Origin of the sequence: Gordonia malaquae NBRC 108250 (assembly GCF_000344135.1) — a bacterium.
GTDB classification, from domain to species: domain Bacteria; phylum Actinomycetota; class Actinomycetes; order Mycobacteriales; family Mycobacteriaceae; genus Gordonia; species Gordonia malaquae.
This window is the reverse complement of the sequence record NZ_BAOP01000019.1, coordinates 1-55,881: the sequence shown is the minus strand read 5'-3', so window position 1 is coordinate 55,881 and position 55,881 is coordinate 1. Positions and strand designations below refer to the sequence as shown.

60 protein-coding genes and 1 tRNA gene (1 of these 61 only partly in view) are annotated in these 55,881 nt (G+C 66.3%); 28 read left to right on the top strand and 33 right to left on the bottom strand.

The window, feature by feature from the left end:
* A protein-coding gene (locus GM1_RS13715; RefSeq protein ID WP_040520172.1) for a DUF559 domain-containing protein crosses the window boundary here: on the top strand, window positions 1-40 show its end. It extends 788 nt beyond the left edge of the window; 40 of the gene's 828 nt are visible here — the last part of the coding sequence; its start codon lies beyond the left edge, outside the window; its stop codon occupies window positions 38-40.
* 71 nt (window positions 41-111) lie between these two features.
* On the opposite strand, the gene phoH2 is transcribed toward GM1_RS13715, so the two are convergent.
* Window positions 112-1,416 (bottom strand): RNA 5'-3' helicase PhoH2, encoded by a 1,305-nt coding sequence (gene phoH2, locus GM1_RS13710; RefSeq protein ID WP_008379722.1) that lies wholly within the window; start codon window positions 1,414-1,416, stop codon window positions 112-114.
* 298 nt (window positions 1,417-1,714) lie between these two features.
* On the opposite strand from phoH2, the gene GM1_RS13705 reads away from it, so the two are divergent.
* Together GM1_RS13705 and GM1_RS13700 are read left to right on the top strand one after the other, a co-directional pair.
* Window positions 1,715-2,179, top strand: coding sequence for a hypothetical protein (locus tag GM1_RS13705; RefSeq protein ID WP_040520147.1), 465 nt, complete (start codon window positions 1,715-1,717; stop codon window positions 2,177-2,179).
* Window positions 2,176-2,466 (top strand): transcriptional regulator, encoded by a 291-nt coding sequence (locus GM1_RS13700; protein WP_008379717.1) that lies wholly within the window; start codon window positions 2,176-2,178, stop codon window positions 2,464-2,466. The genes GM1_RS13705 and GM1_RS13700 overlap by 4 nt, the downstream gene beginning before the upstream one ends.
* 1 nt (window position 2,467) lies before the next feature.
* On the opposite strand, the gene GM1_RS21615 is transcribed toward GM1_RS13700, so the two are convergent.
* From GM1_RS21615 to GM1_RS13680, 4 genes are all read right to left on the bottom strand, one after another.
* Window positions 2,468-3,211, bottom strand: a complete 744-nt coding sequence (locus GM1_RS21615) for a DUF6199 family natural product biosynthesis protein (RefSeq protein WP_008379715.1) — start codon at window positions 3,209-3,211, stop codon at window positions 2,468-2,470.
* A gap of 68 nt (window positions 3,212-3,279) precedes the next feature.
* Window positions 3,280-4,149: an acyl-ACP desaturase gene (locus GM1_RS13690; protein ID WP_008379714.1), complete on the bottom strand. Its 870-nt coding sequence runs from the start codon at window positions 4,147-4,149 to the stop codon at window positions 3,280-3,282.
* Between the two features lie 10 nt (window positions 4,150-4,159).
* Window positions 4,160-5,455 carry a serine hydroxymethyltransferase gene (gene glyA / locus GM1_RS13685; RefSeq protein ID WP_008379713.1) on the bottom strand — a complete coding sequence of 432 codons (1,296 nt, stop codon included), beginning with the start codon at window positions 5,453-5,455 and terminating at the stop codon, window positions 4,160-4,162.
* A gap of 10 nt (window positions 5,456-5,465) precedes the next feature.
* On the bottom strand, window positions 5,466-6,692 hold the full coding sequence (locus GM1_RS13680) for a hypothetical protein (RefSeq protein WP_008379711.1): 1,227 nt from the start codon (window positions 6,690-6,692) through the stop codon (window positions 5,466-5,468).
* 33 nt (window positions 6,693-6,725) lie between these two features.
* Between GM1_RS13680 and coaA the strand changes: the two genes are divergently transcribed.
* On the top strand, window positions 6,726-7,667 hold the full coding sequence (coaA, locus tag GM1_RS13675; RefSeq protein WP_008379709.1) for a type I pantothenate kinase: 942 nt from the start codon (window positions 6,726-6,728) through the stop codon (window positions 7,665-7,667).
* 73 nt (window positions 7,668-7,740) lie between these two features.
* Here the strand turns inward: coaA and ybaK are convergent, their stop codons facing one another.
* From ybaK to GM1_RS13660, 3 genes are read right to left on the bottom strand one after another with little or no spacing between them, the layout of a single operon-like run.
* Window positions 7,741-8,223: a Cys-tRNA(Pro) deacylase gene (ybaK, locus tag GM1_RS13670; RefSeq protein WP_008379708.1), complete on the bottom strand. Its 483-nt coding sequence runs from the start codon at window positions 8,221-8,223 to the stop codon at window positions 7,741-7,743.
* Window positions 8,223-8,957, bottom strand: a complete 735-nt coding sequence (locus GM1_RS13665; RefSeq protein ID WP_008379707.1) for an SDR family oxidoreductase — start codon at window positions 8,955-8,957, stop codon at window positions 8,223-8,225. The genes ybaK and GM1_RS13665 overlap by 1 nt, the downstream gene beginning before the upstream one ends.
* A gap of 2 nt (window positions 8,958-8,959) precedes the next feature.
* A complete protein-coding gene (locus tag GM1_RS13660) occupies window positions 8,960-9,736 on the bottom strand; it encodes an isoprenyl transferase (RefSeq protein ID WP_008379706.1) in 777 nt (258 codons plus the stop codon).
* Window positions 9,737-9,796: 60 nt separating this feature from the next.
* On the opposite strand from GM1_RS13660, the gene trhA reads away from it, so the two are divergent.
* From trhA to GM1_RS13645, 3 genes are all read left to right on the top strand, one after another.
* On the top strand, window positions 9,797-10,465 hold the full coding sequence (gene trhA / locus GM1_RS13655) for a PAQR family membrane homeostasis protein TrhA (protein ID WP_008379705.1): 669 nt from the start codon (window positions 9,797-9,799) through the stop codon (window positions 10,463-10,465).
* Between the two features lie 32 nt (window positions 10,466-10,497).
* The gene (locus tag GM1_RS13650) at window positions 10,498-10,995 is read left to right on the top strand and encodes a hypothetical protein (protein ID WP_008379704.1); all 498 of its coding nucleotides are present in this window, start codon (window positions 10,498-10,500) and stop codon (window positions 10,993-10,995) included.
* 84 nt (window positions 10,996-11,079) lie between these two features.
* Window positions 11,080-12,477, top strand: a complete 1,398-nt coding sequence (locus tag GM1_RS13645) for a PepSY-associated TM helix domain-containing protein (RefSeq protein ID WP_008379702.1) — start codon at window positions 11,080-11,082, stop codon at window positions 12,475-12,477.
* Here the strand turns inward: GM1_RS13645 and GM1_RS13640 are convergent.
* The 6 genes from GM1_RS13640 to GM1_RS13615 form a co-directional block, all read right to left on the bottom strand.
* Window positions 12,394-13,473, bottom strand: a complete 1,080-nt coding sequence (locus GM1_RS13640; RefSeq protein ID WP_008379700.1) for a 3-deoxy-7-phosphoheptulonate synthase — start codon at window positions 13,471-13,473, stop codon at window positions 12,394-12,396. The genes GM1_RS13645 and GM1_RS13640 overlap by 84 nt on opposite strands.
* 250 nt (window positions 13,474-13,723) lie before the next feature.
* On the bottom strand, window positions 13,724-14,488 hold the full coding sequence (locus GM1_RS13635) for an AIM24 family protein (protein WP_008379699.1): 765 nt from the start codon (window positions 14,486-14,488) through the stop codon (window positions 13,724-13,726).
* Window positions 14,485-15,174, bottom strand: a complete 690-nt coding sequence (locus GM1_RS13630; protein WP_008379698.1) for an AIM24 family protein — start codon at window positions 15,172-15,174, stop codon at window positions 14,485-14,487. Before GM1_RS13630 ends, GM1_RS13635 begins: the two co-directional genes overlap by 4 nt.
* A gap of 9 nt (window positions 15,175-15,183) precedes the next feature.
* Entirely contained in the window at window positions 15,184-15,804 is a 621-nt protein-coding gene (locus GM1_RS13625) for an AIM24 family protein (RefSeq protein ID WP_008379696.1), read from the bottom strand.
* Between the two features lie 89 nt (window positions 15,805-15,893).
* Window positions 15,894-17,678: an FAD-binding dehydrogenase gene (locus GM1_RS13620; protein WP_008379694.1), complete on the bottom strand. Its 1,785-nt coding sequence runs from the start codon at window positions 17,676-17,678 to the stop codon at window positions 15,894-15,896.
* Between the two features lie 298 nt (window positions 17,679-17,976).
* Window positions 17,977-19,971: a thioredoxin domain-containing protein gene (locus GM1_RS13615; RefSeq protein ID WP_008379693.1), complete on the bottom strand. Its 1,995-nt coding sequence runs from the start codon at window positions 19,969-19,971 to the stop codon at window positions 17,977-17,979.
* 74 nt (window positions 19,972-20,045) lie between these two features.
* Between GM1_RS13615 and GM1_RS13610 the strand changes: the two genes are divergently transcribed.
* Genes GM1_RS13610 through GM1_RS13600 form a run of 3 tightly spaced genes read left to right on the top strand, consistent with a single transcriptional unit; the run spans window position 20,046 to window position 21,171 of the window.
* On the top strand, window positions 20,046-20,372 hold the full coding sequence (locus tag GM1_RS13610; protein WP_008379691.1) for a nucleotidyltransferase family protein: 327 nt from the start codon (window positions 20,046-20,048) through the stop codon (window positions 20,370-20,372).
* A 41-nt stretch (window positions 20,373-20,413) separates the two neighbouring features.
* Window positions 20,414-20,704 carry a HepT-like ribonuclease domain-containing protein gene (locus tag GM1_RS13605; protein WP_244874774.1) on the top strand — a complete coding sequence of 97 codons (291 nt, stop codon included), beginning with the start codon at window positions 20,414-20,416 and terminating at the stop codon, window positions 20,702-20,704.
* 53 nt (window positions 20,705-20,757) lie between these two features.
* The gene (locus tag GM1_RS13600) at window positions 20,758-21,171 is read left to right on the top strand and encodes a hypothetical protein (protein WP_008379688.1); all 414 of its coding nucleotides are present in this window, start codon (window positions 20,758-20,760) and stop codon (window positions 21,169-21,171) included.
* A gap of 1 nt (window position 21,172) precedes the next feature.
* Here the strand turns inward: GM1_RS13600 and GM1_RS13595 are convergent, their stop codons facing one another.
* The 5 genes from GM1_RS13595 to mca form a co-directional block, all read right to left on the bottom strand.
* On the bottom strand, window positions 21,173-22,132 hold the full coding sequence (locus tag GM1_RS13595) for a phosphotriesterase family protein (protein ID WP_008379686.1): 960 nt from the start codon (window positions 22,130-22,132) through the stop codon (window positions 21,173-21,175).
* Between the two features lie 14 nt (window positions 22,133-22,146).
* Window positions 22,147-22,785 (bottom strand): TetR/AcrR family transcriptional regulator, encoded by a 639-nt coding sequence (locus GM1_RS13590; protein WP_008379684.1) that lies wholly within the window; start codon window positions 22,783-22,785, stop codon window positions 22,147-22,149.
* Window positions 22,778-24,292 carry an AMP-binding protein gene (locus GM1_RS13585; protein WP_008379683.1) on the bottom strand — a complete coding sequence of 505 codons (1,515 nt, stop codon included), beginning with the start codon at window positions 24,290-24,292 and terminating at the stop codon, window positions 22,778-22,780. Before GM1_RS13585 ends, GM1_RS13590 begins: the two co-directional genes overlap by 8 nt.
* A gap of 164 nt (window positions 24,293-24,456) precedes the next feature.
* Window positions 24,457-24,765, bottom strand: a complete 309-nt coding sequence (locus GM1_RS13580; RefSeq protein WP_008379681.1) for a hypothetical protein — start codon at window positions 24,763-24,765, stop codon at window positions 24,457-24,459.
* Window positions 24,762-25,613, bottom strand: coding sequence for a mycothiol conjugate amidase Mca (gene mca, locus GM1_RS13575; protein WP_052005415.1), 852 nt, complete (start codon window positions 25,611-25,613; stop codon window positions 24,762-24,764). Before mca ends, GM1_RS13580 begins: the two co-directional genes overlap by 4 nt.
* Window positions 25,614-25,691: 78 nt before the next feature.
* On the opposite strand from mca, the gene GM1_RS13570 reads away from it, so the two are divergent.
* The 3 genes from GM1_RS13570 to greA all read left to right on the top strand — a co-directional run bounded on the left by GM1_RS13570 (window position 25,692) and on the right by greA (window position 27,510).
* Complete coding sequence (locus GM1_RS13570; RefSeq protein ID WP_008379677.1) at window positions 25,692-26,174, top strand: DUF4307 domain-containing protein; 483 nt, start codon at window positions 25,692-25,694, stop codon at window positions 26,172-26,174.
* Window positions 26,171-26,920, top strand: a complete 750-nt coding sequence (locus tag GM1_RS13565; RefSeq protein WP_008379675.1) for a queuosine precursor transporter — start codon at window positions 26,171-26,173, stop codon at window positions 26,918-26,920. The genes GM1_RS13570 and GM1_RS13565 overlap by 4 nt, the downstream gene beginning before the upstream one ends.
* 98 nt (window positions 26,921-27,018) lie before the next feature.
* Window positions 27,019-27,510, top strand: coding sequence for a transcription elongation factor GreA (gene greA, locus GM1_RS13560; RefSeq protein WP_008379673.1), 492 nt, complete (start codon window positions 27,019-27,021; stop codon window positions 27,508-27,510).
* A gap of 114 nt (window positions 27,511-27,624) precedes the next feature.
* Here greA and GM1_RS13555 read toward each other — a convergent pair whose 3' ends face one another.
* The gene (locus tag GM1_RS13555) at window positions 27,625-27,990 is read right to left on the bottom strand and encodes a helix-turn-helix domain-containing protein (protein WP_008379672.1); all 366 of its coding nucleotides are present in this window, start codon (window positions 27,988-27,990) and stop codon (window positions 27,625-27,627) included.
* 75 nt (window positions 27,991-28,065) lie between these two features.
* On the opposite strand from GM1_RS13555, the gene GM1_RS13550 reads away from it, so the two are divergent.
* The gene (locus tag GM1_RS13550) at window positions 28,066-28,563 is read left to right on the top strand and encodes an SRPBCC family protein (RefSeq protein WP_008379671.1); all 498 of its coding nucleotides are present in this window, start codon (window positions 28,066-28,068) and stop codon (window positions 28,561-28,563) included.
* 107 nt (window positions 28,564-28,670) lie between these two features.
* On the top strand, window positions 28,671-29,576 hold the full coding sequence (locus GM1_RS13545) for a type IV toxin-antitoxin system AbiEi family antitoxin (RefSeq protein WP_244874773.1): 906 nt from the start codon (window positions 28,671-28,673) through the stop codon (window positions 29,574-29,576).
* A 227-nt stretch (window positions 29,577-29,803) separates the two neighbouring features.
* Here GM1_RS13545 and GM1_RS13540 read toward each other — a convergent pair whose 3' ends face one another.
* Together GM1_RS13540 and GM1_RS13535 are read right to left on the bottom strand one after the other, a co-directional pair.
* A complete protein-coding gene (locus GM1_RS13540; RefSeq protein WP_008379667.1) occupies window positions 29,804-30,946 on the bottom strand; it encodes a cystathionine gamma-synthase in 1,143 nt (380 codons plus the stop codon).
* Between the two features lie 5 nt (window positions 30,947-30,951).
* Window positions 30,952-32,376, bottom strand: coding sequence for a cystathionine beta-synthase (locus GM1_RS13535; protein WP_008379666.1), 1,425 nt, complete (start codon window positions 32,374-32,376; stop codon window positions 30,952-30,954).
* Window positions 32,377-32,475: 99 nt separating this feature from the next.
* Here GM1_RS13535 and GM1_RS13530 point away from each other — a divergent pair, with 99 nt between their 5' ends.
* The 6 genes from GM1_RS13530 (at window position 32,476) to GM1_RS22950 (ending at window position 38,632) form a co-directional block, all read left to right on the top strand.
* Complete coding sequence (locus GM1_RS13530) at window positions 32,476-33,699, top strand: acetyl-CoA C-acetyltransferase (RefSeq protein WP_008379663.1); 1,224 nt, start codon at window positions 32,476-32,478, stop codon at window positions 33,697-33,699.
* Window positions 33,700-34,078: 379 nt separating this feature from the next.
* Entirely contained in the window at window positions 34,079-34,708 is a 630-nt protein-coding gene (locus GM1_RS13525) for an MspA family porin (RefSeq protein ID WP_008379661.1), read from the top strand.
* A 31-nt stretch (window positions 34,709-34,739) separates the two neighbouring features.
* Complete coding sequence (locus tag GM1_RS13520; protein WP_008379659.1) at window positions 34,740-35,369, top strand: MspA family porin; 630 nt, start codon at window positions 34,740-34,742, stop codon at window positions 35,367-35,369.
* A 73-nt stretch (window positions 35,370-35,442) separates the two neighbouring features.
* Window positions 35,443-36,720, top strand: a complete 1,278-nt coding sequence (locus GM1_RS13515) for a competence/damage-inducible protein A (RefSeq protein WP_008379658.1) — start codon at window positions 35,443-35,445, stop codon at window positions 36,718-36,720.
* A complete protein-coding gene (nhaA, locus tag GM1_RS13510) occupies window positions 36,720-38,054 on the top strand; it encodes a Na+/H+ antiporter NhaA (RefSeq protein ID WP_008379657.1) in 1,335 nt (444 codons plus the stop codon). The genes GM1_RS13515 and nhaA overlap by 1 nt, the downstream gene beginning before the upstream one ends.
* Window positions 38,051-38,632, top strand: coding sequence for a DsbA family protein (locus tag GM1_RS22950; protein WP_008379654.1), 582 nt, complete (start codon window positions 38,051-38,053; stop codon window positions 38,630-38,632). The genes nhaA and GM1_RS22950 overlap by 4 nt, the downstream gene beginning before the upstream one ends.
* A gap of 5 nt (window positions 38,633-38,637) precedes the next feature.
* Here GM1_RS22950 and GM1_RS13505 read toward each other — a convergent pair whose 3' ends face one another.
* Window positions 38,638-40,065 carry an MDR family MFS transporter gene (locus tag GM1_RS13505; RefSeq protein ID WP_008379652.1) on the bottom strand — a complete coding sequence of 476 codons (1,428 nt, stop codon included), beginning with the start codon at window positions 40,063-40,065 and terminating at the stop codon, window positions 38,638-38,640.
* Window positions 40,066-40,156: 91 nt separating this feature from the next.
* On the opposite strand from GM1_RS13505, the gene GM1_RS13500 reads away from it, so the two are divergent.
* Together GM1_RS13500 and GM1_RS13495 are read left to right on the top strand one after the other, a co-directional pair.
* Entirely contained in the window at window positions 40,157-40,579 is a 423-nt protein-coding gene (locus tag GM1_RS13500) for a MarR family winged helix-turn-helix transcriptional regulator (RefSeq protein ID WP_008379650.1), read from the top strand.
* The gene (locus GM1_RS13495) at window positions 40,576-41,172 is read left to right on the top strand and encodes a DUF998 domain-containing protein (protein WP_008379648.1); all 597 of its coding nucleotides are present in this window, start codon (window positions 40,576-40,578) and stop codon (window positions 41,170-41,172) included. Before GM1_RS13500 ends, GM1_RS13495 begins: the two co-directional genes overlap by 4 nt.
* Before the next feature lie 74 nt (window positions 41,173-41,246).
* Here the strand turns inward: GM1_RS13495 and GM1_RS13490 are convergent, their stop codons facing one another.
* The 3 genes from GM1_RS13490 to GM1_RS13480 are packed head-to-tail and all read right to left on the bottom strand — an operon-like array spanning window position 41,247 to window position 45,095.
* The gene (locus GM1_RS13490; RefSeq protein WP_008379647.1) at window positions 41,247-42,140 is read right to left on the bottom strand and encodes a Bax inhibitor-1/YccA family protein; all 894 of its coding nucleotides are present in this window, start codon (window positions 42,138-42,140) and stop codon (window positions 41,247-41,249) included.
* A gap of 49 nt (window positions 42,141-42,189) precedes the next feature.
* A complete protein-coding gene (locus GM1_RS13485; protein ID WP_008379645.1) occupies window positions 42,190-42,846 on the bottom strand; it encodes a TetR/AcrR family transcriptional regulator in 657 nt (218 codons plus the stop codon).
* Window positions 42,846-45,095: an MMPL family transporter gene (locus tag GM1_RS13480; protein WP_008379643.1), complete on the bottom strand. Its 2,250-nt coding sequence runs from the start codon at window positions 45,093-45,095 to the stop codon at window positions 42,846-42,848. The genes GM1_RS13485 and GM1_RS13480 overlap by 1 nt, the downstream gene beginning before the upstream one ends.
* A 130-nt stretch (window positions 45,096-45,225) precedes the next feature.
* Between GM1_RS13480 and GM1_RS13475 the strand changes: the two genes are divergently transcribed.
* A complete protein-coding gene (locus GM1_RS13475; RefSeq protein WP_008379642.1) occupies window positions 45,226-46,392 on the top strand; it encodes a phosphotransferase family protein in 1,167 nt (388 codons plus the stop codon).
* A complete protein-coding gene (locus GM1_RS13470; protein ID WP_008379641.1) occupies window positions 46,389-47,534 on the top strand; it encodes an Rv3169 family protein in 1,146 nt (381 codons plus the stop codon). The genes GM1_RS13475 and GM1_RS13470 overlap by 4 nt, the downstream gene beginning before the upstream one ends.
* Before the next feature lie 88 nt (window positions 47,535-47,622).
* Here the strand turns inward: GM1_RS13470 and GM1_RS13465 are convergent, their stop codons facing one another.
* The 3 genes from GM1_RS13465 to GM1_RS13455 are packed head-to-tail and all read right to left on the bottom strand — an operon-like array spanning window position 47,623 to window position 50,436.
* Window positions 47,623-48,264 (bottom strand): TetR/AcrR family transcriptional regulator, encoded by a 642-nt coding sequence (locus tag GM1_RS13465; protein ID WP_040520143.1) that lies wholly within the window; start codon window positions 48,262-48,264, stop codon window positions 47,623-47,625.
* Between the two features lie 45 nt (window positions 48,265-48,309).
* The gene (locus GM1_RS13460) at window positions 48,310-49,017 is read right to left on the bottom strand and encodes a DsbA family oxidoreductase (protein WP_008379638.1); all 708 of its coding nucleotides are present in this window, start codon (window positions 49,015-49,017) and stop codon (window positions 48,310-48,312) included.
* A 27-nt stretch (window positions 49,018-49,044) separates the two neighbouring features.
* Window positions 49,045-50,436 (bottom strand): DHA2 family efflux MFS transporter permease subunit, encoded by a 1,392-nt coding sequence (locus tag GM1_RS13455; protein ID WP_008379637.1) that lies wholly within the window; start codon window positions 50,434-50,436, stop codon window positions 49,045-49,047.
* 70 nt (window positions 50,437-50,506) lie between these two features.
* Here GM1_RS13455 and GM1_RS13450 point away from each other — a divergent pair, with 70 nt between their 5' ends.
* A complete protein-coding gene (locus GM1_RS13450; RefSeq protein ID WP_008379635.1) occupies window positions 50,507-51,094 on the top strand; it encodes a TetR/AcrR family transcriptional regulator in 588 nt (195 codons plus the stop codon).
* Here GM1_RS13450 and GM1_RS13445 read toward each other — a convergent pair.
* Both GM1_RS13445 and GM1_RS13440 read right to left on the bottom strand, forming a co-directional pair.
* Window positions 51,091-51,945 (bottom strand): 3-hydroxyacyl-CoA dehydrogenase, encoded by an 855-nt coding sequence (locus GM1_RS13445; protein WP_008379633.1) that lies wholly within the window; start codon window positions 51,943-51,945, stop codon window positions 51,091-51,093. The two genes, GM1_RS13450 and GM1_RS13445, sit on opposite strands and share 4 nt — an antisense overlap.
* Complete coding sequence (locus tag GM1_RS13440; RefSeq protein WP_008379631.1) at window positions 51,942-52,574, bottom strand: TetR/AcrR family transcriptional regulator; 633 nt, start codon at window positions 52,572-52,574, stop codon at window positions 51,942-51,944. The genes GM1_RS13445 and GM1_RS13440 overlap by 4 nt, the downstream gene beginning before the upstream one ends.
* Before the next feature lie 108 nt (window positions 52,575-52,682).
* Between GM1_RS13440 and GM1_RS13435 the strand changes: the two genes are divergently transcribed.
* Window positions 52,683-52,756, top strand: a tRNA-Leu gene (locus GM1_RS13435).
* Between the two features lie 9 nt (window positions 52,757-52,765).
* Here GM1_RS13435 and GM1_RS13430 read toward each other — a convergent pair.
* Window positions 52,766-53,275: a methylated-DNA--[protein]-cysteine S-methyltransferase gene (locus tag GM1_RS13430; protein ID WP_040520165.1), complete on the bottom strand. Its 510-nt coding sequence runs from the start codon at window positions 53,273-53,275 to the stop codon at window positions 52,766-52,768.
* 129 nt (window positions 53,276-53,404) lie between these two features.
* Here GM1_RS13430 and GM1_RS13425 point away from each other — a divergent pair, with 129 nt between their 5' ends.
* The gene (locus tag GM1_RS13425) at window positions 53,405-54,214 is read left to right on the top strand and encodes a tyrosine-protein phosphatase (protein WP_008379628.1); all 810 of its coding nucleotides are present in this window, start codon (window positions 53,405-53,407) and stop codon (window positions 54,212-54,214) included.
* 33 nt (window positions 54,215-54,247) lie between these two features.
* Here the strand turns inward: GM1_RS13425 and GM1_RS13420 are convergent, their stop codons facing one another.
* Window positions 54,248-55,759 carry an HNH endonuclease signature motif containing protein gene (locus tag GM1_RS13420; RefSeq protein WP_008379626.1) on the bottom strand — a complete coding sequence of 504 codons (1,512 nt, stop codon included), beginning with the start codon at window positions 55,757-55,759 and terminating at the stop codon, window positions 54,248-54,250.
* Window positions 55,760-55,881: the final 122 nt, after the last annotated feature.

Sequence of the window (55,881 nt, the reverse complement as noted above, 5' to 3'; positions counted from 1 at the left end):
CGCGGGCCTACATCCGAGGCCCAATCGCCGCCGTGTTTAAGGTTCCCCGGAAATCGTGAGATCAGAGCCGAAGCCCCGCGATTGACCCAATCCGGGGAACCTTAAACATGATCAGGGCGCGCCGGGAGCGAACTCCTCGAGCATGTCCGTGACTAGAGCGGCGATCGGCGAGCGTTCGCTGCGAGTCAGGGTGATGTGGGCGAAGAGCGGGTGCCCCTTGAGCTTCTCGATGACGGCGGCGACGCCGTCGTGGCGCCCGACCCGAAGGTTGTCACGCTGGGCCACATCGTGCGTCAGGACGACACGAGAACCAGAACCGAGCCGCGACAGCACGGTGAGCAGCACGTTCCGCTCCAACGACTGCGCTTCGTCGACGATGACGAACGAGTCGTGCAGGGAGCGACCTCGGATGTGCGTCAGCGGCAATACCTCGAGCATCCCGCGGGAGAGGACCTCGTCGATCACCTCAGTGGAGACCAGTCCTTCAAGCGTGTCGAAGACGGCTTGCGCCCAGGGCCCCATCTTGTCCGACTCGCTGCCGGGCAGGTAGCCGAGGTTCTGTCCACCGACGGCGTACAGCGGACGGAACACGACGACCTTGCGCTGAGTCCGGCGCTCGAGGACCGCCTCCAGACCCGCACACAACGCGAGCGCCGACTTGCCGGTGCCCGCCTTGCCGCCGAGCGAGACGATGCCGACAGACTCGTCGAGAAGCAGGTCGAGCGCGACTCGCTGCTCGGCCGATCGCCCACGGAGGCCGAACACCTCACGATCGCCGCGGACCAATTGGACCTGTTTGGTGTCGGTGACGCGGCCGAGCGCACTGCCCGACGATGTGCCGACCATTCGGACACCGGTGTGGCACGGCAGGTCGCGTGCCTCGTCGACGTCCACGACTCCGTCGGCGAAGAGAGTGTCGATGTCGGAGTCGAGAACGTCGAGCTCATCCATTCCCGTCCAACCCGACACGACCACGTCTTGCGCGTGGTACTCGTCGGCGGCGAGCCCGACTGCGCCGGCCTTGACTCGCAGCGGCGTGTCCTTGGACACGAGGGTCACGTCGCGTCCCTCCGCCCGCAGATTGAGTGCGCACGCAAGGATGCGGGAGTCGTTGGTGTCGTTGCGGAATCCGGCCGGCAGCACGGCCGGATCCGTGTGATTGAGCTCCACCTGGACTGTTCCGCCGAGGTCACCCACAGGCAGCGGCTCGTCGAGTCGACCGTGTTCAACGCGCATGTCGTCGAGTAGACGGAGGGCTTGGCGGGCGAACCAGCCGAGTTCACTGTGATGCCGTTTGCCCTCGAGTTCGCTGATCACAACGAGTGGGAGGACTACGTGATGCTCGGCGAACCGAGTCACCGCCCACGGGTCGGAGAGCAGTACGGAGGTGTCGAGGACGTAGGTGCGTGCGGTCACGTCAAGGCTCCTTGGCGCCGCGCGGCTCCCGCGCGGTCCGAGTTTCTCCGGCCGGTCGGTCCTTGCCTGGTGTCGGTGTCAGCCGACGTCGGCGAGGACCGGGGCCGGTCCTCTCGTGACGTGATCGTCCACGAATCGAACCTCCCGAACGAACCGCTTCCCCACGGCCCGTCAAGGCCAAACGTACGCCGGGTCACACCGACCATCGGCGAATGCCGGTCAGCGTGTCGGTGAACAGCGTGTAACCAGAAGAAATCAGTACTTGCCAAATCGGAAAGCACTCTCTATGTTTTCCAATATGGAAACTACACCGGATCCACAGGCGGCGCGAGACGCTCTCCGCGAAGCCGAGCGCGCGGCCGCCGCTCCGTTCGTCGACTACCCGGCGACTCCCCTCTGGTACTCGCCTGCGGTCGGCGCCTGGTTCACCGCGCTAGCGGCGATCGTCTGGTACCGACCAGACACGAAGTACGCGATCCCAGCGATGGTCGTTCTGATCGCACTGGTAGGCGTATTCGTCTCGTGGCACACACGAGTCCGCGGGACGATGCCGACGCTGACCGGCGCGCCGCGCGAACTGCGCGGCCCGATGCTCTCGTACGGTGTTGGCGTCGTGGTGATCGCAGCGATCGTGATCCCCATGGGAATGTGGGAGCCGACGGCCGGGGTCATCGCGACGTTCGCCCTGGTCACTGTCGGTATCGCCGCCTACGAAGCAGCGTATGCGCGTGCCGCCCGCGCTGTCCGGAAGCGCCTCGGATGAGCGGCCCGCTCGGCGATCTCGACCCCGTTCTCACTCCCCCGAAACGACTCGCGGCGCTCGCCGTGTTGAGCAACGCGACGACCACCGACTTCGCATTCCTGCGTGATCACCTCGCTGTCAGCGACTCCGACCTGTCCAAGCAGATGGCCGCACTCATCGAGGCCGGATACGTCAGCGCCACCAAGTCCCGGGGTCGCGGCGGTTCGACCACGTACAAGATCACCCGCGACGGCAAGAAGGCGTTCGAGGCGCACAAGAGCGCGCTCGAACGACTCATCGCGGGCTGACTCACTCCGCGGCGAGCAGCGGAACGGATTTCCATGACGGGTCGATCCGGACGGGGTGTTGAGTCTGGACCACACCCGGCGTCGGCACCTCCACCAATGGGGTCGGACGGATCCGCGGGCCGAACCGCAGACCCACCGACACCGGATCGACGAGCGGTGCGGCGGTGAGGATCGGGCGGTTCCCGACAGGGCGGTCGAGCTTGCGGGTGAGCGCACGGGGAGCCTCGTCCGAACACTGCTCGGCTTCGTCGACGCTCGATCCGGACTCTCCGCGGAAGTCGGTGAATGACCGACTCACCGAGACGACGACGGCGTTGGTGTGCTCGTACACCCCGACCCCGGTGGCGCAGCTGGTCTGCCACGGCGAATCCGCTTCGAGCACAACGAACTCCAGAGTCAGTTCACTCGGGTATCGGTAGCCGACCATCGTGCCCGCACCGAGGTCGACCCTGTTCGACGTCGGGTACGTGAACGGGGGCGACGAGTACGTCGGCCGAGGCGAGCGGTCCGCGTTCCGGTCGTCCGACCGGCTCGTGTCATAGATCAACCACCCGCAGACGACCACCGCGATGATTCCGACAACCCCGCCGATGCGAGCCATCCCGTACGCGACGTCGCTCGGCTCGTTGGCATCCGGATCGCGGAACTTCCACGATTCCGTCGCCCGCCAGAGACCACGCGGATCGACGATCTGCCACACGGCGAAGCCGACCACCACAATACCTAGGAGAATGAAGAAACCCACAGCTAGAACCCCCTTATTCCGAGGACTCTAGCCTGTGGGCTTCGTCGGGTATGTCGGGTGATCGACAGTCAGTTGCTGCCGGCGCGATCCAGGATGCGAGCGCGGGCTGCTTCGGCCTCGTCGGAGAGGCTCTGCAGGCTGTCGATCTTGAGTGCGTCGGCGAGACGACGGGCGATCGCGGCGTCGGATGCGGCGTCCTCGAAGTCGCTGATGAGTGCGCGCTGGGCGTCGAAGTCGGCGACGTCGTCACCGATGTGCTCGATGCCTGCCAGCGCACGGTCGACGGCGAGCACTGTCGCCTCCTGGTCGGCAACGGCTCCGGCGATCAGGAACGCCTGGAAGAACGAGGCCTGTGCGGCGTCGTCGTGACGGATCTTCTCCAGGATGTTCCTCAGGTCGGGATCGTCGGCGTGCTCAAGGAGCTTGCCGATGAAGTGATCACACTGGTTCTCGTGCACTGCGAGCAGCGCGAGGACGTCGAGCGGACCGAGCGAGTCGACCTCTTCGGGTGTCTGACGCCAGCCTGCGACGACGTGGATTCGACGACGGTTCTCGGCGTCGACCGGGTCGGTCGCCCGGGTCACGACCAGGTAGTCGCGCAGCACGATCGCGTGACGGTTGTCCTCCGCGGTCCACGTTCCGACGAGCTGCCGCCAGTCGGAGAACGGCGGGAAGAACATCGAGATCACGCGATGGAAGGACGGCAGGTTGTCCTTCATCAGCAGCAGCGCGAGCAGACCTGCGGCAGCCGTCTCGTTCAGCGTCTCGTCGCCGGGCTGGAAGTCTTCGCCGCCGAGGAACGCGAAGTTGCGTCCCTTGTCCCACGGCACCCAGTCGCCCGGGTTCCACGCGAGCGCAGCGGCCGCGTGTTCTTCGGCGATCTCGGGGAGAGCCTTCTCCAGCGCGGTGATCAACTCGTCTTCGCTCAGTACTGACACGGGCGCCACCTTACTTCACACCGCTCATCAAGCCCCAGTCCTCGAGACCTTCGTACAGCGGGAAGTCGAGCGCGAGAGCACTGACACGAGCGCGCAGCGATGCGACGTCGGCGTCCTTGCCTGCTGCGAGCGCAGTGCCGATGATGTCGGCTACCTGGGTGAACTCGGTGTCGCCGAAACCGCGTGTCGCGAGCGCAGAAGTGCCGATGCGCAGGCCGGAAGTGACCATCGGCGGACGCGGATCGAACGGCACGGCGTTGCGGTTGACGGTGATGCCGATCTCATGGAGGAGGTCTTCAGCCTGCTGACCGTCGAGATCGGAGTCGCGCAGGTCGACCAGCACAAGATGGACGTCGGTGCCTCCGGTCAGCACTGTGATGCCGGCCTTGGCGACGTCGTCTCCGAGGAGGCGGTCGGCGAGGATCTTCGCACCGGAAAGCGTGCGACGCTGGCGCTCGGCGAACTCGTCGCTCGCGGCGACCTTGAGCGCGACGGCCTTGGCAGCGACGGCATGCATGAGCGGACCACCCTGCTGACCGGGGAAGACTGCGGAGTTGAGCTTCTTGGCCCACTCCTTCTTCGCCAGGATCATGCCCGAGCGGGGACCACCGAGGGTCTTGTGGACGGTGGTCGAGACGACATCGGCGTACTCGACCGGGTTCGGGTGCAGACCGGCGGCGACGAGACCCGCGAAGTGCGCCATGTCGACCCACAGGTGTGCGCCGACCTCGTCGGCGATCGACCGGAACGCCGCGAAGTCGAGTGTGCGCGGGTAGGCGGACCAGCCTGCGACGATCACCTTCGGCTTGGTGTCGAGGGCGATCTTGCGCACCTCGTCCATGTCGATGCGGAAGTCTTCCTTGCTGACGCCGTAGAAGGCGTTCTCGTACAGCTTGCCCGAGAAGTTCAGTCGCATGCCGTGCGTCAGGTGACCGCCGTGCGCCAGGTCGAGACCGAGCAGCGTCTCGCCCGGCTCCATCAGTGCCTGCAGGACGGCAGCGTTGGCCTGGGCTCCTGCGTGCGGCTGAACGTTGGCGAACTCGGCGCCGAACAGTTCCTTGGCCCGGTTGCGTGCGATGTCCTCGACGACGTCGACGTACTCGCAGCCGCCGTAGTAGCGGCGACCCGGGTAGCCCTCGGCGTACTTGTTGGTCAGGACGCTGCCCTGCGCCTGAAGCACCGCGCGCGGGACGAAGTTCTCCGACGCGATCATCTCGAGGGTGTCGCGCTGACGGGACAGCTCACCGTTCATGGCGGCAGCCACATCGGGATCGAGTTCGGCCAAGGACTGCGTGAACTGACTCATGCCGTGCATTCTAGTGTGCAAGTTCGGTGCGGAGAACTTGTGGGGTGAGGGGTTCGTCGAGCAGCCTTCCGAATCGGGCGAGCCGCTGGTCCGACGGTGCGTCGTCGAGCCAATCCCCCAGCAGTCGGTAGCCCTCGACGTAGGTGGAGATGTACGCCCGCCACAGCGGCGAGGTGAAGAACCTCAGCATCTGCCGCGAGCGGTCCGGATCGACGAGCAGCCATTGTTGGAGGAACGCTGCGACGGTGTCGGCGTCGTCGTGCCGGTCGTGGAGCATCAGCGCAGCGTCCTGCCGGACGGTGAGCAGGCCGGCGGTGGCCGTCGACACGGCGCGGGCCTTCTCTGCGTCGAATCGAAGGCCGAAGTCGGCGTAGATCTCGGCCGCCCACTCGTGCCAGTCAGGCCCCATCGCGGCGGCGAGCGCGTGGTCGGCCAGGCCCTCTGCCATCAGGCATTGTGGCGTGTTGACGAGGAAGATCGTGTGCTCGAGCTGCCCGGTTCCGACGAGCCCCTGTTCTTTCCGGCAGTGCTCGGTGTGATGACCCGGGTACGCCTCGTGGGCGATCAGCCCGGGCAGCCCCGACAGGTGCTGCGGGAGGTCGGTGTTCACTGCGACGTTCGATCGGTAGTCGCCCAGGTAGTAGTTGAAGCCCGACCACGGCTTGTCGGAGACGACGTCGAACTCCACCACCTCGCTGGGAGGCAGCGGGAACTCTGCACGCACCCGATCCCGCAGACTGCTTGCGAAGGCCGCGATCAGCGGTTCGGTGAGGTCGGTGGGGATCTCGCCGGCCCGGCGGTACCGTTGGTACTCGTCTCGGAGCCGCTCGCCCATCGCACCGGGCACTCCGAGCGCCTCCGCCAGCGCGCCGTGCGCCTCCCGGTATCGGGCCGGATCTGCGGGCGCGATGTCGACGTCGAAGTAGGCGCGCACCTCGTCGACGAACCCGACGTCCTCCCCTGCGAACTTTCGCGCCGAACACTCCAGTGCACGCAGATGCGCGGCGACGAACTCGGCACGGTCGGCAGGCAGCCCGTCCGGAAGACGTTCGAGGAGCGCGCGAGCACGTGCGCCGAGCTGCGCCGGATCGGGCCGCGGCGCGTTCTGAGCCTCGGCCCGGAGCGCCGGGTCGCCGGTGAAGGCGTCGACAAAACCCTCCTCCAAACGGTCGAACAGCAGCCCGATGCGGAGGTACTCGATCACCGGATCATCGGACGGGCGCTGCGCTGCGGTCATGCCTGCCAGCCTATGCCTGTACCGTTACCGGTCATGGCGCGCCATTCCAGCGACCGCGACCCCGGCCTCTACCTCGAACTCGACCGCAAGCAGTGGCGTGAGCTGCGGCAGTCGATGCCGATGGTGCTGACCGAGTCCGAGCTCGAAGACCTCGTCGGTCTGGGTGAGCAGATCGACCTCACCGAGGTCGCCGAGGTCTACCTGCCGATCTCTCGCCTGATTCACATGCAGGTCGAGGCACGACGCCGGTTGTTCGCCGCGACGTCGACGTTCCTCGGCGAGCACCAACGCAACCGGCAGGTGCCGTTTGTCATCGGCATCGCAGGCAGCGTGGCCGTCGGCAAGTCGACCACTGCGCGTGTCCTCGCGAAGCTCCTGTCGCGGTGGGAGACCCACCCGAAGGTCGACCTGATCACCACGGACGGGTTCCTCTACCCGACGGCCGAACTCGAACGACGCGGCATCATGCACCGCAAGGGCTTCCCGGAGTCGTACGACCGGCGCGGACTGCTGCGGTTCGTGACGGAGGTGAAGTCGGGGGCGTCGTTCGTCACAGCGCCCGTGTACTCGCACGTCAGTTACGACATCGTGCCCGACGCATTCATCGAGGTGGAACAGCCCGACATCCTCATCGTCGAAGGCTTGAACGTCCTGCAGACCGGCCCCACCCTGACCGTGTCGGACCTGTTCGACTTCTCAATCTACGTCGACGCGAAGACGTCCGACATCGAACGCTGGTACATTTCGCGATTCCTCCAGATGCGGACGACCGCGTTCCAGAATCCGAACTCACATTTCCACCATTACGCATCGTTGACCGATCAGCAGGCGAAGATCGCCGCCCGCGACATCTGGACGTCGATCAACCGCCCCAACCTCATCGAGAACGTGCTTCCGACACGGCCCCGCGCGACGCTCGTCCTCCGCAAGGACCGAGACCATTCGATCAACAAGGTCCGCCTGCGGAAGCTCTGAGCCCCTGACGCTTCGACTCGCTTCGCGGGTCTTGAGCGACATCGTCGTTCACGGAACGGTGGGACATCGTCGCTCAAGGAGCGAGGATGTCGGCGACGACGGCGCCTGTCGCCGCGACGAGGTCGTCGGGCGACAGTTCAATCTCCAGTCCGCGCTTGCCTGCACTGCAGAGCACGGTGTCCCACATGAAGGCCGATTCGTCGACGACGGTCGGCAGCGTCGTCTTCTGCCCGACCGGCGACACTCCACCGAGCACGTAGCCGGTCGCGCGCGTGACCTTCGCCGCGTCAGCCATCGCCGCCTTCGACGCACCGAGCGCCTTCGCCGCGGCCTTCAAGGACAGTTTCTCCGGCACAGGCACGACGGCGACCGCGAGCGTGCCGCCCAGATCGACCACGAGGGTCTTGAAGATCTGTTCGGCGCTGATGCCGAGGGCCGCCATCTTCTCGACCGCTTCGGCGCCGTAATCAGTGCTGCGTCGATCGTGGTGATAGCTGCGGACAGTGTGTACGACGCCGGCCTTCTCCAGGGCCGCGATCGCCGGGGTGGCCGCCATCAGCGGCCGTCCAGCCACATGTCGAGGGTCGTCGTCGTGACGACGTCCGGGCTGTCCGGGATGAGAACGCCCGATCGCAGCACCGCATCGGAGTCGGCGGGCACCACGCGCACCGCCGATCCGTCGCGGGCCACGATTCGACGGGCGATGTCGACGAGGTCGAGCTCCGCGGGCCCCGCGACGCTGACATACGCGGGCCGGTCCTGGTCGACGACCACGTCGGCGAAGGCGCGCACCACGTCTTCGACGGTCGCGGGCCGGCACCGCAGGTCGGGGAGCTCGACGACGTCGCCGCCCGCAGCGAGAAAGCGTTCGGCGAGCGAGAACCATTGAACGGACGCGACAGCGCAGGCGCGGTCGCCGAGTTCAGCGGCGTAGACGCGTTCCTGTTCGGCTTTGCCGCGGTAGTGACCGAGCGCGGCGGCGACCGCGGGGACGCCCGCTCCCACGATGGTGAGGTAGACGACCGGGACGCCTGCCGCCGTCGCGGCTCGGGACACGTTGCGCGCGACCGCGCCGAAGAACTCGGCCGTGTCGTCACCGTCTCGGGACGCCGTACTGGTCACGTCCACGATCAGGTCGGCGCCCGTGCACGCATCGTCGAGCCCGACCCCGGTCACCGCGTCGACTCCGGTCGACCGGCCCGCGCGGGTCACGTCGACGCCGAGGTCGGCCAATCGATCACACAGCGCCGCGCCGAACTGACCGGTGCCGCCGACGACGGTCACCCGCATGGTCACTTGCCGAAGCGTCGACTGCGGGCCGCGTAGTCGCGGAGCGCCCGAAGGAAGTCGACGCGGCGGAACTCGGGCCAGTAGGCGTCGGTGAACCAGATCTCCGAGTACGCGCTCTGCCACAGCAGGAAGCCACTGAGTCGCTGCTCGCCGGACGTTCGAATCACCAGATCCGGGTCTGGTTGACCCGAGGTGTACAGGTTGGCGTCGATCCCGGCCACCGTGACGGCCTCGATCATCTCGGCAGGCGTCGCACCGGCGTCGGCGGCGTCAGACAGCAACGCCTGCACCGCGTCGACGATCTCTTGGCGGCCGCCGTAGCCCACGGCGACGTTGACGTTCATGCCGGAAAGACCGGCTGTTCGCTCGGACGCTTCGCGAAGACGGTTCGCGACAGGTCCGGGGAGGTTGTCGAGATTTCCGACGATCCGCACCCGCCAGTCGCCGTGCGAGATCTCGTCGACGATGTCCGGCACGATCTCCATGAGCGCATTGAGCTCGTCCGATGCGCGGGACAGGTTCTCGGTCGACAGGAGGTAGATCGTGACCGCCTCGATGCCCAACTCGTGGCACCACCCGAGCATGTCGGCGATCCGCTTGGCGCCGACCCGATGCCCGTGCGCGACGTCGTCGAATCCCGCTTCCCGCGCCCACCGGCGATTGCCGTCGCAGATGATCGCGACATGCCGAGGCACCCGGTCTGGGTCCATGAGTTGCACGAGACGGCGTTCGTAGACGCGGTACATGCCTCCGCGGAGGGCGTCGGGGAGGAGTTTCACAGCCGCGATGTTACTCGGCGAACAAGTTACCAGTGCGAAACTTACGGTAGCGTAGGTTCCATGATCGATACTCCCGCCGAGGTGCAGGCCGTGAAACCGACCCTGCGCGGCGTGATCCACACGTACTCCGCCGTCGTCGCCGCGGCGATCGGAGCGATTCTCATCGTCGGGACAGCCATCCATCGCGGCGCCGCCGACGTCCTGTCGGTGGTCGTGTACGTCGTCACGATCTGCGGACTGTTCACCGTCAGCACCGTCTACCACCGCGTCCACTGGACGACACCGCAGGCCCGGATCGCCATGAAACGTGCCGATCACTCGATGATCTTCGTGTTCATCGCGGGCACCTACACGCCGTTCTGCATGATGGCCCTCGACTCACCGACCCGGTGGTGGATACTCGGCGGCGTCTGGATCGGCGCCATCGCCGGGGTGACCCTGAAGATGCTCTGGCCTGCGTCACCGCGCTGGCTGGGAGTGATCCTGTACATCGCGCTCGGCTGGGTGATCGTCTTCGTCGCACCCGCTCTCGTCAGTACGGTCGGCGTCGCGGTCCTGGTACTGCTCGCGGTCGGCGGCGTCCTGTACAGCCTCGGCGGCGTGCTCTTCGCTCTCCGCTGGCCCGACCCGTGGCCAGGCGTGTTCGGACACCACGAGGTGTTCCACGCCTGCACCGCCGTCGCGGCACTTCTGCACTACATCGCAGTCTGGCTGGTGGTCCTGAACTGACTCACGGCGCTTCTGCCGTAAAGTCACCGCCTGTGTCCACCCGAAACGCCGCCCCCTCGCGCATGCGCGGCGGCGTCGTCGGGGGCACGTCGGCGCTGACAGCGATCGCCGCACACGGCCTCGCGCAGGGAATGCTCCCGTCGACGGACACCCTGATGATCGTCGCGGCCGCCGCCGTGGCCATCGGCGGCGTCGTCGGCGCCACCCCACGGCTACCGACACTTCCCGCGCTTCTGGCAGGCCAGGGCGTCGTCCACGTCCTCTTGGTCGTCCTCACCGGGCACCACCACGATCTGTGGAGCCCGTCGATGGCCGTGGCCCACAGCGTCGGGACACTTGTCGCGCTCGCACTGATCACGACGTACGACGCCGTCGCGCGTGCAGTCCGGCGGCTGTCCATGCCAGTCCGGTTCGTTGTGGGCCCACCACGTCGCGTGGTGCATGCCCCTCGAAGCCGCTCCGCGTCACCTGCCGCTCTCCTGCTGTTCGGGTCCGTCGGACTCCGCGGCCCTCCCCTCTCACTGAAGTAGTCCTCACCACCTTCTCGCCGTACCGACGTGCATCTCGCATACCCGTCGGCACGACGACGACTCCTTCGTGCCCGAGAGGCAGACATGAAATCTTCCCTTGTCCGAATACTCCACCGAATCCACTTCTACGCAGGGGTGCTTGTCGCTCCGTTCCTGCTGATAGCCGCGGTGACCGGAGCGTTGTACGCGCTCGCACCGTCGATCGAGAACGTCGTCTACCGACATGAACTGCACACCGACTCGGTCGGAGTGACGCAGTCGCTGGCCGACCAGATCGGGGCGGCCCAGAAGGCTCGCCCGGACCTTCAGGTCTCCGCGGTACGTCCTCCTGCCGAATCAGGTGACACCACTCAGGTCCTGTTCGCCGACCCGACGCTCGGCGACTCGGAACGGCTCGCGGTGTTCGTCGACCCGGTGACGCTCGACACCCGCGGCGAACTGCCCGTGTACGGCAGCTCGAACGCGCTTCCGATGCGACAGTGGCTCGACCGGCTGCACCGCGACCTCCACCTCGGGGAACCCGGGCGGCTCTACAGCGAGCTCGCCGCGTCGTGGCTCTGGGTGATCGTTCTGGCCGGGCTCGGAATCTGGTTCGTCCGCACTCGAAAGGCCAGGCGACGTGTCGGCGCCGGACGCGCGCGCACCGTGCACCGGCACGCGGTGATCGGCGTCTGGATCTCGGTCGGCCTCGTGTTCCTGTCGGCGACCGGCCTCACCTGGTCGACGTACGCCGGACAGAACGTCTCAGACCTGCGTACTGCTCTGAGCTGGACCACACCCGCGACCGACACCTCGCTGTCCGGCGCCGCGCCAACGTCAGGCGGCGGCGAACACGCTGGGCACGGCGCGCCCGCAGTCTCGGGTGACACCTCGGGCGCCGTCGCCCAGGTCGACGCCGCCGTGGCGCTCGCCCGATCAGTCGGCATCGACTCAGGGATCGAGGTGACGCTGCCCGCAGAGGCGGACACCGCGTACACCGTCACCGAAGTCCGACGCCCGTGGCAGTTCTCTCCCGACACGGTCGCCGTCGATCCGGCGTCCGACCGCGTGGTGAGCGAGAACCGATTCGCCGACTGGCCCATCGCTGCGCAGGCGTCGAACCTCGCCATCGCACTCCACATGGGGCTGCTGTTCGGCGTCGCCAACCAGGTCGTCTTGTTCCTGCTCGCCGCGGCGCTCGTCGTGATGATCGTTCTCGGTTACCGAGCGTGGTGGCAACGCCGGAACCGGCGCGCGCCCGCAGCGGGTGGCCTGCGGGCCGCGCCGTGGCCGGTGAGCGTCGGGCTGATCGTCGTCGCGATCGCCGTCGGCTGGTTCGTCCCGCTCCTCGGATGGCCGTTGCTGGTGTTCGTCCTGGTGGATGTCGTGTCGACGTTCGTCAGGTCACGACGTGACGGTTCACCGAGCAGGGCGAGCGGCACGGTGGAGTGCGGCGAGGACGTCGACGCTGGCGTCCCACCCCATGCACTTGTCCGTGACTGACTGTCCGTAGACGAGGTCGCCGCCGAGGCTCTGCGCGCCGGGGACGAGGAAGCTCTCCAGCATCACGCCGGACAGTTGCACCGGATCCCCGGCGCGTCGTCGCGCGGCGAACTCCTCGGCCACCTCGACTGCGACGACGGCCTGGCGCTCGTGGTCCTTGCCCGAGTTGGCGTGCGAACAGTCGACCATCACCTTCGGCGACTTGCCCGCCTTCGTCAGCGCCGCGACGGCGGCGCTGACCGAGTCGGCGTCGTAGTTCGGCCCCGGGGTGCCACCACGCAGGATGATGTGGCAGTCCTCATTGCCCGCGGTCTGGACGACGGCGCCACGACCGAAGTCGTCGACTCCGAAGAACACGTGCTCGGCGGACGCCGCCGACACACCGTCGATAGCGACCTGGACGTTGCCGTCGGTCCCGTTCTTGAACCCGATCGGCATCGACAGCCCGGACGCCAACTGCCGGTGCACCTGCGATTCGGTCGTGCGCGCACCGATCGCACCCCATGCGACGGTGTCGGCGATGTACTGGGGGCTCGTCGGTTCGAGGAACTCACACCCGACCGGAAGCCCGAGGTCGATGACGTCGAGCAGCAGCGCGCGTGCGGTGCGCAGACCGCGTTCCACGTCGTAGGAGGAGTCCATCCCGGGGTCGTTGATGAGGCCCTTCCACCCGACGGTGGTGCGCGGCTTCTCGAAGTACACGCGCATCACGATCTTGAGGGTGTCGGCGTACTCGACGGCGAGCGGCGCGAGCCGGCGGGCGTAGTCCAGCGCGGCGACCGGGTCGTGAACGGAGCAGGGGCCGACGACGACGATCAGCCGGTCGTCACGCCCTGCGAGGATCGCGGCGATCTCATCGCGGTCGCGTTGGACGGCTTCGGCTCGGCGCGAAGTCAACGGCAGTTCGCTGCGCAGCGTCTCGGGCGACGGGATCGGCGAGAACGCGGCGACCCGACGGTCGGAGGTGGTCGAGCTGATGTCGGACGTGATGGTCACGATGTGCCTTTCGGGGCGCTGACGCAGGTGAGGGTTGGCCGTCCCGGTCAACACCCTGCGGCGCGCATTTCATCCCGGAACGAGAAGAAGCAGCGACCCATGATGGTCACTGCTTCAGGCTCCGGGATGTACGACGTGCGTTATCGACGCTTCATCGCAGGCTCTCCCGGAGCCTGCATAAAAAAGCGCCAATAGGCGGTCGTCGACATGGCTCCGACGGTAACACATCCACGCCGACGACCGTCAACGCCTACTGGTGTTGCTGCATCTGCGCCTGGATGTGGGCGTTGATCTGCTGGAGACCTGGCGCGGACACGCCGGGCAACTGGCCGGTGATGCTGCGGACCACGGCGCTGTCGTCGATCACCTTCTCGCTCGACTGAACCAGGACGGTGCCGGCGCCGGTGAAGTCGAACTGCTGCTCCTCGCCCGACCGGACCCCCATGCGCGAGGCGGCCGCGCCGAGCATGTCGGTGACCCACGCCTGGTCGTAGTGATGACTGGGCGACGGGCAGTCGGCCCATCCGACCAGTGCCTCCGGATCCACCCGGACCGGAGGTTCGACGAACATGACACTGCCGTTCGACGAGGCGAGGAACCGCCCGGTTCCGATCAAGGTGAGGAACCCCGGAACGATGGACTGCTTGAGCGCGAGTGTCGGTTCGAACGCCAACAAGTTCGCCGCTCGGATCGTCAGATTGCCGTTGTCTTCGAGGTCGTACGAGTTGATCTCGTATCCACGGTCCCCGATGACCACCTTGCCCTGACCTTCGGCGACGACGTAGTCGCCCAGGTACAGCGGCGCTGAGAACTGCTGCGCCACCATGTGCAGCATGCCCGCCTGCAGGCCGCGCTGGAGGGACGTGAAGTTGACCTGACCGTAGTAGGCGATCATCGCGCCCTTCGACATGAACCACGGTGTGGTGAGGTCGATGCAGAACGAGTACTTGTTGTCCGGAACGTTGTCGTCGGACGGCAGGGTGTGCGGGTTCCACACCGTGTTCACCTGTGTCACAGTCGTTGCTCCGATGCTTGCACGTAGACCACACCCTGTCCGGTGCAGTCGAGTTGGAATCCTTCGCCGCCGGTGCGCCCCATGTTGCGGAAGCTGACGGTCGAGCGGAGGCTGGTCTGGATCTGGCCGACAGAGGCGGCGAACGCCTGCGGGTCGACGGTGATCGGCCGGTTCGGCGCCACCTGGAGTGCGATGAACCCGCCGTGGCCGAGGATCACGGCCGATCCCATGCCGATGAGCTGGGTGGTGAACATGCCCTGGCCGGTGGCGACTCCACTCGCCGCAGACCGCAACGCGCCGCGAAGCCCGCCGCCACCGCCGGACTGAGCCGACGTCGACACCACCGACGCCTGCAGACCCTGCGTGTGGGCGAGCAGCCGGGACGCCTCGACGCGCAGTTCGCCGCCGCCGGAGAGATCGACGATCTCCACTTCGAGACCTCGGAATCCATAGTGAACGGTGCCGTCCCCTTGGGCGATCATCGTCGTCTCGTGCTCGCCCTGCATCATGCGGCCGGCCATCCCGGCAACGCCGCTCATCGCGCCCATTCCGCCGGATCCGGGGATCTGGTGAGGCTGGAACAGCACGTTGCCGGTGTAGAACAGCATCGCCCCGCGGCGGGCCACGATCGGGCCGGCCTGCGCGAGGTTCACGGACACGACCTTGTTGTTGACCTTGGTGAACATGTCCGTCTCCTATCGCTCGGCCGGCTGAATGGAGACGACGCCCGTGCCGTCCCAGCGAAGGGAGAAAGCCTCCCCATTGCCCTGCCCCACCACGGTCCGCCACGACACGTCGGTCACGAACGACTGCGACAGTGCTCCCTTGGCGCACACAAACGCGTCGGGGTCGACGACGAGCGGGAACTGCGGCGACACTTCCAGGTGGATGAGCGGGCCGCCCTGAGACAACAGCGCCACCTGCCCCTGCCCGGTGACGGTCGTGGTGAACAGCCCCTGCCCCGACGCACCGCCCCGCACGCCTGCGAAGGTGACGTTGGTGGTAAGGTTCTGCGTCAGCGCGAGCAGTTGTGACGCCTCCACCTGCAGGGTTTCGCCGTGCAGGTCGAGAACGGTGACGTTGGCGGCGTCCTGCGCGAGATAGACGATGCCCGTCCCCGACGCCTCCATCAACGACAGGCCCTCGCCGGTCGCCTTCTTCTTGATTCCCGCGACGAGCCCTTCACCACCGCCGAAACCGGCGGATTTGAAGGACACCTGCCCTTCGAACGCCACCATCGACCCGCTCAGTGCGCGGATCGAACTGTTGCTGAGGTGCGCTTCGACTACCCGCTTCGTCTTCGAGACGAGTTGCAAGATCCTGTCCTTACCTGCGACGACTAGAGGACAAGACAGTATCGCCTCCGACCCGTCTTGTCAGCCGGGTGGATGATCCCAGGAGGGATCTACGACGTTGCGCGTGCTGCGGCGCGACCCGCGGCCCGGCCGGAGAACAGGCAGCCGCCGAGGAAGGTGCCCTCGAGCGCGTTGTAGCCGTGCACACCGCCGCCGCCGAAACCGGACGCCTCGCCCGCGGCGTAGAGGCCGGGCACGGGCGTCCCGCCGTCGTTCATCACCTGGCCGGACAAGTTGGTCTGGAGTCCGCCGAGGGTCTTTCGCGTCAGGATGTTCATCCGGATCGCGATCAGCGGCCCGGCCGCCGGATCGAGGATCGGATGCGGTTCGACGGTCCGGACGATGTTGTCGCCCAGGTAGTTCCGCGAATTGTGGATGCCCATGACACCCGGATCCTTGGTGAACGGGTTGTGCACCTGCCGATCACGCTGAACGATCTGCGCGCGCAGCTTGCCCGCGTCGACGAGGTCGCTCCCCGCGAGTCGGTTCATCTTCCGCACAAGGTCGTCCACGCTGCGGGCCTGCACGAAGTCGACGCCCTTGTCGACGAACTTCTGCACCGACTTCGGGACGTCGTCGAGTGCACGACTGGCGAGATAGGCGACGAGGTCCTTGCGGGTCAGCTCCGGATTCTGCTCCGACCCGGACAGGATGAACTCCTTGCTGATGATCTTCTTGTTGAGGACGAACCAGGAGTAGTCGTAGCCTGTGCGCTTGATCATCGCGAGGGTCTCGAGCGTGTCGTAGCTGGGGATCGCCGGGCTGTCGAAGCGGTTGCCTTCGGCGTCGAACCACATCGACGACGGTGCGCCGAGCACCCGGATTCCGTGGTCGGGCCAGATCGGCGAGTGGTTCTTGAGTCCTTCGGTGTAGTGCCACATGCGGTCGCGGTTCACGATTCGGCCGCCCGCGGCCTCGGTGATGGCGAGCATCCGACCGTCGACGTGGGCGGGCACGCCGGTGACCATCGTCTTCGGCGGCGTACCGAGGCGCGACGGCCAGTTCTGGCGAATCAGGTCGTGATTGGCGCCGATGCCGCCGGACGCGACGATGGTGATCGGCGCGCGGAGTTCGAAGTCGCCGACGACGGTCCGGTTCGACTTGACGCCGCGTGGGGCGTTGGACGCCGCGAGCTTCTTGCCGCGCACCCCGGTGACACGTCCACCATCGGTGATCATCTCGTCGACGCGGTGGCGGAATCGGAACGAGATCCGGCGGCGACGTTCGCCGTCGAGGACCGCGTTTCGGAACGGCTCGACCACACCCGGTCCGGTGCCGAGCGTCATGTGGAAACGTGGCACGGAATTGCCGTGCCCACTGGCCGACGTGCCGCCCCGCTCTGCCCATCCGACCACGGGAACCCAGCGAACGCCTTTGCGTTCGAGCCAGCTGCGCTTCTCGCCCGCGGCGAAGTTCAGATACGACTCGGCCCACTGCCGGGCCCAGTAGTCCTCCCCCAGACGGTCGTGCGGCTTGCGGTCGAATCCGGCGGAACCGAACCAGTCGGCACGCGCGAGTTCGATCGAGTCACGGATCTGGCACTGACGCTGCTCGGGCGAGTTGACGAAGAACAGTCCGCCGAGCGACCAGTGCGCCTGACCACCGAGATTCGCGCGCGACTCCTGGTCGACGACGATCACCGAACGCCCGGCGGCGGCGAGTTCGGAGGCCGCGACCAGGCCTGCGAGACCGTGGCCGACGACGATCACGTCGGCGTCCTGCCGCGGCGCTGCACCCGCCTGGCCGGCGAGCGATGACGCGACGAGTCCGGCTGCGGCGACGGAGCCGCCAACCAGGACGCTCCGGCGATTGATCGTGTGGTCGTCCAAGCCCATGTGTCGCACTTCCCGATCGGTGTGAACCACCGCAACGATCGTTCGCGGTGTGATGTCGACGACACCATAGCCGACATCTGATCGATCGATCCACATCGGGCCTGAGAATGCTCTTCTCTGGCGCCTTTTCGACTCGCAAACGGGTCTTGAGCGAGCCGCGACTTTCTGCTCCTTGATCGAGCGGAGCGAGTCGAAAGCCCCTGCACCCGAATACCTTTCGACTCGCAAGCTCGCTCAAGGAGCAGGAGGACGACGCGCGCTCAAGAAGCAGGAGTGCGACGCGTGAGCCGAAAGGCCGTTACAGCAACGACTCCACGCGGTCGAGAGCGGTGACGGGCAGTGAGCACACCTCACCGCGGCAGACGTAGGCCGCGTCGCGGAGTCGACCGCCGGTGGCGAGCGGTCCGCGGTCGGCCAACAGCGGCGCCGAGTCTTTCGGTCCCGCCACCACGACCACTCCGCCCGGCGCGGCCCGTCGGATGTCGGCTGCGAAGGCGCCGTCGGAGTCGGGTGTCTGCGCGACGGCGACCTGGACGGGGCCCGCCACATACGCCTGCGCGACGGCAAGCCAGTGCCCCGCCGAACGCGCAGCCTTGGCGAGGATGATGCCCGCCCGAGCGAGGGTGCTGTCGGCGAGTTCGGAGTAGCGCGCGGCGCGGTCGGCGTCGGAGAGGACGGCCGCGATGAGCAGTGCTTCGGCCATCAGCGATGCGCCTGCCGGAGTGGCGCCGTCCACCGGGTCCCTGGGCCGGAGCAGCAGACCGGTCGGGTGCGCGTCGAACCACGCCCCCGGCTCGTCGGCCACGGCGAAGACGTCGATCGCCCGGTCGAGGATCGACAGTCCCGTGGCGAGCCACCGATCTGCGCCCGTCACCGTGTGCAGTGTCAGCAACGCGGTGGCCAGCGCCGCGTAGTCCTCAAGGGCGCCGAGCGGCGTGGCAGGCTTTCCGTCGAGTGACGATCGACGCAGGTCGCCGTCGACGAGGTGCGTGTCGAGGAGATTCGACGCGCACTCTGCGGCCCTGTCGATCCAGTCCGGCCGCCCGAGTCCCGCGCCGGCCTCGGCGAGCGCGGTGATCGCGAATGCGTTCCATCCGGTGACGACTTTGTCGTCACGGTCGGGCTGGGGCCGCTGCGCCCGCACGGCGGAGAGCCGGGCCCGGACGGACTCGTACCGTGCGACGTCGTCGGGGTCGTGCAGCAGCTGCAACGTGGACGTCCCGTGCTCGAAAGTCCCTTCGGTGGTGACGGTGAACAAGTCGGCCGCCCAGTCCGCGTCGTCGCCGAGGACGTCCGCGAACTCGGCCGGACTCCACACGTACGTGAGGCCTTCGACACCCTCGGTGTCGGCGTCCAACGACGACGCGTATCCCGTTCCCGTCCACAGCGCGTCGTCGAGGAACGCGACGGTCTCCTCGGTGACCCGCAGCGCCAGCGGATCACCGCGTCGGGCGAGGTGAGCGTACCCACGCAGGAGCAGTGCGTTGTCGTAGAGCATCTTCTCGAAATGCGGGACCACCCAGGCCGAATCGACGGAGTAGCGCGCGAAGCCGCCCGCGAGCTGGTCGTAGATGCCGCCGCGCGCCATCGCTTCCAGGGTGCGCGACGCCGCGGCGAGTGCGGCGTCGTCGCCGGTGTACTCGGCGGCGCGGATCAGCCCTTCGAGCATCGCCGACGGCGGGAACTTCGGCGCGCCGCCGAATCCGGACGAGACCGGATCCTCATCGGCGACGATCTGGCTGACCGCGTCGGCCAGCAGTTGCCGATCGAGTCGCGGTCCGTCGGGCAGACCGGCGGCGGACGATCGCAGATGCTCGGTGATCTTCGACCCGGCGAGTTCCACCTCGTCGCGCCGCGACTCCCAGGTACGACTGATGGCGTCGAGGACGTCACCGAAACCGGGTTGCCCGTTCCGCGGTCGCGGCGGGAAGTAGGTGCCGCAGTAGAACGGGTCGCCGTCCGGGGTGAGGAAGCAGGTCATCGGCCAGCCGCCCTGACCGGTCATCGCGACGGTCGCCGCCATGTACACGGAGTCGATGTCGGGGCGTTCCTCGCGGTCCACCTTGATACAGACGAATCCGTCGTTCATCTGGGCCGCGAGCTCCGCATCCTCGAACGTCTCGTGCGCCATCACATGGCACCAGTGGCACGCGGCGTAACCGATGCTCAACAGGACCGGAACGTCACGCCTGCGTGCCTCGTCGAACGCCTCGTCGCTCCATTCCCGCCAGTGCACCGGGTTGCCCGCGTGCTGCCGAAGGTACGGGGAACTGCTGTCCTGGAGGCGGTTCATACTCCCATCCTGCCCGACCCACCTGCATGTCGAGGCAAGGCCCACTCCACTGTTCTGGCCGGTATCGTGGCACTATGCCAAAGGCTTCAGCGACTCCAGAGACACGCGCGATCCGTGATCTCCTCGCTGCCCGTCATCTCGAGTTCGAGGATCTGCTGAGAAAGTACGGAGCGACCAGTCCCAAACTGTTCGGCTCGGTCGCTCGCGGAGTCGCCCACGCCGGATCCGACATCGACATACTGGTGGAGATGGACCCCTCCGACGGAAATCTGTTGATGCGCGCATCTGGTCTGATGGAAGAGTGCCGGAGCCTGTTCGGCCGGGATGTCGACATCTTCCCGCTTCAACTCCTCCGGCGGCCGGTCGCTGACACAGCTCTCGTCGACGCGGTCGCTCTGTGAGTCGCAATGCCGACCTCAGGGTCGCGGATATCCTCGAAGCAGTGGATCGCTGCCAACGTTACGTCGGTGCACTCGACGGCGACTCGGACCTGGTCCTGATGGCGGAAGACGCAATCGAGCGAAACCTGCAAATCATCGGCGAGGCGGCCAATCACCTGCCACCGGCGATCGTCGACGCCCACCCCGAGATCGCTTGGCCACAGGTCCGCGGATTCCGAAACATACTGGTGCACCAGTACTTCGGTGTCGACATCGACATCGTCCGCGACGTTGTCGAGACGTATCTCCCAGTACTCGCTGAAGCTCTGCGCAGGTATCAACCGACTGACTAGGTCTCACCCCGCGGTACTGATGCCGCATCTCAACGGCCCGAATGAAGTGCGCAATGGCCACTGATGCATCGAATCTGATCGGCATGCCCCAAATGGCGGCAGTGCGGGTCATGAGCAAGGGTTCCACCGCGAAGATGCTCACGCTCGGCACCCTCGGCATCGCGATGGCCGAGCACTCCGGCCGACAGGCGAAGAACAACACCCCGGCGTTCGGTCGCGTGGGGCTCCTCGCGGTGACCGCTCACGAACTGGTTCTCGTGTCGATGGCGGGAGCGATCACGCTGAAGCCCAAGGACGTCGTCGCACGGGTCCCACGGTCCGCCGTCATCGCGATGGAGGTCGGCGGCGGAGTCGCGTCGACCCGCGTGGTGGTGCTCTTCGCCGACGGCACCGCCTGGGCGGTCGAGGTGCCCAAGAACACCGCGAAACACGCCCGAGCGGTCGCCGCCGAACTGGGCTTCGCTTAACTCACTCGAAGTGCCGACGAGGGTTGGTCACCAGGATCGTGTTGATGTCCGCCTCGGTGACACCGCCGTCCAACAGCGCCGGGATGACGTCCTTGCTGATGTGCGTGTAGTTCCAGTTCGGGGCGATCGCATGCTTGTGCTCCGGACTGAAGTAGTCGATGAAACAGTTCGCGTCGTGGGCGAGGGTGATCTTGTCGACGTAGCCGCGGCGCACCAGCTCGATGATCGTCGTGATGCGTTCGCCGGTCGGGTTGAACACATCGAGCCCGAAGCGGTCCATGCCGAGCATCGAGCCGTTGTCGGCCACCTTGCACAGGTAGTCGATGTCGTTGCTGTCACCGCAGTGGCCGATGATCACCTTGCTCAGATCGACCCCTTCCTCCTTGAGGACCTGCTGCGCGATCAGACCGGTTCCGGCCGCCGGGTTCGTGTGCACGGTGATCGGCGCCCCGGTCTGCACATGCGCCTGACCGACGGCGCGCATCACTCGCTCCACGCCAGGTGTCAGGCCCTGATGCTCGATAGCGCACTTGAGAATCCCGGCGCGAACGCCGGTGTTCGCGATGCCCTCGGTGATGTCCTTGACGAACATCTCGGTGAGCGGCTCCGGCATCTCGACGAGAGTTCCGGGGCCGCGGTACTCGAACTGGAACGGGACGTCGTTGTACGTGTAGAGACCGGTCGCGACGACGACGTTCAAGTCGATCTGCTCGGCGATCCGCTTGATTCGCGGGATGTATCGACCGAGGCCGAGCACCGTGGGATCCATGATCGAGTCGATGCCGATCTCTTTGAGTTCGGTGAGCTTTGCGACCGCGTCGGTGATCTGCTGCTCCTCATCCCAGTCGGTGAGGTAGTTCTCCTTGTGTTCTGTGTTGAGAATGAACACGTGCTCGTGGACGAGGGTTCGTCCGAGCTCGCTGGAGTCGATCGGCCCGGAGACGGTCTGGATGGTGCTCATGCTTGACGTGCCTTTCAATGGGAGGGGTCGTTGCGGGGAGTCAGCCCGAGCGCGTTCGCCCAGAGCTTCGTGCTGGTGAAAACGAGGTCGTTGATGTCGCCGTCGACGCCGAGGGCCAGGTGGTGATACGCGAGGCGGGCGACCATGCCCGACAGCGCCCGAGCAGTCATGACCGGTTCGAGCGTCTCGTCGACCAACCCGGCGTCCTGCATACGTTTGATGCTTCGCGCGTTCCGCTCGACGAATGCCTCACTACGTTCGATGCGTGACGCACGGAAGTCGGCGTTGATCGTCGCCACCTGTTCCTGCAGCATCATGAGCCGCGCATTGCGCTGGTAGGCCTCGAAGTACGCCCGGTTGCTCGCCTCGATGACGGCTACCGGATCGTCGTCGGGCGCTTGATGGTGTACTCCCGGGTGCAGCATGTCGTCTCGCGCCCGCTCCATCACGGCGAAGAAGACGTCCTCCTTCGTCGCGAAGTAGGTGTAGAACGATCCCGTCGAGCAGTCCGCCTCCGCTGTGATGTCGGTGAGCCGCGAGTTGAGGAATCCATCGCGCTCGAAGACGACGCGCGCCGCGGAGATCAACGCGGCGCGGGTACGCGCGCCACGCGCTGTCGCAGGCGGTTCTTTCACTGTCGTCGCGTCAGCCATCGGCACTCGTCCCGACGACCGACGCCCGGATGGCGTCCCGGTTGATCTCGCGCTTCAGGATCTTGCCGGTCGCTCCCTTCGGGAGGGTCTCGACGAACTGGATCAGTCGCGGCACCTTGTAGGCCGACAGCTGCGTCTTCGCCCAGGTCCGTATGCCGTCGACCGTCGCCGTCGTGCCCGGGCGCAAGGCGATCACCGCCGCGACCTCCTCGCCGAAGTGATCGTCCGGCACACCCACCACCGCGACCTCGACGATGTCGGGGTGCTCATAGAGCACCTCCTCGACCTCTCGCGGGTACACGTTGTATCCACCGCGAATGATCAGATCCTTCGCCCGATCGACGATGCTGAGGTAGCCGTCGTCGTCGAGCTTCCCGAGGTCGCCGGTGGTGAGCCACCCGTCGCGCAGTTCCGCCGCGGTGGTCTCGGGCCGGTTCCAATAGCCCTTCATGATCGTCGGTCCTTTGAGGTAGACGTTCCCGACCTCCCCCGCAGGCAGCAGGTCGCCATCTGGGCTCCGGACCTCGATCGACGTGCCCGGCAACGCCGGGCCCACCGTTCCCGGTTTCAGCACACGGTGGATGTCGTTGAAACTGGCGGCCCCCGTCGACTCGGTGAGTCCGTAGCCTTCGAGGATCGCGCAGTCGAACCTCTCGTTGAACGCGCGCATCACTTCGACGGGCAACGACGCTCCACCCGAAGTGGCCAGACGAAGCTGCTCGAAGTCGCGGGGACCGTAACCGTCGGACGCCTGAAGCATCGCGTTCCACATGGTCGGGACGCCTGCGAGCGCGGTCAACCGGTCGTTGCGGACCAGTTCGATCATCGCGGTCGGGTCGAAGGGCGACAGCAGGGACAACGAGGCGTTCGAGACCAGCGTCAGGTTCATGATGACCGCCTGGCCGTACACGTGGAACAGCGGCAGCGCTGTGCCGAACCTGTCGTTCGAGGTCAGTCCGAGGACGGGGGTGAACGACGCAGTGGTGTCGACCAGGTTCGCCGCCGTGAGTTCGACGCCCTTCGGTCGTCCGGTGGTCCCCGAGGTGTACAGGATGATGGCGGTGTCGTCCGGCTCATGCTCGTGCGCTTGCGCGAGTGGCTGATCGTCGAACACGGCGCCGTCGTCGATCCGCCAGAACGGCAGTCCACGATCTGCGGCGGCCGCCTCTGCGGATCCGGCGCATTCGTGCCACGCGATGACCAGTGACGCCGCGGAGTCGTCGAGGACGTATCCGATCTCGGCTGCCGTCGCCATCGTGTTCATCGTGATGACGCTGACGCCCGCCGCATGCAGTCCGTAATAGACGATCGGGAACTCGATGATCGTCGGTGCGATGAACACGACTCGTTCGAGTGGGCGTCGGCCTTCGGCCTGCACCGCGGTGGCGACGCGGCCGCTTCGGTCGCGGAGTTCGCCGTACGTCAGATCCCCTCGTGCCGACCGGAGCGCGACCCGGTCGGGATCTGCCGCCGCGTTCTCCCAGACGATCGCTGCCACGTTGACCATGCGCCGGCCTTCCACTCGTTCGACGCGACCCCAGAGTGATCGGGGTCACCAGGCGAACATAGTTGAAACCGGATTCAGGTTCAGGGAATTCGGGAATCTCGGCGGCGCAATGAAGAATCCCACCGGCTCGACGAGCGAACGGGTGGGATTCTCACGGGAAGGAGTCAGGAGTCCTTCTGCGGCGGACCGGTGTCGGACGGGTCAGGAGCGACGTCTGCGGACGCAGACTCTGCAGCGGCCGCCGAGTCGGTGCCCTCGTCGAACTTCTGGTCGGCTTCGGGATGTTCGGTGTCGAAGCTTTCGGGCAGCTTGCGGAGCTGGCGGTTCATCGACCGGATCAGCAGGAACGTCGCCACGAGCAGCAGCACGATGATGAGCAGACCGAGCGGAGACGCCTTGCCGAACTCTGGGCCCCGGGGCTCCTGGTCCGCGGCGACGACAGCAGCCGCAGCGGCCAACGCGTGCAGGCTCATGACTGCTCGATTCCGGAGAACAGGTCGGTCTCGGGAATCGCCGTCTTCACGCGGGTCTGCGCGAGTTCGAACTCCTCCGTCGGCCACAGTCGTTGCTGCCATTCGAGCGGAACGGCGAAGAAGAAGCCGTTCGGATCCACCTGGGTCGCGTGTGCTCGCAGGGCGTCGTCACGCTGCGGGAAGTACTCTCCGCAGGTCACCTGAGTGGTCACCCGGGCCATCATGTCGCCCTGGTCGGTCTTCCAGCGGCTCAGCCATTCCTCGAACGGATTGTCCTGCCCGTTCTTCCCGAACTCGTCGGCGAACCGCAGGATCCGCGCGCGGATGAAGCCGTGCGTGTAGTACAGCTTCGACGGTGTCCACGGCTCCCCCGCCTCCGGATACGCGTCGGGGTCGCCTGCCGCGTCGAACGCCGCGACCGAGATCTCGTGGCATTTGATGTGGTCGGGGTGCGGATAGCCGCCGTTCTCGTCGTAGGTGATGATCACGTGCGGTCGGAAGTCGCGGATCACCTCGACGAGCTTGCCAGTCGACTCCTCATTCGGGACGAGCGCGAAGCAGCCTTCGGGCAGCGGCGGCAGCGGGTCGCCCTCCGGAAGCCCCGAGTCGACGTAACCGAGCCAGTGATGTTGCACACCGAGCACCTTCGCCGCGGCCGCCATCTCGTCGCGGCGCACCTGCGGAAGGTTCTCCAGCACGCCCGGACGGTCCATCGCCGGGTTCAGCACGTCGCCGCGCTCACCGCCGGTGAGCGTCACCACCATCACCTCGTGACCCTCGGCCACGTACTTGGCCAGCGTCGCAGCAGCTTTGCTGGCCTCGTCATCGGGATGTGCGTGCACGGCCATCAGACGCAGACCGTTCGCGTGTTCGCTCACGCTTCCTCACCTTCGCTAGCTGTTCCTACTCATGGTAGGTATTGACACGTGAGCAGTTCAGACGGGGGCAGTGTCGAGCCCGGCCCAGCCGAGGATAAGTCCACGATTCCCCGCAGCGGCCCACGCGCGACATATCCGGTGGAACAGTCGTCGTCGAGCAAGAAGCGGTGGTTCTACGCACTGTCGGCACTGGTCGTCGTCGCAGGCGTCGGACTGGCGTACGCCGGGTACACGCAGTTCGCCGACCCGGAGGTCTCGGGCAGCGCGACTGCCTTCGAGATCCTGTCGTCCGACACCGTCTCCGTGCAGTACACCGTGAATCGCAGCAACCCGGACGAGGCGGTCGCCTGCGTCGTCAGGGCGCGCGCACAGGACGGCGCCGAGGTCGGACGCCGAGAGGTCCTCATCCCCGCAGGCGGCGAGACGCAGGTCGGTGCGAAGACCGAGGTCCTGACCTCGCGACCCGCCGTCATCGGCGAGGTGTTCGGCTGCACGGCGACCGTTCCGCCTTACTTGAAGCCGGCCGCATGAGCGCCGTCAACAAGGCCGTATTCGCTCGACTCTCCAGCCCGTACTTCCCGATCCTGACGGCCCTGTTCGTCGGCGTCATGTTGATCAGCAACATCGCCGCGACCAAGGCCGTCGTGTTGTTCGGCGACTGGCTGCATTTCGACCTCGGCCCCCTCCACGTGAACGGTCTCGTGACCGACGGCGCGTTCTTCCTGTTCCCGCTGAGCTATGTGATCGGCGACGTGATCAGTGAGGTGTACGGCTTCCGCGCGATGCGACGCACGATCGCCGCGGGCTTCGCTGTGATCCTCCTCGCGTCCCTGTGTTTCTGGATCGCGATCAAGCTCCCGGCAGCCGACTTCTACGACAATCAGTCGGGATTCGAAGGCGTGCTCGGCTCGGTCCCCCAGATCGTCGCCGCGGGCCTCGCCGGATACGTGGTCGGCGAGCTGCTGAACTCGCTCGTCCTCGTGAAGATGAAGGAGCGCGCGGGTGAACGCAGGCTCTGGGCCCGCCTCATCGGCTCCACGGTCGTCGGCGAGTTCTTCGACACGCTGGTGTTCTGCTCGATTGCCGCCACCGCGATCGGAATCGCCACGTGGTCGGACTTCATCAACTACGTCGTCATCGGTTTCGTGTGGAAGACGCTGGTCGAGGTCGTTGTGATGCCGTTGACGTACGCCGTCGTCGGATACCTGAAGCGAGCGGAACCGTCGTACCGCGAGGCTCTCGAAGCCCAGCAGCAGTCGAGCGTCCCTGTGCCATAAAACACACGAATGATAGGATGACTCGTGCACGGCCTCGCAAGGGGTCGTGTTGCTGCATTCAGAGCAGTCCAATTCGCGGACAGCAAAAGGAGATCACAATGACTGATACCCGCGTTACATGGTTGACGCCGGAGTCGTTCGAGCGCTTGAAGGGCGAGCTGGATTCGCTCATCGCGAATCGTCCAGTCATTGCCGCCGAGATCAACGAGCGTCGTGAAGAAGGCGACCTCAAGGAGAACGGCGGCTATCACGCGGCCCGTGACGAGCAGGGCCAGCAGGAGGCGCGCATTCGCCAGCTGCAGGACCTGCTGAACAACGCCCAGGTCGGCGAGGCGCCCACCCAGTCGGGCGTCGCACTGCCGGGTTCAGTCGTCACCGTCTACTTCGACGGCGACGAATCGGACACCGAGACGTTCCTCATCGCCACGCGCGAAGAGAGCTCGGCCAGCGACCTCGAGATCTACTCGCCGAGCTCGCCGCTCGGCGGCGCGATCATCGACGCCACGGTCGGCGAGACGCGCGAGTACACGGTTCCCAGTGGCGCCAAGATCAGCGTGACGCTGGTCAGCGCGGAGCCGTACCACTCCTGACACGACCCTCTCAGCGGCATCGGACATCACCCGTCCGGTGCCGCTGAGGTGTTTCCAGGGGCGGTTCGAGTGTCGCGTGGTGAAAGTTCCTAGACGGAACTTCAACACGCGACACTAGGGACGGCGAAGGAACTCGAGGTCGTCGCGGAGTCGCACTTCGACAACCGAGAGCGAGTCGGACGACGCCTGCTCGGTGGATCGGGGACGCACGTGTTGCTCGAGATCGGGGAGCAGATACGCCGGAGGGACGTCCAGCGCCCGCGCGAGTCGGTAGACCGTCGACAACTGCGGGTCGGAGACGAACGGCTCACGGTTGCTGGTGCCGCGTTCGAGGTTCGAGATCTGATTGCGGTGCATGCCGCTGCGCTCGGCGAGCTGCTCTTGTGAGTAGCCGCGCTCCTTACGGATCACGAGCAGTCGGTGCCCGAACGAGTACGCGTATGTGTCCCAATCCAGGGACCCCCACCTCGCGACACTCACTCGATCCAGCCTTGTGGACGCACAACGCATTGTCTGCCCACCATGTTGTGTAGGCGGTGTGGCTACACTGCGGCCATGGCCTACGACCTCGAATCATTCGACGAACCGTTCTTCGACGCCGCTCCGATGAAGTACACGATCGACGTGACGTTGCCCGTCGCGCCGGAGGTCGCGTGGGCCGAGTTCACGCGCCAGAACACCTTGGACTGGTGCCGCGCTCTCTCGTCGGTCACTTACACCTCACCGGAACCCCACCACGTCGGCACCACCCGGTCGATCGCGCTCGCGCCCGGACTCGTGAAGATGAACGAAGTGTTCTTCATCTGGGACGAGGACGCGGGAGCATCGACCTACCGCCACGCCTTCCACGGAGTCCACGCCAACATCCCCGGCCTGAAGAAGTTCGGCGAGTACACCGAGGTGTCCCCCGCCGAGCACGGCACACGCCTGGTGTGGAAGTTCGCGATGGAACTGGCCGGCGCGGGTCTGCCCCCGTTCCTGTCCGGTCCGATCGCGAACGGCGCCTTCGGGATGGTCCGCACGGACACGATCAAACACTTCGCAGCAATGTAATAGAACTTCGGCACTGTCTGCCGCGCTATGCGCGGCAGACAGTGCCGAAGTTGTGCAACCGATTCACCGAACGGAACCGTTCACCTGTTTCATGCGTCCAATTGAGTATGGGGGACAAAAAATCGACGGCGGTGCGAGTCGCAAGGCACCTCGCCGAACACGACGGCGTCATCACCACTGACGAAGCGCTCGCTCTCGGAATGAGCGGCGATCAAGTGCACCGGAGAGTGGCGTGTGGCCTGTGGGTCCCGCACGCGCGATCTGTGTTCCTTTCGGCCGAGCATCGAATGACCGACGCCGCGCGGCTGCGCATCGCCCTGGCCGCGAACGGCGGGGTCGCCGACCGATCGGCCGCGGCCTGGCTGCACGGCTTGATCGACGACCTCCACGATGAGGTGACGCTGTCGGTGCCTCGCTCCACACACGGCGTCGCGTGTCGAGTGCCCACTGCCGTGCGGAGGCGGACGTTCCCCGCCGAAGACCTCACGAGGGTCCGCGGGCTCCCGACGACCGCTCTTCCGCTGACACTGCTCGCCGCAGCGTCTGAACTCGGAGTCGACGACGGCATCTCACTCATGGATCGTGCGCTGCAGACTCGCTGCGTGACGCTGAAAGAACTTCGCGCCTCCCTGGAGCGGAACTCCGGCGCGTACGGCATGCGTTTGGCGCGGAGAATCCTGACGGCGGCCGAGGACCTGTCCGAATCGGAGTTGGAGCGGAAGTTCGTTCGGTTCCTGCGCAAGCACGGCATCGTCGGGTGGACCCAGCAGGTATGGATCGGTGGGCGGCGGATGGATTTCGTGTGGCCCGCCGAACGGATTGTCGTGTCTCTGCACGGATGGGCGTTCCATAAGTCGCATTCACGCTGGGAGACGGATCAGGAGACCACCAGCGCACTGGCCTCCCAGGGCTGGGTTCCGCTCATCTACACCTGGAAGCGGCTCGAGTTCCGGCCCGAGAGCATCCTCCGCGAACTGAGCCACACGCTCGAGCAGCGCCAGATCGCTGCGTGAATTCAACTTCGGCACTGTCTGCCGCGCATAGCGCGGTCGACAGTGCCGAAGTTGAAGACCTGGGGCGTGTCTCCTAATTCGTCGCTCGGGATCGGCGGATCAGGTGTGCGCCCCGCAAGGCGGAGGAGGGAGGGATACCGGTAGGTATCACGACCGACGACAACGCCGCGGGGAGTGCATCTGGCCGTCGAGACCGCGCGAAGCGAGTTAGGAGACACGCCCCTAGGTCAGGCGAGAGCCTGATCGACGTCGGCGAGGAGATCGTCGGCGTCTTCGATGCCCACTGAGAGGCGGACGAGATCGTCCGGCACCTCGAGGAGCGAACCGGCGGTCGACGCATGCGTCATGGCACCGGGATGCTCGATGAGCGACTCGATCCCACCGAGGGATTCGGCGAGCGTGAAGATCTTGGTCTTCGCGCAGAAGTCGAGGGCGGCCTGCTTGCCACCCGCCACGCGGACCGAGATCATGCCGCCGAAGCGCTTCATCTGCTTGGCCGCCGCCTCATGGCCCGGATGGCCTGCCAGGCCCGGGTACAGCACCGTGTTGATCTTCGGGTGCGCGACCAGGAAGTCGACGAGCTTCTCCGCGTTGTCGCTGTGGCGGTCCATGCGAACGGCGAGAGTCTTGATGCCGCGCATCGTGAGGTACGCGTCGAACGGGCCGGGGACGGCGCCCGCACCGTTCTGCAGGAACGCGATGTCGGAGTCCAACTGCTCGTCGTTGGTGACGAGGGCTCCGCCGACGACGTCCGAGTGCCCACCGAGGTACTTGGTGGTCGAATGCAGGACGACGTCCGCGCCGAGCGTCAGCGGCTGCTGAAGGTACGGCGTCGCGAACGTGTTGTCGACGACGAGCTTCGCGCCCGCCGCGTGAGCGACGTCCGCGAGTGCCGCGATGTCGCCGACGTTGAGCAGCGGGTTCGTCGGGGTCTCGATCCACACCAGCTTGGTGTTGGGCTTGATCGCGGCGGCGACGGCCTCCGGGTCGACGACAGGCGCGACCGAGTAGGTGATCCCCCACTGGCTGAACACCTTGTCGATCAGCCGGAACGTTCCGCCGTAGGCGTCGTTCGGGATGACCAGGTGATCACCCGGACGCAGCGTCGCACGGAGCAGGGCGTCAGTCGCGGCCATGCCGGACGAGAAGCCGCGGCCGTAGACGCCGGCCTCGATGGCGGCCATGTTCGCCTCGAGAACACGTCGAGTCGGATTGCCGGTGCGTGCGTACTCGAATCCGTCGCGCATTCCGCCGACGCCGTCCTGCGCGAACGTCGACGACGCGAAGATCGGCACGTTCACGGCGCCGGTCTGCGGATCCGGATCCCAGCCCGCATGGATGGCCTTGGTCGAGAATCCTTGGTCGGTCATGTGGTTCAGTCCTCCTGCACTGCGGTGATCAGGTTCGGGGCGATCGGGTGGGTGCTGGCAAAAGCGAGAAGGTCGTGGCGTGTGATGACGCCGATCGGCTTGCCCTCGTCGACGACCATCAGGGCGTCGGACTCGCCGAGCGCCTTCATCGCGGCAGACACGGGCTCGCCCGAGCCGATGAGCGGGAACGCCTCGCCCATGTGCGCTGACACCGGGTCGGCGAGACTCGCCCGGCCCTCGAAGACTGCGCTGAGCAGGTCGCGTTCGGTCACCGCGCCGTTGATCTCGCCCGCCATGATCGGCGGTTCGGCGCCGACGACGGGCATCTGCGAGACGCCGTATTCGCGGAGGATCTCGATGGCGTCACGCAGCGTCTCCTGCGGGTGCGTGTGAACGAGGTCCGGCAGGTTGCCCGTCTTTCCACGCAGCACGTCGCCGACGTTCGACTGCGGGACGTCGCCGCCGCCGAGCGGGGTGCGGAGGAAGCCGTAGCTGCTCATCCAGTCGTCGTTGAAGATCTTCGACAAGTAGCCGCGGCCGCCGTCGGGCAGCAGCGCGACGACAACTGCATCGGGCCCCTCACGCTCGGCGACCTCGAGTGCGGCGACGATCACCATGCCGCACGAGCCGCCGACGAGCAGTCCTTCCTCGCGGGCGAGACGACGAGTCATCTCGAACGAGTCGGAGTCGGAGACGGCGATGATCTCGTCCGGAACGGTGGGGTCGTAGGCTGCGGGCCAGAAATCCTCACCGACACCTTCGACGAGGTACGGACGCCCCGATCCGCCGGAGTACACCGAGCCCTCGGGGTCGACGCCGACGACCTTCACGCCGCCGTCGGACACCTCTTTCAGGAAGCGACCGGTGCCGGTTATGGTTCCGCCGGTGCCGACACCCGCCACGAAGTGCGTGACCTTGCCGTCGGTGTCGCGCCAGATCTCCGGACCGGTCGTCTCGTAGTGGCTCTGCGGGCCCGCCGGGTTGGCGTACTGGTTCGGCTTCCACGCTCCGGGGATCTCACGAGTGAGACGGTCCGAGACGTTGTAGTAGCTGTCCGGGTGCTCCGGCGGGACGGCGGTCGGGCAGACGACGACCTCGGCGCCGTAGGCGCGCAGCACGTTCCGCTTGTCCTCGGCCACCTTGTCGGGGCAGACGAACACGCACTTGTAGCCCCGCTGCTGCGCGACGAGTGCGAGTCCGACACCGGTGTTGCCGGACGTCGGCTCGACGATCGTGCCGCCCGGCTTCAGCTCGCCCGACTTCTCGGCGGCGTCGATCATCCGGGTGGCGATGCGGTCTTTGGAACTGCCGCCGGGGTTCAGGTACTCGATCTTCGCTGCGACCAGGCCCGATCCCGGCTTGACGACCGAGTTGAGCTTGACGAGCGGAGTGTTTCCGACCAGGTCCACGACATGATTGGCGATGCGCATGAGTCCATCGTCCCACCTCGCGGACGATTGCGGCGTACCGGCCCGATGACATGACCGTAACTGTCTTGAACTGGAACACGTTCGCGTATCCTGACGCTCATGGCAGAAGCAGTGATTGTGGCCCATGCTCGTTCGCCCATCGGGCGCGCAGGCAAGGGATCCCTCAAGGACGTCCGACCCGACGAACTCGCCCGGCAGATGATCGCCGCGGCACTGGCGAAGGTTCCTTCGCTCGACCCGACTCTGATCGAGGACATCCACCTCGGTATCGGCCAGCCCGGCGGACAGGGCGGCTACAACATCGCCCGTTCGGTCGCCGTCCAGCTCGGACTCGACCACGTTCCCGGCGTGACCGTGAACCGCTACTGCTCGTCGTCGCTGCAGACGACGCGCATGGCGCTGCACGCGATCAAGGCAGGCGAAGGCGACGTCTTCATCTCGGCAGGTGTCGAGAGCGTCTCTAGCTTCGGCATCTCGGGCGGCGCCGACGGCGCGCCGAACTCGAAGAACCCGCTGTTCGACGAGGCTCAGGCTCGTACCGCGAAGACCGCAGAGGGCGGCGCAGGCGCGTGGCACGATCCCCGCGAAGACGGACTCATCCCGGACGTCTACATCGCGATGGGCCAGACCGCCGAGAACGTGGCGACCTACACCGGCATCTCCCGCGAGGACCAGGATCGCTGGGGCGTCCTGTCCCAGAACCGCGCCGAGGCGGCCATCAACAGCGGCTTCTTCGCGCGCGAGATCGACGCCGTGACCCTCCCCGACGGCACGGTCGTGTCGACGGACGACGGCCCGCGCGCAGGCACCACCTACGAGAAGATCTCGCAGCTGAACCCGGTGTTCCGCCCCGACGGCACCATCACCGCAGGCAACGCCTGCCCGCTGAACGACGGCGCCGCCGCGCTCGTCATCATGAGCGACGTCAAGGCCAAGGAACTCGGCCTGACCCCGCTGGCTCGCATCGTGTCGACGGCCGCCACCGGCCTGTCGCCGGAGATCATGGGCCTCGGCCCGATCGAGGCGATCAAGAAGGCACTGCGCGTCGCGGGCATGGGAGTCAGCGACATCGACCTGTTCGAGATCAACGAGGCGTTCGCCGTCCAGGTGCTCGGTTCGGCCAACGAACTCGGCATCGACCACGACAAGCTCAACGTCTCGGGCGGCGCGATCGCACTGGGTCACCCGTTCGGCATGACCGGTGCGCGCATCACCACCACCCTGCTGAACAACCTGCAGACCTCCGACAAGCAGTTCGGCATCGAGTCGATGTGTGTCGGCGGCGGCCAGGGCATGGCGATGGTGCTCGAGCGCCTCAGCTGAACCTGAACGAACCCCAAGCGGGCGGCACCGGAGCAATCCGGGGCCGCCCGTTTTTCTATGCCCGAAATCGCGTATTCGATTGTCGAGCATCCCACGGAACGAGACGAGGTGACTGAACTCACAGCCATGTGGATGTAACACCTGCGATTCGCGGTTTCGCTTATGTTTTTCACATAATCCGAGACAATTCGGCCATTCGGACGACAGAATGCAACACGGCGGGGTCATGCGGGTTACGGGAAATCAACATGCCCAGCTTGGCACGCATCCGACCTTAGTGTTACCTAAGTTCACAGTGAATCTTTCCCTGCGACACGGGGCATCGATCCGCTAATGTCACGTCCGAAGAATTTCTTACCCCCACATGTAGGAGCCCTGGATGACCGTCAAGACCACCTCGTTCGTGCGGCGCGCAGCCGTCGCGTCGGCTGCACTCGCAGTCGCTGCGACCGGCGTCATCGCGTCGACCGGAGACGCAGACGCCGCTCGTCTGCCCGGCGGCAGCAAGACCACCACCGGCATCGACGGCCAGGTCGTCAAGATCTCGCGCACCGGCGAGAGCGTCCGCCAGCAGGTCTCTGTCGCCAACAACGGCGCAGGCCGCTCGGCCGCCGTTTCCGGCACGTATTCGGCCAAGCTCAGCAAGGGCACCGGCTCGCTGACCGTCGGTTACCTCGTCGGCTGCCAGATCAACATCACCGGCCTCGAAGGCGGACTGTCGGGCACCATCTCGGCGACTCCCTCGCTGAGCGGTTCGCTGTCGGTCCCGCTTCAACCGGGTGAGGTCAAGTTCGTCAAGGGCGACTCGCTCTCGTTGAAGAAGGGCCACGGCACCGTCCTGGTCGACTCCTTCCAGCTCAACGTCCAGCAGTGCGGCGGCTACGCCTCCGCTCGCTCGGTGGTCCAGGTCCTCGCGGCCGACGGCTTCACCGCCGAAGACGGCGCTATCTCCGGCGCCAGCGGCTTCGTGCAGTCCACCCTGTACGGCAAGCCCTTCAGCCTCTCCTGACCCGACGACTCTGCATAAGGACTCACAGAACATGAAGAAGAACTCCCGCATCCTCGCAGTCGCAGGTGTCGTCGGCGCCGCAGCAATGGCCTTCACCGGCGTCGCCGCAGGCCACGCCGACGCAGGCAAGCTGCCCGGCTCGTTCAAGCACAAGAACCTCGGCGACGGCAACGGCGTCACCATCCGCCTGTACGACGAGTCGGTCCGCGTGTCGCGCGCTGTCACCAACATCCCCACCAGTCGCGAAGCTTGGGTCACCGGCAAGATCGCTGTCAGCACCACCGGAGACATCAAGGGCGCCACCCTCACGGCTGGCTACCTCGTCGGTTGCCAACTCAACTTCGGCGCAAGTGCAGGAACGCCTGACGGAGGAATCGATCCCACTGACCTCGAAGGAACTGCAGGCGCATCGGGCAGCTTCAACCTCGGTCCCGGTGAGGCAGGCTTCTACCCGATCATCAAGACCGTCGTCGACGATGATGACGTCAACAGCATCAGCTTCGAGAACGGCCGCGGCGGCCTCGCCTACAGCCAGGAGCGCTTCGGTGTCGACGGCTGCGCAGGCCACGCGTCGGCCCGCGCGCTTGTGAAGGTCCAGGTCTCGACCGACACCTTCAAGGGCAGCATCACCACCTACGGCAAGCCCTTCAGCCTCGGCTGACCCTCTCGACTCCGCTCGAGGAGCGAGAAATAGCGAACAGCGCATCGATCCCCGCGCGCGTACTCTCATCACCGTGAGTACACGCGCGGGGATCGTCGTCACTGGCACCGAAGTTCTGAGCGGGTGGATCACGGACCGGAACGGCCCGTGGGTGTCCGCCAGACTCGCCGATCTGGGTGTGGACGTAGTCCATCTGACGGTGTGCGGCGACCGGCCTGCCGATCTTCTCGCGCAGCTGCGATTCCTCGCATCCGAGGGGGTCGACCTGATCGTCACGACCGGAGGCCTCGGACCGACCGCCGACGACCTGACCGTGGCCACTGTCGCCGAATTCCTCGATCGCCCGCTCGAGCAGGATCCGGCGATGCGGCAGACCATCGAGACGGTGATCCGCACGTGGCGGCAAGTGCCGGACGGCATTGCGCTCCCCTCTTCATTGGAAGCCGCGATCGACAAACAGGCGCTCGTGCCACTGGGGGCGCAGGCCATTCCTCCGTCGGGTACCGCACCCGGGGTCGCAGTGCCGTCGTCGGACACACTCCCGGCCGTCCTCGTGCTCCCCGGGCCGCCCCACGAATTGCAGGCGATGTGGCCTGTCGCCGTCCGGACCGCGCCGATCGTCGACGCGATCGCCGGGCGCGTCCTCCACGAGCAGAAGACGATCCGTGCGTACGGGTTGTCCGAGCCCGATCTCGCAGTCACTCTGCTGGACGCCGAGTCGGAAGTGCCCGACCTCGCCGACGTCGAAGTGACAACCTGCATGCGAGGCGGCGAGCTCGAAATAGTCAGCCGATTCGACGGCCACGCGGCGAACATCTACAACCGCCTGCAGGATCTGCTCCTGGCCCGCCATGGTGAGCGCATCTTCTCCACCGACGCCTCGACGATCGACGACGTCCTCGTCGGACGACTGAACGGGCGAACGATCGCAACCGCCGAATCGTGCACCGGTGGTCTCGTCGCTGCGCGGTTCACCGACCGTGCCGGCTCGTCGGCCTACATGCTCGGCGGCGTCGTCTCGTACTCGAATGACGTGAAGACCGGTGTTCTCGGCGTGCCCGCCGAACTCATCGACCGACTCGGGGCCGTCAGCGAACCCGTCGCCGCCGCCATGGCCGACGGCGCTCGCGAAGTGATCGGCTCCGATATCGCGGTGTCCACCACCGGCATCGCCGGTCCCGGCGGCGAACGCCCCGGCAAACCCGTCGGCACCGTCTGCTTCGGCCTGTCGATCGCGGGCCGGGAGACGATCACCGTCACCAGGCAGTTCCCCGGCGACCGCGACTCCGTGCGTCGTCTCGCGACCACCGCCGCGCTGCACATGATCGCCCGAGCGCTCGAGGACGGGTGATGGGACGACGCGATCGATCCGATCTCCCGATGCCGGAGGTCCGGTCCGCACAGTTCCTCACCATCACGACCCGATCACCGGACCCCACCGAACCCGACGACGGCTGCCGCCCGTCGGTCGCCGCACGCATCCGGTCGATGGGCGATGCACGCCTCGGCGCCGTCGCGCTCCTGACGGCGACACTCGCTGCGATCGTCTGGGCCAACGTGTCGTACACGAGCTATCACGACTTCTGGGATCTGAGGGTCGGAGCGTTCATCGGCGACGCGCGGCTCGATTTCACGATGCACTCGATCGTGAACGACGCCCTGATGGCGATCTTCTTCTCGGTCGGACTCGAGGTGCGTCGTGAGTTCACGATCGGCGAGCTCACCAACACTCGGCGTGCACTGGTCCCCGTGATCGCCGCACTCACCGGCCTCGTCATCCCGGCGGTGCTGTTCGCAGTGATCGCGTCGAGCACCGGACACGCGGGCGCGTGGGGTGTGGTCATCTCGACCGACACGGCGTTCCTGGTCGGCGCACTCGCCCTCATCGGGCCTTCCGCGCCGGGACGCCTTCGAGTGTTCCTGTTGGCACTCGCCGTCGTCGACGACATCGGCGCCCTCGCGATCATCGCAGGCGTCTACACCGACGACCTCGCCCTGTGGCCGCTCGTCGTCGCCGCGGCGGGGCTCGGAGGCGTCTACGCGACCCGGTACCTGCCGCAGGGGCGGGCGCTGGCGTACACGGTGCTCGCGCTCGTCGTGTGGACTGCTTTCCTCGAATCCGGAGTCCATCCGACGCTGGCGGGCGTCGCGGTCGCGATGGTGGTGCCGGTGTACCGTCCGGATCGTCGGCAGGTGGAGCACGCTCTTGACCTGGCAAGATCGTTCCGGCAGTCCCCCAATACGAAGTACTCCCGAGCCGCGGCGAACAGTCTGAGGTCGTCGATCTCAGTGAACGAACGCCTGCAGCTCGCGTACGCCCCGTACATCGCCTTCATCGTCCTGCCGTTGTTCGCGCTGGCGAACGCCGGCGTCCGACTGGACGGCGACATCCTGGCTGCAGCACTTCGGTCACCGCTCACCTGGGGTGTCGTGGTGGGCCTGGTCGTCGGCAAGTTCGTCGGCGTCTTCGGTTCGTCCGCCGTTCTGAAGAAGCTCGGCGTCGGAGAGTTCGGGCCCGGCCTCACCCTTGATCGCATCGCCGGAGGCGCGGCCCTCTGCGGCATCGGATTCACGATCTCGTTGTTCATCATCGAACTCGCCATCGACGATGCGGCCGCTCAGAACGAGGCCCGCGCGTCGGTGTCCTCATCGCATCGGTCCTCGCCTTCGCACTGGCGGCAGTGATCTTCCGGGTCGCCGAACGCCTCCGTCCCTCCGACGACGCGTCGCACCTGCTGGCTCGGCCGGTCGACCCTCGCCGCGATCACATCGCCGGACCGGTCGATGCACCGCTCACCATGGTCGAGTACGGCGACTATCAGTGCGACTTCTGCCTCCGCGCGTCGGGCGCGATCGACGAGGTGCGGCATGCCCTCGGCGATGAGCTCCGTTACGTGTGGCGCCATGCACCGTTGGAACATCATCACCCCAACGCCGTCGCCGCCGCGGAGGCGTCGGAGGCCGCCGCCCGCCAGGGAGCGTTCTTCGCGTACGGCAAGACTCTGATGACCGATCAGGATCGACAGCTTCCGTCCGACATCATCCGTCGGGCCGAGGAACTCGGACTCGACGTCGACCAGTTCTCCGACGATCTCGCCTCAGCCGAGGTGTCGGCCCGAGTTCGCGACGACATGCTCGACGCCGAGGCGATGGACATCACCGCGGTTCCGACGTTTTATGTCAACGGCCGACGCCTCGTCGGTCCGCACGACGCGCAGACCCTGATCCGCCAGCTAAGAGCGACGGATCCCCGCGTGAGCTGACTGCGTCAGTGCACCGGCTCGACGTCCAGTTCGTGTTCCACGGGCTTCGGCGCCTTCACGAGGAGTCCGAGCGCCACGACCACGATGCTCAGGCATCCGGCGACGAGGAACACGGTCCGCACTCCGTCGGTCATCGCGATGTCCGCAGCGTCGCCGGCGTCGACACCGTTACGTGCGACGACTGTCATGATCGTGATGAACAGCGCGGTGCCTGCGCCTCCGCCCACCTGCTGCAGCGCACCCAGTGCGGCGGAGCCGTGCGAGTACAGCGAAGGCTTGAGGGAGCCGAGGCTCAACGTCATCAGCGGGGTGAACGTCGCCGCGAGACCCACGCAGAGAATCATGTTGGCGCCCATGAGCAGCCAGAACGAGGTGTCCGGGGTGATCAGAGTCATCAGCCACACGGCGCCCGCGATCAGCAGACTTCCCGGGATCACCAGGATCCGCGGGCCGCGGAGGTCGTAGATCCGCCCGATGAACGGCGACGATACGCCCATCAGGAGGCCACCGGGAAGCGTGATCAGACCGGTCGCGAGCGGGCTCATGCCAAGTACTTCGTGCGCGAACAGCGGGACGACGATGAACGTTCCCATCATGGTCGCCATCGCGACGACCACCAGGACCACTGAGAGCGAGAACGCGCGTGACGTGAACACGCGCAAGTCGAGCAGAGCCCGGTCGTCGCTCTGCAACTGCAGCTGACGTCCGATGAACGCCGCGAGCCCGATCGCGCCGACGACGAACGGGATCCAGATCGGCATCGCAGCCTTGCCGTCTGCCGCTTCGCCGATAGCGACGAGGCCGTAGACCAGGCCGCCGAAGCCGAGGACCGACAGCGGGATCGAAAGGTAGTCGATGCGGGCCGACGACCGCTCACCCACCGGTTCGACGAACTTCGCGCCGACCGCCGTCGCGACCACTGCGAACGGCAGCACCACACCGAACACCCACCGCCAACTGAGGTGATCGAGGATCAGGCCCGACATAGTGGGACCGAGCGCAGGCGCGACGGCGATGACGACGGAGATGTTGCCCATCATGACGCCTCGGCGGTCCTCCGGAACGAGCGTCATCACCGTGGTCATCAGCAGCGGCAGCATCACCGCGGTGCCGAGCGCCTGCACCACGCGGGCCACCAACAGCACTTCGAAGCCGGGCGCGACGACCGCGATCGTCGTGCCGACGGTGAACAGCGTCATCGCGACGAGGAACATCGTCCGCGTGCCGAACATCTGGATCAGGAAGCCGGTGAGCGGGATGACGACGGCCATCGTCAGCATGAAGATGGTGGTCAGCCACTGACCCTGGCTCGGCGGAACACCCAGGTCCGTCTGGAGGATCGGGAGCGCGACGCTCATCACCGTTTCGTTGAGGATCACCACGAAAGTCGCGACGATCAACGTGCCGATGATGGTGTAGTCCTTGCGATTCACTGAACAAGGAAACCCCGCGTCCCCCGAACGATGCAAACGAGTTATCAGGTGCGGCTTGCCAGACAATGATTTAACTAGTTAAATCAGTGCTGTGAACCTCGCCTACGAACTTCACGACCTCGTCCGAACCCTGGACCGCCAGGCCGACGAGATCCTGCGAACAAGGGATCTCGGTTACCTCCGCTACGTCGCACTGATCATCATCGACGAGCACCCCGGCATCAGCGGCCGCCAGCTGGCTCACGCCGTCGGAGTGAGCGACGCCGCGTCGAGCGGCATCGTCCGCAAGCTCGAAGCGGCCGGCCTCGTTCACGACGTGTCGCCGGACGGATCCGGACGCACCAGGAACTGGACCGCCACATCTGAAGGCGTCGCGCTCCGGCGTGAGTGCGACGAACTCCTCGGCGACGGACTCGGCGACACCGCTCGCCGCATCGGACTCGATCCGACAGAGCTCGCCCACACCATCCGCGCGTTGCACAATGCGCTCCGAACCTCGGAGGATCAGAAATGAGCACAGCTCTCGCCGTGGTGGCCGCCGTCGCGTTCACCGTCCGATTGATCATCTTCGCCGCACTGCACGTTGTCGGCCGCTCGTACAGTCCGGTGCGGCACGCGGTCAGCGATTACGCGGTCGGGCCGACGCGCGGTCTGTCGACCGCCATGACGGTCGTGACCGCCGCCGGTTGGGCGGCCCTGGCCGCCGCCGTGTGGACGGGGCTCCCCGCGTGGTCGGACAAAGGGCAGGCCACCGCACTGCTCCTCGTCCTCGCCGCCGTCTTCGCGGTGTTGCCGCTGGCGCCGACCGATCTCGAGGGCGCCGCCGTCACCACGATCGGCAGGCTTCACTACGTGTTGGCGATCGCCTGGTTCGCGATCTCGTACTCGCTGACGGGGAACTTCAGCCGGTGGATGTCCGACACTGTCGGCGGCACTCTGGCGTCTGCCGCCTCCGTGCTGCACGTCGTCGCGTTGGTGTCGCTGGTCGTGCTGGTCGTCGCCCTGGTCACTCCACTTCGACGGCGCCTGTTCGGCATCGCCGAGCGGGTTTTCATCGTGGCGATCTCGGTGTTCTATCTGTTGGTCGCCATCGGCCTGCTGCTCTGACCACGACGCACAAGCCGTCGCCCCGGCTTCCATGAGGGAAGCCGGGGCGACGGTTGAGATGAGTCAGTCCGCGACTAGTCGCTGTTCAGGTAGCTGAGCAGACGCAGGATCTCGACGTACAGCCAGACCAGGGTCACGGTGAGGCCGAGTGCAACGCCCCACGACGCCTTCGCCGGAGCGCCCGCGCGGATCAGTTCGTCGGCCGAATCGAAGTCGATCAGGAACGAGAACGCCGCGAGGCCGATGCAGACGAGCGAGAAGATGATCGCAATCGGACCACCGTCGCGCAGGCCGAGACCGGTGCCGCCGTTGAAGAATCCGACGACCAGGTTGCCGATGACCATCACCAGGACACCGAAGATGCCCGCAGTGATCATGCGGGTGAAGCGTGGGGTGACGCGGATGGCGCCGACCTTGTAGACGACGAGCATGCCGACGAACACGCCGAGCGTGCCGAGCACCGCCTGGCCGATCATGACGCCTGCGGACGTGTCGCTGATCGTCAGATTGCCGAAGACGAATGAGATCGCACCGACGAAGAGGCCCTCGAAGGCCGCGTACGCGAGAACGATCGCCGGGTTGTCCTGCTTGCGACCGAAGCTCGCGATGAGGACCAGAACGAGGCCGCCGATGGCGCCGACGCCCATGATCGGCGCGGCGATCGACATCTGCGCGTCGACGGTGTCACGACCGCTGATCACGAAGTATGTGGCTACCGCGAACAGGATGACCGTGCCGAGCGTCATCGCGGTCTTCGTCACGACGTCGTCGATGGTCATCGGGCGAGTGCCGGCCTGCGGCTGGTAACCCGGCTGCGTGTACTGCTGGTTGTACTGCTGCTGGCCGTAGGTCATCGCGCCCTGGCCCGCACCGGCCATCCCGGTGCCGAACGTGGCGTATCCGCCTGCGTTCTGCTGCTTGTTGTCTTTGACAACGCCCCGCATGATCGGGTTGCTGCTCTCTCGCACTGTCCGCTCCTTAGACGAATGGGTGCTTTCCACGACTGGTTCGATCAGTTCAACGAACGTCGAAGCCGATTGGTTCCCACTTTACCGGTACTTGACTCAACCCGGAGCAGACGGCGCGCATCGCCGCCTCGGCGGTCGCCAGGTCGTCACCCCACGGCAGGCCCGGCTTGGTGACCATCAGCGACGCGACGCCGTGCGCAACGGACCACACCTGCATCACCACCGCGACCGGATCGCCTTCAGCTATCAGTCCCGCCGCCATCGCCTCTTCGATGGTCTCCCGGATGTGACCGAACGCCGACGACAGCAGCACCTCGTCGGTGAGGCTCGGCTCCCCCGCTCGGGTGACCCGCGAGAACGTGGTGCGGAAGACGACGTCGTTCTCGATCGCGAACCGCACGTACGCCATCCCCTGCGCGACGGCTCGGTGCCACAGATCGTCGATGCCCTCGGCCGCCGCCATCATCACGTCGTCGAACCGCTCGTAGTAATTGGCGCAGACCGCGTCGAGCAACTCGTCCTTGTCCTGGAAGTGCAGGTAGATCGACGGCGGCGTGACGCCGACTCGCTGCGCGACGGCACGGATCGACACCGCATGCGCACTCCCCATCTCGATGAGCAGGTCGGTGGTCGCATCGAGTATCTCGTCGGCGAGCTGATCCCCGGCGCCACGGGGAGACCGCGGGCGCGACACGTTGTCGGCCATCACTCCTCCTTCAACCCGATCCGATCATGGAGTCTGCGGAGCGGCGCGGGCGCCCACCAGTTCCACAGGCCGGCCAGCCGCATGAACGCCGGCACCAACAGCATCCGGATGATCGACGCGTCCATCAACACCGCGAGTGTCAGACCGACGCCGAACATCCGCATGAACGACACCTCCGACGCCGCGATCCCCGCGAACACGATCGCCATGAGAAGCGCCGCCGCGGTCACGACGCGACCGGTGCGGGCGAGGCCGACGGCGACAGCGTGGTCGTTCGCCTCCTTTGTCCGGTCGGATTTGAGCCACTCCTCGCGGATACGTCCGAGGAGGAACACCTCGTAGTCCATGGACAACCCGAATGCGATGCAGAACATCAGAATCGGCATCGTCGCCACGAGATAACCCTGCGGCGTGGTGTCGAAGCCGCCGAGGTGCCCCTCCTGGAAGATCCAGACCATCGCGCCGAAGGTCGCCGACAGCGACAGAATGTTCAGGACCAGCGCCTTGAGCGGCAGGAACACACTGCCGGTGAACAGGAACAGGAGTACGTAGGTCGCGACGGCGATGATGATCAGAACCCACGGCAGGTAGTGGAACATCGCGCTCACCACGTCGTTGTTGACCGCGGCAAGCCCGGTGAACGACACCGTCGACCCCGCGGGCCGGTCCACGGCGCGCAGCGCCTCGATCTGGTCCTGGCCGGTGTCGCCCATCGGTTCCACGTCGGTTGCGATGCTCACGAGCGCGACTCCCCCGACCGAGTCGGCCGGGTCGCCGGGTGCCACCGGCTTCCCCTGGACGAACGTTCCCACCGGCGAGGTGACGGCCGCGACCGCGTCGACCTTCGAGAGGTCGGCCACGTAGCTCTTCAACTCCGCCTCGGCGACGCCGCCTTCGACCACCGCGATCGCGGTAGCACCCGGTTCCTGCGCGTACTCGGCACGCGTCTCGTCGGCCATCGAGTGCACGCTCGCGTCCTTCGGAAGCACCCGTTCGTCGGGAAATCCGAACTTCAGCGACAGGAACGGCGCGCCGAGGATCAGCAGAAGGACGGGCACGACGATCGCCACCGGGACAGCACGTCGCAGCACCGCCTGCGACACCCGGTACCACCCCGACTCCTCGATCGGCGCGGTTGCTCGCGCCTGGTCGGCCGCCGGATCGACCGGTCGTCGCCTCAGCTTGCGCCATGCCTTGCGGACGTTCAGTGCGTCGACGCGGTCGCCGAGGACCATCAGCAGCGCGGGAGTCAGGACCAGCGCCGCGATCAGCGCAACGAGAACCACCCCGACTCCGGCGTACGCGAAGGACCGCAGGAAGTACATCGGGAAGATCGCGAGCGCCGCCAACGACAGCGCGACGGTGACCGCGGAGAATGCGACCGTGCGTCCAGCGGTGTCCATGGTCCGAATGATCGCGGCGCGACGGTCCCGTCCGTTCGACACCTCTTCGCGGTACCGGGTGACGATGAGCAGGGTGTAGTCGATCGCGAGCGCAAGACCCATCGCGGTGGTGAGGTTGAGCGCGAAGATCGAGACGTCGGCGAAGCCTGCGATGACCCGCAGCAGCGCGAGCGTGCCGACGATGGCCGCACCGCCGACGAGTACCGGGAGTGATGCCGCGACAACGCCTCCGAAGATGACGATGAGCAACAGGAAGCTGATCGGGATGGCGATGGCCTCGGCGACGGCGAGGTCTTTGCTCGTCTGCTTGTTGATCGTGCCGTAGACCAGCGCCATTCCGCCGGTCTGAATGCGCACGCCGTGCCGCTCACCACCGAGCAGGTCGCGGAGTTCCTCGGCGTTCTTGGGCGCGTGCTCGTCGCCGCCGGCGATGGACGCCACGATCTGAGTGGACGACTTGTCGGTGCTGAGCAGCTCACCGGCGAGATTCGGCGAGTTCCATACCGTCAGAACAGGTTGCTGCACGTATCCGCCGCGTGAGACGGACTTACCGTCGAAGATCGCGAGGATCTCGTCCCGCGTGGCGATGGAGTTCTTGTCGACAGTCATGTCGACGCCGGGCGCGCCGTCGAGCTTGACGACGAACTGCATCCCGCCACGGTCGAACGTGTCCCGAAGAACGTTGTTCGCGTGAGTCGACTCCGAGCCGGGGTCTTCGTACCCTCCGGCGAGCATCTTCCCCGCCGCCCCCGCGCCGTACACGGCACAGAGCGCAAGGATCACGACAGCAACGGCGAGGACCGCGCGTGGAGCGGAAAGGATCCGTTCGGTCATCCGTGCCAGCACGTCGACCTCCTGACTTCGTTCGATCACTGTTATCGCGATTAAGTTACCACCATTAAGTTAACGTCGGAAAGAGCAGAATCGTGCCACGTGAACCTCGACAGATTGGCATGGAACCTGTTCTAATTCGCATGTGTCCCCGATCACAGATGATGAGAGTGCGCAGGTAGCGCGCCCAAGCGAATCCCAGCGCGACCCGGAATGGCTCCGCGACCGACTCGACACATGGCTCAAGTCGCATGAGGGCGACGACGCCGCCGTCCTGACCGTCGAACTGCCGTCGGCCAACGGGATGTCGAGCGAGACGCTGTTGGCCACGGCCCGCATCGCAGGCGTCGAGCAGAGCCTCGTCGTCCGAGTGGCACCGATGGCCGACAGCGACCCGGTGTTCCCGTCGTACGACCTCGACGGACAGTTCAATCTGATCCGCCACGTCGCCGATCACACCGACGTCCCACTCCCGACCCTGTGGTGGTCCGAGCCGAGTCCGGATGCGCTCGGAGCCCCCTTCTTCGTCATGGGACGCGTCGACGGCATCGTGCCCCCAGACGTGATGCCGTACACCTTCGGGTCGTGGGTGTCCGAGGCGACCGACGAGCAGCGCCGCACTCTGATGTCGGAGTCGGTCGGCGTGCTGGCCGCGGTGCACGCCGCGCCGTTGCCCGCCGTCGGCGTCACGCTGCACAACCCGGGTGAGACGCCCCTGCGCGGACATGTGCGCCGCCTCCGCGAGTTCTACGACTGGGCCTCGCAGGGGCGTGCAGGTGCGCCGCTGATCGAGCGCGCTTTCGCCTGGGTGGAGGAGAACTTCCCCACCGAGGAATCCGACCCGGTGCTGATCTGGGGCGACGCCCGCATCGGCAACATCATGTACCGCGACTTCTCGCCCGTCGCCGTGCTCGACTGGGAGATGGCGACCGTCGGGCCCCGCGAACTCGACATCGCGTGGATGATCTTCATCCACAGGTTCTTCCAAGACCTCGCGGAGCTCGCCACACTCGAGGGCCTGCCGACCTTCCTGAGTCGCGAGGACGTCGCCGCCGAGTACGAGCGTCGCACCGGCCACACTCCGCGTGACCTCGACTTCTACATCACCTACTCGGCGTTGGTGCACGCCGTCATCATGTTCCGCATCAACTGTCGGGCGATCCATTTCGGGCAGGCCGCCGAACCCGCCGACCCCGACGACATGATCCTGCACCGCGCCACAGTGGAAGCCATGATGGCCGGGACCTACTGGCCTCTCGACTCCGCCCCTCGACTGCGCTCGGGGACCCCACGAGGAACAGAGGAGGCATGAGCCATTCAGCCCTGTCCGAGATGGACGACTACCCGATCCATCAGATCGCCGAGGTGGTCCGCCACGTCGGGACGTCCGATCGCAACTTCTACGATCGGTATTACTTCAACTGCCACGGCGACATGCGCGGCGACAGCGCCGAGCCGTGGCTGATCGTGGGGCTCGGCGTGTACCCGAACCTCGGCGTCGTCGACGGATTCGCGGTAGTTCGCCACGGCGACGAGCACATCGTGGTCCGCGCGTCGAAGGCGTTGGGCGACAATCGGAACGACCTGACAGTCGGACCGCTGAAGGTTGAGGTGCTCGACGGCCTGCAGCGCTTGCGCGTGTCTCTGGCGCCCGGGCACGGCGACGTCTCGTTCGATCTCGTCTTCGACGCCGACGGCCCCGCCGCCCTCGAACCGCGCCACTACCAGCGCCAACTCGAGCGCGTCACGTTCGACACCATGCGGTTCGTGCAGACCGGCCGGTGGACGGGGTCGCTCACCGTCGACGGCGACGACTTCGACGTCCAGCCGGACACCTGGCGAGGCAACCGTGACCGGTCGTGGGGTGTCCGTCCCGTCGGCGAGGCCGAGCCGCCCGGGCGCCGTGCCGCCGAGACCGACGCGACGTCGTTCTTCTGGATCTACTCGGTGATGCGTTTCGCCGACTACTCGATCGTCGTGATCGTGCAGGAACTACGGACCGGCGAACGGATCATGGGCGACGCCCGCCGCGTGTGGAACGATCCGACACGCGAACCGGAATGGCTCGGTCGGGTGGAGCACGCGGTGGAGTTCGTCTCCGGGGGCCGGGAACCGTCCGGAGCCACCCTGCGCTTTGTGAAGCCGTCCGGGGAGTCGACGTCGGTGCGCTGCGAGCCGAAGGTCGCGAACTTCATCGGCTTCGGGACCGGTTACGGCCTGGAACAGGACTGGCGACACGGGATGTGGCAGGGCGACGAGAAGGTCGAAGCCGTCCGCAACAAGGTGTCCGAACTGGACCCGACCATGAAGATGTTCTGCCCGATCGACCACTACGCGACGTTCACGTACACGGACGGCGACGCCGTGGTCACCGGGGACGGACTGTTCGAGTTCGCGGTCATCGGACCGCACGACCAGTACGGGTTCGCCGAGTACATCGACGTCGCTCCGTAGCCTCGCGCGAGTGGTACTGCTGAGCGCCGCCGAGGTCCTCACGAGCGTCGGTCATGCCGAGCGGTACCACTCGCGCGATCTGCATCGGTCAGTGCATTCCGCGGCGGACGGCGAGCACAAAATCGCCCATGTTGGTGATCAGCTCATCGACGGCGGACGGATCCGGTCGGTAGTCGACGCGATCGAGTTCGTCGCCGATGAGGCCGAACAGTCCGCCGATCACTGCGAGGGCAATCGCCCCGACGTTCTCGGGCAGGTCGTCGCCGGATCGCTCCCAGGTCGAGACGACCAGGCTCGACGCACCGCGCCGGTTCTCGCGACGAAGCTTGTCGATCCGAACCGTGATTCCGCCGGCGACGCCGAACGTGACGATGCTGACGCGGGGATCGTCGGTGAGCGCGTGGGCGAGCGCGCCGACGAGTGCCCGAGTCGTCGTCTCCTCGTCAACGTCGTCGTGCGGGATCGCCTCGACGACCCTGGTGAACGTCCGTTCCGTGCACCGCTGCAACAGCGCTACGTAGCACTCCTCTTTGTTGCGGAAATGCTCATAGAAGGCCTTGTTGCCAACCAGTGCGGTCTGGCACAGGGCTTCGATGGTCGTGCCGGCGAAGCCGGCCGTGGCGAACATCTCGAGCGCCGTGTCCAAGAGCAGCTGTCGTCGACGCTCGGCTCGTTCGGCTGCGTCGAGCCCGAGAATCACTCGTCCAGTGTCGTCAGGGGGTTTGGTCATGCGCGCCACACTGCGAACTGTAACGCGTTCTACTTCTTGGGTGTGTCAGTTCTGTGGGACAGCGCAGCCGTCTGGCCCGCACGCATCGCCGTCAGCGATGAGCGTCGGCCCCGGACGATCCGCCCACGCCTTCGCCAGAGCCTGCGCGAACACCTCCGACGACTGCGCCCCCGACACCGCATACTTGCGATCGAAGACATAGAACGGGACACCGCCGACGCCGAACTCCTGGGCCTGCGCCTCGTCGCGTCGGACCTCGTCGGCGTAGCGCGATGGATCGTTGAGCACCTCGCGGACTGCGGCCTCATCGAAGCCCGCACCCGTCGCGACCTGCACGAGCCTGTCATCGTCGCCGAACAGCGGAGCCTGCTCGGCGAAGTTCGCGACGTACAGCGCGTCGAGCAGCTGCTCCTGACGGCCGAGCTGAGCCGCCCACTGCAGCAGGCGGTGCATGTCGAACGAATTGCCGTAGTCCCGGCCCGACGTCACGTACTCGAGGCCCGCCTCATTCGCCGCGGCACCGAGCTGCCGTTCGCCGTCGGCAGCCTGCTCCAGCGTACGACCGTACTTCTGTGCCAGGTGCTCCACCACGCTGCCGGACGTTCCCGCGGGAATCGTGGGGTCGAGCTCGAACGAACGGTGAGTGACGGAGACCGACTCGCGTCCATCGAACTCGGCGAGAGCGTCGTTGAAGCGCTTCTTTCCGAGGTAGCAGAACGGGCAGTTGACGTCGGTCCAGATCTCGACCTGCATGTGTGTAGCGCCTCCAAACAGAATGACTCAATCAATCTTCTGCAACGCCGGTACCGGCGCGGATGTTCCCGGCATCCGCAGTGCGAGCAGCGCACCGGCGGCGGTCAGGACGACCGTCCACCAGAACGCGTCGCGGAAGCCGGCAGCGTCTGCCGTCCCCGCAGTGAGGACAACGGCGACGATCGCGGTCCCGACCGACCCGCCGACCTGCTGGAACGTCCGCGTGACCATCGACGCGTCGTGCTTCATGTCCGATGGCAGCCCGACGAACGACGCCGACATGATCGGGCTGAGCAACACGCCAAGGCCGAGACCCCGGATGAACAACGCTGCCATCAGCCACCAGAGAGGCGTGTCGACATCGACGAGTGCAAAAGGAATCGTCGCGACGGCGACCACCGCGAAACCTGCGACCGCGACCCGCCTGGCTCCGATCGCATCAGTCAGGTGGCCGCCAATCGTTCGGCTGGCGAGAGCGCCGACACCCTGCGGGACCAGCACGAACGCAGCGGCGAGGACCGATTCTCCGCGGATCTGCTGGAGGTACAGCGGCAGCGCGAGCATCGCGCCGAACGACGCCACGCCGAAGAAGAAGAGCGCGACGGACGACGATGCGACCGCTCGTCGTCCGAGCACCCGCACGTCGACGAGCATCGGGCGACGGGGATGCAGGCCACGCACCACGAAGCCCGCGAGCAGGACCAGGCCGATGGTCGCCGGGATAAGCACGTCTGCCCGAACGAACCCCGCGTGAACATTGGACAAGCCGAGAAGCACACCCACGAGTCCCGGCGCGAGCAGCATCAGACCGACCCAGTCGAGCGGTGTCCGGCTCTGCGACCGGTCGTCCGGAATCCGACCGGAAAGCGCGAGCGCGATGAGGCAGACCGGAACGTTGACGAGGAACAGCCACCGCCAATCCAGCCAGTTGAGGATGACGCCGCCGACGACGGGTCCCAGAATCGGGCCGAGGGCGGTGGGGACGCTCACCATCGCTACGAGTCGGCCGAGGGCACGCCCGCCGCTCGCCGCCACCAGTACGGACGTCATCAACGGGAACAGCAATCCTGCACCCAGGCCTTGGAGCACGCGGAACACGATGAGCGCGTGGATGTTCCAAGCTGACGCGCACAGCACCGACCCGAGCAGGAACACTGCGAGACCGGTCCGCCACACCGTCCTAGATCCGAATCGCAACGCCGACCAGCCGGCGAGCGGAACCGCGACAGCGAGTGCGAGCAAGTAGCCGGTGTTGGTCCAGCCGATGGTGTCGACGGATGCCGACATCGCCGCGGCCAGGCGATCGAAGCCGATGGTCACGATGGTGGTGTCCAGGATCGGTGCGATCAGCCCGGCGATGACGGCGACCGCCACCCGTTTGGCTTCGGCAGGTATCGCGTCGAGCGTCTGAGTGCTCATGAAACCTCATTAGATTCAGTTGCGTATCTTATCTGCCGCCGACTGTAGGCCGATGAGATAAGATGCGCAAGTGACTCTTAATGGGAAGCCGACGCGCAGGCGCGGAGCCGAGCTGGAAGCAGCGCTGCTCGACGCGGCGTGGGAGCAATTGACCGAGCGCGGATACGCCGGATTCACGTTCGAGGCCGTAGCAGAGCGAGCTGGAACGTCACGCCCGGTCCTGTACCGGCGGTGGTCGTCACGCACCGAACTCCTGCAGGCGACCATCCGTCACCATGGAGCCGCCGAGGACGTGTCGGCCCCCGACACCGGAAGCCTGCGCGGCGACCTGCTCGCCGCTCTGCGTCGCTCCAACCAGCGACGATCGAACTTCCTCGTCCTGCTCTCCGCCAGTCTCGGCGAGTATTACGACGAGTCCGGCTCCACGCCGAGCGACGTCCGCGACCTCCTGCTGGGCGGGCAGCGGTTGGGGATCGACGAGATCCTCGATCGCGCTGTCGCGCGTGGCGACATAGACGAAGCACGGCTCACACCGTTGGTGCGAGCCGTGCCGTTCAATCTGTATCGCCACGAGGTCTTGATGACCCTGAAGCCGGTCCCCGACGAGACGCTCGAGGCGATCGTCGACGAGGTGTTCCTCCCCCTGGTCTGCGACTAGCTGTACTTGTAGAAGCCCTCTCCGGCGGCGAGGCCGAGCTTGCCCTTGTCGATGTAGTTCTCCTTGAGCCAGGCGGCGAGCTTCTGCTCGTCGTCGCCGCCGTTCATCAGGATGTTGTACGGGGTGTTGAGTCCGACGACGTCGTAGATCTGGAACGGACCCATCGGCGCTCCGGTGCCGATGCGCCAGGTCTTGTCGACGTCTTCCGGGGCGGCGTAGCCGCCTGCCGCGAGCGCAAGACCGGCGTTGAGGAACGGCACCAGCATCGAGTTGAGGACGTAGCCCGCCTTCTCCTTGTGGATCGGGATCGGCACCATGCCGATCTCCCCCGCGAACTCGACCACGGTGTCGAACACTGCCGGGTCGGTCTGGGCGGTGCCCATGATCTCGGCGGTGTTGAACGCCCACACGTGGTTGGCGAAGTGCAGCGCGAGGAATCGGTCAGGGCGGCCGGTCGAGTCGGCGATGTCGCTGGGCAGCAGGGTCGACGAGTTGGTCGCGAAGATAGTCTTGGCCGGTGCGACGTCGCCGAGGGTGGCGTAGGTGCTGCGCTTGAGGTCGAGGATCTCCGGGATCGCCTCGATGACCAGATCGGCGTCCTTCACGGCGTCCGCGAGATCGGACGAGTAGGCCACGCGCGTCAGGGCCTCATCTGCCTTGCCGTCAGCTGCGCCCTTCACCTCGTTCTTGTAGGTGTCGACCAGCCCGGCGAATCGACCCTTCGCCTGCTCCAGGACGTCGTCGTTGATGTCGTACGCGGTGACGTCGAAGCCGTGATAGGCGGACTGGAACGCGATCTGCGATCCGAGCACGCCTGTGCCGAGGACTACCACTTTCTTGATGTCGGTCATTGCCGGTTCCTCTCGTGAGAAGGGTCGATCAGGTAGCCGTCCACGATCTGCCGCAGTTGGCGGCGAAGGTCGTCGGCGGAGTCTGTGGGTGCGCTCGCCGCATGCGCTGCGACGGCGAGGTGGACGGCCGCGAATGCGGTGCGACCGGCCAGGCGAGCGGCAGTGGGCGACGGGTCGAGGCCCTGCCGCGAAGCTTCTCGCTCGAGCACGTCGACGATCGCCGTCTGCGTCCGCGCGACGAGTTCGAGCCCCTCGGCGCGGTATCGCTCGGCCGGAGCGCCGAAGATCAGTTCCCGCTGGTAGGCGGCGGCGTCCTCCGGTCGAGTTCGAGCGCTCGCCAGGATCGGCTCGACGACAGCGAGGAGCGCGTCGACGACGTCCGACGCGGCTTCAGCTACGACGATTCCCTCGTCGAGCGCGGCGGCGAACCTCTCGTTGTAGATCATCAACAGCAACTCGCCCTTGGACGACGCGTAGCGAAAGAGGGTGCCTGCGGCGACGTCGGCGCGGTCGGAGATCTGCCGAGTCGTAACCGATTCGAAGCCGTGCTCGTCGAAGAGGTCGGAGGCTGCCCGGAAGATGCGATCGCGCTTGTCCGCCATGTTGCGGTCGCGTCGTCCCCGCTCCATCTCGCGCCTCCTCTACGGATCGTGCTCAATATTGAGCGTACTCATTTTTTCGAGAAGGGCCAGCCGCACGACTGTTTCGTCCGACACACCTGGCATGCTTGTCCCCGCGCCCCCATAGCCCAATTGGCAGAGGCAGCGGACTTAAAATCCGCAAAGTGTCGGTTCGAGTCCGACTGGGGGCACGTAGCCCGTCAGAACAACCGGCCTGCGTCTTCGGCCGGCGGTTCTTCAAGGGTCAGGAGCGCCTGTTTCCGCTCGAGACCGCCGGCGTATCCCGTGAGCGAGCCGTCTGAGCCGATCACCCGATGGCACGGAACGATCACGCCGATCGGGTTCGAGCCGACCGCCTGACCGACTGCGTACGACAGGCCTTTGCCGCCGAGACGCTCGGCCACCCACCCGTAGCTGACCGTCTCGCCGAACGGGATCTCCTCCAACATGGCCCACACTTTGCGCTGGAAGTCCGTGCCCACAAGTGCCAGAGGCAGGTCGAACGTCGTCCGCTCCCCCGCGAGGTACTCCGCGAGTTGGGACGACGCAGCTCTAAGCAATGCATCCGGCGCGGAGCTGACGTCCTCGCCGAAGCGTGAGTCCTCGGGACGTCTCGCCTGATCGTCGAAGTACAGCCCGACGACACAGTCGCCGTCAGCGACGATCGTCACCGGGCCCAACCCAGTGGCGACCACCACGTGACGACTCATGCCTTCATAGTGCACGTGATGCGTACCGCCTTGTCGCTCGATCGAAGTTCACGCGATGGAAGCCGACGATTCGTGCCGAACACGACACTGCGCCGTGCGATCGCCACGTCGCGGCGCTAGTCTCCGGCAGTGATCACCTTCCGCTCGCTGCCCCTCCGCGCTGCAACACTGTTCCTCGCAGTCCTCGCCGCCATCGCACTGGTTCCCGGCGTGGCGGGCACCGCGTCGGCCGCCCCTCGACTGGCGAGTGCCTCGAACTTCCGCGACATCGGCGGGTACGAGACGGTGGACGGCAAGACCGTCCGCACCGGGGAGTTGTTCCGCTCCAACAAGTTGAGCAACCTCACCGACGCCGACAAGCAGACACTCGTCGACCTCGGAATCACCCTCGACGTGGACCTCCGCAACGCATCCGAACGCGATGAGGCGCCCGATCAGATGCCCGCAGGCATCCGCTACCAGGTGGCCGACGTCGTCAGCCTGAACAGCGGACTCTGGTTCCACGAATTCGTGCCGATCACACTCGGGCGCGCATTGATCGACGCATACACGACGAAGTCGTCGAACGTCGGGCAGAGCATCGGCTACCCGTTCATGGTCAGCTTCGTCGGCTCGGACGCGGCCTTCCGTGACCTCGTCAAAGCCGCCGCCACCAACCCCGGCGGCGTGGTCTTCCACTGCAGCGCGGGCAAGGACCGCACAGGCTGGGGCACCGCGATCATCCTGAGCATCCTCGGCGTCCCGCGCGCGACCATCGAAGCCGACTTCATGAAGTCGAACACGTACCTCGGCCGCAGCGACGCCGTTGAGCTGTCCTGGCTGAATGCCGCGTTCGATCAGGTGAAGCGTCTCTACGGTTCGATGGACCGCTACGTTCGCAAGGGTCTGAAGATCGACCAGGCGACGATCGACAAGCTCCGCGCGCGCATGCTTGCCTGACATCGGGCATGGCGGTGTCCCCGCCTGACCATGTCAGGCGGGGTCGCGCACCACATCCGTCCCTTCCGGGACCGGTGGTCGCGGTGGTGGACTGGGGAGCCGGCAGCCGAGCCACTTCTCCACGGCCGACCCGGACTCGGTGGTCCGGGCCGCCCGCTCTGGCAGTGCTTTCTCGGGTTGGAGTGCGTGGTTGACCTGCCACGGCTGGTTCGACCCGGTCGGCCGCCACCCGACCCAACCGGCGAACGGACCCACCTCGACGATGGTGGTCTCCCACCCGCCCGGCCGGGTGGACACGATCCGATTGTGGCCGCCGCACGCCCCGCCGAGATGGTCGATGTCGGTCGGCCCACCGTCAGCCCAGTCAGGCATATGGTGAGCCTGGGTCCGCGACCACGGCACGGTGCAGCCGGGCGCGGTGCACCCACGATCCCGACCAAACAACGCCAACCGCTGCGGCAACGACGCCAAACGCTTCCCCCGCCCCAGGTACAGGACCTGCGACGACGCATCGCCGAACACCTCGAGCCACGGCGTGGCATCGGCGGCGATCTCCACCAGATCCTTCACCGGCACACGAGTCCCGGTCGCGGTGACCGCCACACCCGAACGAGACTCGAGATCGCCGAGCGAGGCGGTCACCACCAGATGCGCGGGCAACCCCGTCGACTCACCGAGACCACCGGTCTCGAGCAGCACCGTCCACATCGCATCGAGCGCATCATGATTGCGCTGGGCCTGCGTGCGAGTGTCACGCTCACGCGCAACCGCCAGGGCCGCCGGGTCGACGGCGGTCGCCGCCCCCGACGGCGACTGCGGGTCGTCGGGATTGTTCATCCCGGGCGCGGCCCACAGCACCAGCAACGCTTCAAGCTTGGCTCGCACGGCCGGGGTCAGTCTGGCGCTGATCGCCGACATCAACCGGCGGTCCTGCGGCGCCAACGTCACACCCCTCGTACGGGCGCGATCAGCATCATCGGTGAGCTCACCATCAGGATCAAGATGGGCCAGGATCCGCTTGCCCGCCGTTCGCGTGCCCTCCGGAGTGAGCGTCCGAGCGACCTCGGCCAGTTGCGCCTCAGCACGCGCCTTGTCCTCGGCCGGGATCGCGGCGGGAATGTTCTCGACCATCGCCACGATCTCGGTGACATGCTCGAGAGACAGGTCCCCGTCAGCGACCGCGGCGGCCGTCGCAGGCAACGGCGAGTCGAGCTTCTCACCGGTGAAGGTGAACATCGGGATCAACCCGGCCGCGGCATCACGCCTGCGGCGGTTCTCCCCCGCACTCAACCGCAGGTGATGCTGCAGGTAGTGCTGCGGATACGGCGATCCCACATCACGGTGAGCACCCCGCTCAGAGACCTCGACGAACAGCCGGGCATCAACACCGACGTTGCGGCGGTGCGAACGCTCCACGTCCTGCACCACATCGAGGAGCTCCCGATTCGACAGCCCGTCGAGGGACACCCGGGCCAGCTTCTCCGCGACCGCGTCCTGCAGACGCGCGAGGTCGACCGGGTTGTCGGGGAGATCGATGCTGGTCATGGGGTGTCACCTCCTTCGGAATGCCTGCCGGTGTTGTCGTTATGTCCAGTTTACTTCTATGTGTGGCGGAACACAATAGGTTAGCTATTGTGTTCGATAGTTGATGCGTGGCGGAATCCCGG

Coding starts and splice junctions, on each gene's coding strand:
- GM1_RS13550 (WP_008379671.1), top strand. CDS start 28,066: ATGGCCTACGACCTCGAATCATTCGACGAACCGTTCTTCGACGCCGCT.
- GM1_RS13430 (WP_040520165.1), bottom strand. CDS start 53,275: ATGAGTCGTCACGTGGTGGTCGCCACTGGGTTGGGCCCGGTGACGATC.
- glyA (WP_008379713.1), bottom strand. CDS start 5,455: ATGAGTCAGTTCACGCAGTCCTTGGCCGAACTCGATCCCGATGTGGCT.
- GM1_RS13610 (WP_008379691.1), top strand. CDS start 20,046: ATGCCAAAGGCTTCAGCGACTCCAGAGACACGCGCGATCCGTGATCTC.
- GM1_RS13445 (WP_008379633.1), bottom strand. CDS start 51,945: ATGACCGACATCAAGAAAGTGGTAGTCCTCGGCACAGGCGTGCTCGGA.
- GM1_RS13495 (WP_008379648.1), top strand. CDS start 40,576: ATGAGCACAGCTCTCGCCGTGGTGGCCGCCGTCGCGTTCACCGTCCGA.
- GM1_RS13680 (WP_008379711.1), bottom strand. CDS start 6,692: ATGACCGCAGCGCAGCGCCCGTCCGATGATCCGGTGATCGAGTACCTC.
- GM1_RS13580 (WP_008379681.1), bottom strand. CDS start 24,765: ATGAGCCTGCACGCGTTGGCCGCTGCGGCTGCTGTCGTCGCCGCGGAC.
- GM1_RS13535 (WP_008379666.1), bottom strand. CDS start 32,376: ATGCGCATCGCCAATCATGTCGTGGACCTGGTCGGAAACACTCCGCTC.
- GM1_RS13585 (WP_008379683.1), bottom strand. CDS start 24,292: ATGGTCAACGTGGCAGCGATCGTCTGGGAGAACGCGGCGGCAGATCCC.
- GM1_RS13465 (WP_040520143.1), bottom strand. CDS start 48,264: ATGACCAAACCCCCTGACGACACTGGACGAGTGATTCTCGGGCTCGAC.
- GM1_RS13645 (WP_008379702.1), top strand. CDS start 11,080: ATGAAATCTTCCCTTGTCCGAATACTCCACCGAATCCACTTCTACGCA.
- GM1_RS13455 (WP_008379637.1), bottom strand. CDS start 50,436: ATGAGCACTCAGACGCTCGACGCGATACCTGCCGAAGCCAAACGGGTG.
- coaA (WP_008379709.1), top strand. CDS start 6,726: ATGGCGCGCCATTCCAGCGACCGCGACCCCGGCCTCTACCTCGAACTC.
- GM1_RS13665 (WP_008379707.1), bottom strand. CDS start 8,957: ATGCGGGTGACCGTCGTCGGCGGCACCGGTCAGTTCGGCGCGGCGCTG.
- GM1_RS13545 (WP_244874773.1), top strand. CDS start 28,671: ATGGGGGACAAAAAATCGACGGCGGTGCGAGTCGCAAGGCACCTCGCC.
- GM1_RS13485 (WP_008379645.1), bottom strand. CDS start 42,846: ATGGCCGACAACGTGTCGCGCCCGCGGTCTCCCCGTGGCGCCGGGGAT.
- GM1_RS13615 (WP_008379693.1), bottom strand. CDS start 19,971: ATGAACCGCCTCCAGGACAGCAGTTCCCCGTACCTTCGGCAGCACGCG.
- GM1_RS13525 (WP_008379661.1), top strand. CDS start 34,079: ATGACCGTCAAGACCACCTCGTTCGTGCGGCGCGCAGCCGTCGCGTCG.
- GM1_RS13530 (WP_008379663.1), top strand. CDS start 32,476: ATGGCAGAAGCAGTGATTGTGGCCCATGCTCGTTCGCCCATCGGGCGC.
- greA (WP_008379673.1), top strand. CDS start 27,019: ATGACTGATACCCGCGTTACATGGTTGACGCCGGAGTCGTTCGAGCGC.
- GM1_RS13460 (WP_008379638.1), bottom strand. CDS start 49,017: ATGCAGGTCGAGATCTGGACCGACGTCAACTGCCCGTTCTGCTACCTC.
- GM1_RS13470 (WP_008379641.1), top strand. CDS start 46,389: ATGAGCCATTCAGCCCTGTCCGAGATGGACGACTACCCGATCCATCAG.
- GM1_RS13590 (WP_008379684.1), bottom strand. CDS start 22,785: ATGGCTGACGCGACGACAGTGAAAGAACCGCCTGCGACAGCGCGTGGC.
- GM1_RS13440 (WP_008379631.1), bottom strand. CDS start 52,574: ATGGAGCGGGGACGACGCGACCGCAACATGGCGGACAAGCGCGATCGC.
- GM1_RS13520 (WP_008379659.1), top strand. CDS start 34,740: ATGAAGAAGAACTCCCGCATCCTCGCAGTCGCAGGTGTCGTCGGCGCC.
- GM1_RS13630 (WP_008379698.1), bottom strand. CDS start 15,174: ATGTTCACCAAGGTCAACAACAAGGTCGTGTCCGTGAACCTCGCGCAG.
- GM1_RS13565 (WP_008379675.1), top strand. CDS start 26,171: ATGAGCGCCGTCAACAAGGCCGTATTCGCTCGACTCTCCAGCCCGTAC.
- nhaA (WP_008379657.1), top strand. CDS start 36,720: ATGGGACGACGCGATCGATCCGATCTCCCGATGCCGGAGGTCCGGTCC.
- mca (WP_052005415.1), bottom strand. CDS start 25,613: ATGGCCGTGCACGCACATCCCGATGACGAGGCCAGCAAAGCTGCTGCG.
- GM1_RS13705 (WP_040520147.1), top strand. CDS start 1,715: ATGGAAACTACACCGGATCCACAGGCGGCGCGAGACGCTCTCCGCGAA.
- GM1_RS13540 (WP_008379667.1), bottom strand. CDS start 30,946: ATGACCGACCAAGGATTCTCGACCAAGGCCATCCATGCGGGCTGGGAT.
- GM1_RS13600 (WP_008379688.1), top strand. CDS start 20,758: ATGGCCACTGATGCATCGAATCTGATCGGCATGCCCCAAATGGCGGCA.
- GM1_RS13700 (WP_008379717.1), top strand. CDS start 2,176: ATGAGCGGCCCGCTCGGCGATCTCGACCCCGTTCTCACTCCCCCGAAA.
- trhA (WP_008379705.1), top strand. CDS start 9,797: ATGATCGATACTCCCGCCGAGGTGCAGGCCGTGAAACCGACCCTGCGC.
- GM1_RS13620 (WP_008379694.1), bottom strand. CDS start 17,678: ATGGGCTTGGACGACCACACGATCAATCGCCGGAGCGTCCTGGTTGGC.
- GM1_RS13420 (WP_008379626.1), bottom strand. CDS start 55,759: ATGACCAGCATCGATCTCCCCGACAACCCGGTCGACCTCGCGCGTCTG.
- GM1_RS13595 (WP_008379686.1), bottom strand. CDS start 22,132: ATGAGCACCATCCAGACCGTCTCCGGGCCGATCGACTCCAGCGAGCTC.
- ybaK (WP_008379708.1), bottom strand. CDS start 8,223: ATGGCGGCCACCCCGGCGATCGCGGCCCTGGAGAAGGCCGGCGTCGTA.